The sequence below is a fragment of the Enterococcus sp. GPZ-007 genome (assembly GCF_059374735.1).
In genome coordinates this window covers 1-51,294 of the sequence record NZ_JCAFYN010000029.1, presented here as the reverse complement: position 1 = coordinate 51,294, position 51,294 = coordinate 1, and the positions used below count along the sequence as shown (strand labels likewise).

Annotated in this window: 50 protein-coding genes, 1 pseudogene and 1 other annotated feature; of the genes and pseudogenes, 35 read left to right on the top strand and 16 right to left on the bottom strand. The window is 39.9% G+C overall.

Going from position 1 to position 51,294, the window contains the following annotated elements; translation table 11 throughout:
* Positions 1-371: 371 nt before the first annotated feature.
* From AC4J95_RS14470 to AC4J95_RS14460, 3 genes are all read left to right on the top strand, one after another.
* On the top strand, positions 372-1,571 hold the full coding sequence (locus tag AC4J95_RS14470; protein WP_494550479.1) for a DUF3089 domain-containing protein: 1,200 nt from the start codon (positions 372-374) through the stop codon (positions 1,569-1,571).
* A gap of 145 nt (positions 1,572-1,716) precedes the next feature.
* Positions 1,717-1,971, top strand: a complete 255-nt coding sequence (locus AC4J95_RS14465; RefSeq protein WP_494550478.1) for a type II toxin-antitoxin system Phd/YefM family antitoxin — start codon at positions 1,717-1,719, stop codon at positions 1,969-1,971.
* Positions 1,956-2,210 (top strand): Txe/YoeB family addiction module toxin, encoded by a 255-nt coding sequence (locus AC4J95_RS14460; protein WP_494550477.1) that lies wholly within the window; start codon positions 1,956-1,958, stop codon positions 2,208-2,210. Before AC4J95_RS14465 ends, AC4J95_RS14460 begins: the two co-directional genes overlap by 16 nt.
* Positions 2,211-2,327: 117 nt before the next feature.
* Here AC4J95_RS14460 and AC4J95_RS14455 read toward each other — a convergent pair whose 3' ends face one another.
* Positions 2,328-3,146 (bottom strand): MurR/RpiR family transcriptional regulator, encoded by an 819-nt coding sequence (locus AC4J95_RS14455; RefSeq protein ID WP_494550476.1) that lies wholly within the window; start codon positions 3,144-3,146, stop codon positions 2,328-2,330.
* Between the two features lie 147 nt (positions 3,147-3,293).
* Between AC4J95_RS14455 and AC4J95_RS14450 the strand changes: the two genes are divergently transcribed.
* From AC4J95_RS14450 to AC4J95_RS14440, 3 genes are read left to right on the top strand one after another with little or no spacing between them, the layout of a single operon-like run.
* The gene (locus AC4J95_RS14450) at positions 3,294-3,989 is read left to right on the top strand and encodes an N-acetylmannosamine-6-phosphate 2-epimerase (protein ID WP_494550475.1); all 696 of its coding nucleotides are present in this window, start codon (positions 3,294-3,296) and stop codon (positions 3,987-3,989) included.
* 3 nt (positions 3,990-3,992) lie between these two features.
* A complete protein-coding gene (locus tag AC4J95_RS14445; RefSeq protein ID WP_494550474.1) occupies positions 3,993-5,495 on the top strand; it encodes a PTS transporter subunit EIIC in 1,503 nt (500 codons plus the stop codon).
* A 22-nt stretch (positions 5,496-5,517) separates the two neighbouring features.
* A complete protein-coding gene (locus tag AC4J95_RS14440) occupies positions 5,518-5,979 on the top strand; it encodes a PTS sugar transporter subunit IIA (protein WP_494550473.1) in 462 nt (153 codons plus the stop codon).
* Positions 5,980-6,062: 83 nt separating this feature from the next.
* On the opposite strand, the gene AC4J95_RS14435 is transcribed toward AC4J95_RS14440, so the two are convergent.
* From AC4J95_RS14435 to AC4J95_RS14420, 4 genes are all read right to left on the bottom strand, one after another.
* Complete coding sequence (locus AC4J95_RS14435) at positions 6,063-6,254, bottom strand: hypothetical protein (protein WP_494550472.1); 192 nt, start codon at positions 6,252-6,254, stop codon at positions 6,063-6,065.
* 300 nt (positions 6,255-6,554) lie between these two features.
* Positions 6,555-7,655 carry an SIS domain-containing protein gene (locus tag AC4J95_RS14430; RefSeq protein WP_494550471.1) on the bottom strand — a complete coding sequence of 367 codons (1,101 nt, stop codon included), beginning with the start codon at positions 7,653-7,655 and terminating at the stop codon, positions 6,555-6,557.
* 22 nt (positions 7,656-7,677) lie between these two features.
* Positions 7,678-8,484, bottom strand: coding sequence for a Cof-type HAD-IIB family hydrolase (locus AC4J95_RS14425; RefSeq protein ID WP_494550470.1), 807 nt, complete (start codon positions 8,482-8,484; stop codon positions 7,678-7,680).
* Positions 8,485-9,543, bottom strand: a complete 1,059-nt coding sequence (locus tag AC4J95_RS14420; protein WP_494550469.1) for a LacI family DNA-binding transcriptional regulator — start codon at positions 9,541-9,543, stop codon at positions 8,485-8,487.
* A 180-nt stretch (positions 9,544-9,723) separates the two neighbouring features.
* Here AC4J95_RS14420 and AC4J95_RS14415 point away from each other — a divergent pair, with 180 nt between their 5' ends.
* The 5 genes from AC4J95_RS14415 to AC4J95_RS14395 all read left to right on the top strand — a co-directional run bounded on the left by AC4J95_RS14415 (position 9,724) and on the right by AC4J95_RS14395 (position 16,600).
* Positions 9,724-10,689 carry an ROK family protein gene (locus tag AC4J95_RS14415; protein WP_494550468.1) on the top strand — a complete coding sequence of 322 codons (966 nt, stop codon included), beginning with the start codon at positions 9,724-9,726 and terminating at the stop codon, positions 10,687-10,689.
* On the top strand, positions 10,682-13,054 hold the full coding sequence (locus AC4J95_RS14410) for a glycoside hydrolase family 9 protein (RefSeq protein ID WP_494550467.1): 2,373 nt from the start codon (positions 10,682-10,684) through the stop codon (positions 13,052-13,054). The genes AC4J95_RS14415 and AC4J95_RS14410 overlap by 8 nt, the downstream gene beginning before the upstream one ends.
* 15 nt (positions 13,055-13,069) lie before the next feature.
* On the top strand, positions 13,070-14,377 hold the full coding sequence (locus tag AC4J95_RS14405) for a PTS sugar transporter subunit IIC (RefSeq protein ID WP_494550466.1): 1,308 nt from the start codon (positions 13,070-13,072) through the stop codon (positions 14,375-14,377).
* Between the two features lie 131 nt (positions 14,378-14,508).
* On the top strand, positions 14,509-15,804 hold the full coding sequence (locus AC4J95_RS14400; RefSeq protein WP_494550465.1) for a PTS sugar transporter subunit IIC: 1,296 nt from the start codon (positions 14,509-14,511) through the stop codon (positions 15,802-15,804).
* A gap of 1 nt (position 15,805) precedes the next feature.
* Complete coding sequence (locus tag AC4J95_RS14395) at positions 15,806-16,600, top strand: sugar phosphate isomerase/epimerase family protein (RefSeq protein WP_494550464.1); 795 nt, start codon at positions 15,806-15,808, stop codon at positions 16,598-16,600.
* An 84-nt stretch (positions 16,601-16,684) separates the two neighbouring features.
* Here AC4J95_RS14395 and AC4J95_RS14390 read toward each other — a convergent pair whose 3' ends face one another.
* The 5 genes from AC4J95_RS14390 to AC4J95_RS14370 form a co-directional block, all read right to left on the bottom strand.
* A complete protein-coding gene (locus AC4J95_RS14390) occupies positions 16,685-17,305 on the bottom strand; it encodes a hypothetical protein (RefSeq protein WP_494550463.1) in 621 nt (206 codons plus the stop codon).
* The gene (locus tag AC4J95_RS14385; protein WP_494550462.1) at positions 17,289-18,494 is read right to left on the bottom strand and encodes an ABC transporter permease; all 1,206 of its coding nucleotides are present in this window, start codon (positions 18,492-18,494) and stop codon (positions 17,289-17,291) included. The genes AC4J95_RS14390 and AC4J95_RS14385 overlap by 17 nt, the downstream gene beginning before the upstream one ends.
* Position 18,495: 1 nt before the next feature.
* Positions 18,496-19,377 carry an ATP-binding cassette domain-containing protein gene (locus AC4J95_RS14380; protein WP_494550461.1) on the bottom strand — a complete coding sequence of 294 codons (882 nt, stop codon included), beginning with the start codon at positions 19,375-19,377 and terminating at the stop codon, positions 18,496-18,498.
* A gap of 83 nt (positions 19,378-19,460) precedes the next feature.
* A complete protein-coding gene (locus AC4J95_RS14375; RefSeq protein WP_494550460.1) occupies positions 19,461-20,609 on the bottom strand; it encodes a sensor histidine kinase in 1,149 nt (382 codons plus the stop codon).
* A complete protein-coding gene (locus AC4J95_RS14370; RefSeq protein WP_494550459.1) occupies positions 20,597-21,268 on the bottom strand; it encodes a response regulator transcription factor in 672 nt (223 codons plus the stop codon). The genes AC4J95_RS14375 and AC4J95_RS14370 overlap by 13 nt, the downstream gene beginning before the upstream one ends.
* 325 nt (positions 21,269-21,593) lie before the next feature.
* Between AC4J95_RS14370 and AC4J95_RS14365 the strand changes: the two genes are divergently transcribed.
* The 11 genes from AC4J95_RS14365 (at position 21,594) to AC4J95_RS14315 (ending at position 31,871) form a co-directional block, all read left to right on the top strand.
* A complete protein-coding gene (locus AC4J95_RS14365) occupies positions 21,594-21,941 on the top strand; it encodes an ArsR/SmtB family transcription factor (protein WP_216409685.1) in 348 nt (115 codons plus the stop codon).
* The gene (arsD, locus tag AC4J95_RS14360; protein ID WP_216409684.1) at positions 21,919-22,293 is read left to right on the top strand and encodes an arsenite efflux transporter metallochaperone ArsD; all 375 of its coding nucleotides are present in this window, start codon (positions 21,919-21,921) and stop codon (positions 22,291-22,293) included. The genes AC4J95_RS14365 and arsD overlap by 23 nt, the downstream gene beginning before the upstream one ends.
* A 35-nt stretch (positions 22,294-22,328) precedes the next feature.
* Positions 22,329-24,056 (top strand): arsenical pump-driving ATPase, encoded by a 1,728-nt coding sequence (gene arsA, locus AC4J95_RS14355; protein ID WP_311803745.1) that lies wholly within the window; start codon positions 22,329-22,331, stop codon positions 24,054-24,056.
* A 205-nt stretch (positions 24,057-24,261) separates the two neighbouring features.
* A complete protein-coding gene (arsB, locus tag AC4J95_RS14350; RefSeq protein WP_376716704.1) occupies positions 24,262-25,320 on the top strand; it encodes an ACR3 family arsenite efflux transporter in 1,059 nt (352 codons plus the stop codon).
* A 10-nt stretch (positions 25,321-25,330) separates the two neighbouring features.
* Positions 25,331-26,416 carry an ACR3 family arsenite efflux transporter gene (gene arsB / locus AC4J95_RS14345; RefSeq protein ID WP_216409681.1) on the top strand — a complete coding sequence of 362 codons (1,086 nt, stop codon included), beginning with the start codon at positions 25,331-25,333 and terminating at the stop codon, positions 26,414-26,416.
* 14 nt (positions 26,417-26,430) lie between these two features.
* Positions 26,431-28,092, top strand: coding sequence for an FAD-dependent oxidoreductase (locus tag AC4J95_RS14340; protein WP_216409680.1), 1,662 nt, complete (start codon positions 26,431-26,433; stop codon positions 28,090-28,092).
* Between the two features lie 294 nt (positions 28,093-28,386).
* Positions 28,387-29,322, top strand: coding sequence for an ABC transporter ATP-binding protein (locus AC4J95_RS14335; RefSeq protein WP_216409679.1), 936 nt, complete (start codon positions 28,387-28,389; stop codon positions 29,320-29,322).
* Positions 29,315-30,085 (top strand): ABC transporter permease, encoded by a 771-nt coding sequence (locus tag AC4J95_RS14330; RefSeq protein ID WP_216409678.1) that lies wholly within the window; start codon positions 29,315-29,317, stop codon positions 30,083-30,085. Before AC4J95_RS14335 ends, AC4J95_RS14330 begins: the two co-directional genes overlap by 8 nt.
* Positions 30,086-30,303: 218 nt before the next feature.
* Positions 30,304-30,651 carry an ArsR/SmtB family transcription factor gene (locus AC4J95_RS14325; RefSeq protein ID WP_216409677.1) on the top strand — a complete coding sequence of 116 codons (348 nt, stop codon included), beginning with the start codon at positions 30,304-30,306 and terminating at the stop codon, positions 30,649-30,651.
* On the top strand, positions 30,635-31,624 hold the full coding sequence (locus AC4J95_RS14320; RefSeq protein ID WP_216409676.1) for a permease: 990 nt from the start codon (positions 30,635-30,637) through the stop codon (positions 31,622-31,624). The genes AC4J95_RS14325 and AC4J95_RS14320 overlap by 17 nt, the downstream gene beginning before the upstream one ends.
* 19 nt (positions 31,625-31,643) lie before the next feature.
* Positions 31,644-31,871, top strand: a complete 228-nt coding sequence (locus AC4J95_RS14315; protein WP_216409675.1) for a thioredoxin family protein — start codon at positions 31,644-31,646, stop codon at positions 31,869-31,871.
* A 124-nt stretch (positions 31,872-31,995) separates the two neighbouring features.
* Here AC4J95_RS14315 and AC4J95_RS14310 read toward each other — a convergent pair whose 3' ends face one another.
* Positions 31,996-34,113 (bottom strand): heavy metal translocating P-type ATPase, encoded by a 2,118-nt coding sequence (locus AC4J95_RS14310; protein WP_216409674.1) that lies wholly within the window; start codon positions 34,111-34,113, stop codon positions 31,996-31,998.
* Positions 34,110-34,469 carry an ArsR/SmtB family transcription factor gene (locus tag AC4J95_RS14305; RefSeq protein ID WP_216409673.1) on the bottom strand — a complete coding sequence of 120 codons (360 nt, stop codon included), beginning with the start codon at positions 34,467-34,469 and terminating at the stop codon, positions 34,110-34,112. The genes AC4J95_RS14310 and AC4J95_RS14305 overlap by 4 nt, the downstream gene beginning before the upstream one ends.
* Positions 34,470-34,708: 239 nt before the next feature.
* Here AC4J95_RS14305 and AC4J95_RS14300 point away from each other — a divergent pair, with 239 nt between their 5' ends.
* The 7 genes and pseudogenes from AC4J95_RS14300 (at position 34,709) to AC4J95_RS14270 (ending at position 41,149) form a co-directional block, all read left to right on the top strand.
* Complete coding sequence (locus AC4J95_RS14300; RefSeq protein ID WP_137438807.1) at positions 34,709-35,302, top strand: recombinase family protein; 594 nt, start codon at positions 34,709-34,711, stop codon at positions 35,300-35,302.
* Positions 35,274-36,710, top strand: coding sequence for a TnsB C-terminal domain-containing protein (locus tag AC4J95_RS14295; RefSeq protein ID WP_137438808.1), 1,437 nt, complete (start codon positions 35,274-35,276; stop codon positions 36,708-36,710). Before AC4J95_RS14300 ends, AC4J95_RS14295 begins: the two co-directional genes overlap by 29 nt.
* Positions 36,703-37,515: an AAA family ATPase gene (locus tag AC4J95_RS14290; protein ID WP_137438809.1), complete on the top strand. Its 813-nt coding sequence runs from the start codon at positions 36,703-36,705 to the stop codon at positions 37,513-37,515. The genes AC4J95_RS14295 and AC4J95_RS14290 overlap by 8 nt, the downstream gene beginning before the upstream one ends.
* A gap of 50 nt (positions 37,516-37,565) precedes the next feature.
* Positions 37,566-38,558 (top strand): annotated as a pseudogene (locus AC4J95_RS14285) (PTS lactose transporter subunit IIBC); the annotation flags it as partial.
* Between the two features lie 120 nt (positions 38,559-38,678).
* Positions 38,679-38,920, top strand: a binding site (T-box leader).
* A gap of 43 nt (positions 38,921-38,963) precedes the next feature.
* Complete coding sequence (locus tag AC4J95_RS14280; protein WP_494550458.1) at positions 38,964-40,067, top strand: 5-methyltetrahydropteroyltriglutamate--homocysteine S-methyltransferase; 1,104 nt, start codon at positions 38,964-38,966, stop codon at positions 40,065-40,067.
* Positions 40,068-40,223: 156 nt separating this feature from the next.
* Entirely contained in the window at positions 40,224-40,826 is a 603-nt protein-coding gene (locus AC4J95_RS14275) for a TetR/AcrR family transcriptional regulator (RefSeq protein ID WP_494550457.1), read from the top strand.
* Between the two features lie 83 nt (positions 40,827-40,909).
* A complete protein-coding gene (locus tag AC4J95_RS14270) occupies positions 40,910-41,149 on the top strand; it encodes a hypothetical protein (protein WP_494550456.1) in 240 nt (79 codons plus the stop codon).
* A gap of 343 nt (positions 41,150-41,492) precedes the next feature.
* Here AC4J95_RS14270 and AC4J95_RS14265 read toward each other — a convergent pair whose 3' ends face one another.
* Complete coding sequence (locus AC4J95_RS14265) at positions 41,493-42,248, bottom strand: CPBP family intramembrane glutamic endopeptidase (protein WP_494550455.1); 756 nt, start codon at positions 42,246-42,248, stop codon at positions 41,493-41,495.
* Positions 42,229-42,855 carry a TetR/AcrR family transcriptional regulator gene (locus tag AC4J95_RS14260; RefSeq protein WP_494550454.1) on the bottom strand — a complete coding sequence of 209 codons (627 nt, stop codon included), beginning with the start codon at positions 42,853-42,855 and terminating at the stop codon, positions 42,229-42,231. The genes AC4J95_RS14265 and AC4J95_RS14260 overlap by 20 nt, the downstream gene beginning before the upstream one ends.
* A gap of 262 nt (positions 42,856-43,117) precedes the next feature.
* Here AC4J95_RS14260 and trhO point away from each other — a divergent pair, with 262 nt between their 5' ends.
* The 5 genes from trhO (at position 43,118) to AC4J95_RS14235 (ending at position 48,488) form a co-directional block, all read left to right on the top strand.
* Positions 43,118-44,059: an oxygen-dependent tRNA uridine(34) hydroxylase TrhO gene (gene trhO, locus AC4J95_RS14255; protein ID WP_494550453.1), complete on the top strand. Its 942-nt coding sequence runs from the start codon at positions 43,118-43,120 to the stop codon at positions 44,057-44,059.
* A 104-nt stretch (positions 44,060-44,163) separates the two neighbouring features.
* Positions 44,164-44,775, top strand: coding sequence for a hypothetical protein (locus AC4J95_RS14250; protein WP_494550452.1), 612 nt, complete (start codon positions 44,164-44,166; stop codon positions 44,773-44,775).
* A 167-nt stretch (positions 44,776-44,942) separates the two neighbouring features.
* Entirely contained in the window at positions 44,943-45,650 is a 708-nt protein-coding gene (locus AC4J95_RS14245; RefSeq protein WP_494550451.1) for a winged helix-turn-helix domain-containing protein, read from the top strand.
* Between the two features lie 293 nt (positions 45,651-45,943).
* Complete coding sequence (locus AC4J95_RS14240; RefSeq protein WP_494550450.1) at positions 45,944-47,116, top strand: glycoside hydrolase family 3 protein; 1,173 nt, start codon at positions 45,944-45,946, stop codon at positions 47,114-47,116.
* A gap of 142 nt (positions 47,117-47,258) precedes the next feature.
* Positions 47,259-48,488 (top strand): MFS transporter, encoded by a 1,230-nt coding sequence (locus AC4J95_RS14235; RefSeq protein ID WP_494550449.1) that lies wholly within the window; start codon positions 47,259-47,261, stop codon positions 48,486-48,488.
* On the opposite strand, the gene AC4J95_RS14230 is transcribed toward AC4J95_RS14235, so the two are convergent.
* Positions 48,485-49,054 carry a TetR/AcrR family transcriptional regulator gene (locus tag AC4J95_RS14230; protein ID WP_494550448.1) on the bottom strand — a complete coding sequence of 190 codons (570 nt, stop codon included), beginning with the start codon at positions 49,052-49,054 and terminating at the stop codon, positions 48,485-48,487. The two genes, AC4J95_RS14235 and AC4J95_RS14230, sit on opposite strands and share 4 nt — an antisense overlap.
* A 116-nt stretch (positions 49,055-49,170) precedes the next feature.
* Between AC4J95_RS14230 and AC4J95_RS14225 the strand changes: the two genes are divergently transcribed.
* Complete coding sequence (locus AC4J95_RS14225) at positions 49,171-50,205, top strand: SDR family oxidoreductase (RefSeq protein WP_494550447.1); 1,035 nt, start codon at positions 49,171-49,173, stop codon at positions 50,203-50,205.
* Positions 50,206-50,250: 45 nt separating this feature from the next.
* Here AC4J95_RS14225 and AC4J95_RS14220 read toward each other — a convergent pair.
* The coding region (locus AC4J95_RS14220) for a galactitol-1-phosphate 5-dehydrogenase (RefSeq protein WP_494550446.1) at positions 50,251-51,294 on the bottom strand (1,044 nt) is incomplete at its 5' end.

The following is a 51,294-nucleotide window of genomic DNA, read 5'->3' as shown; positions in this document are numbered from 1 at the left end:
CTCCAGTTTTATTCTCTTGTTCTTTGATAATTTAATAACACTTTAGTTGCTTGGTGCTTGTGTGATGTTCTAGAATTGACTCCTGGAAAGGACTCACGGGAAAATGCTTTTTCTCCTTATATCTACTTAGTCTATGTATATATAATATCACGCGTATATACATTGTCAATTGTAGATACTATTACTTGCAAATAATCATTTACTCGCTACAGATTATTTCATACGTTTCAGATGATTGAGGCGAAATTACGCTGGTTGCCAAAACACTAAATGATTTCATAAGCTTTTCTAATAAAATCCACAGCTAATTTGTCAAACAAAACCCAACTACCCTATAATAAGAAACATAAATTTGTTTTATGGAGGACACAATGAAAAAATTCATTATTGGAATATTAGTAGTAGCGGTATTGGGGGTTGGCGGGTATTATGCCTACACGACTTTCTTTACAAGCGATGAAGCACCCAAGCAAGAAACGCGCAAAACAACCATCAAAGAGGAAAAAAAGGCAAAAGAGCCGAAAAAAGCGGGAGAAACAATTAAAGGCAGCGACTATAGCAATGCAGATAATTGGTTATCAAAACCCACCGAGATCACTAGCCAAGCAGATGTATTCATGCTCTATCCAACAGCTTACGCACAAAAGGATGAAAATTCTTCACCCGTAGCCAAAATTGACGATGCAACAATGCGTGCAGGTGCGCAAGTATTTCTAGCGACACAAGGCTCAGCTTTTGATACTAGCGGCAATATCTTCGCTCCTTATTACCGTCAATTGGATGCCAACTGGTTGTACTCAAAATCAAAAACGGAACAAAATGAATATGTTGATGGTGTACCAAAAGCGGACGTTTATGCGGCCTTTGATTATTACATCAAGCATGAAAATAATAATCGTCCCTTTATCTTAGTCGGTCATTCACAAGGTGCTCGCATGATCAAAGCCATCCTGTACGATTATTTCAAAAATAATCCGGGTGTCAGCGACCGTATGATCGCCGCTTATGTTCTAGGACAATCAGTGACTCAACAAGAAATGAATGATAATCCGCAAGTTAAATTTGCGACAGGTCCAGACGATACCGGCGTGGTCGTTTCATACAATACAGTTGCTCCCGATTTCAACGGCGAATTGCCAACTTGGGATGAAGGTGCGCTAGCCATCAACCCGATCAACTGGAGAACCGATGGGACACCTGCCACAGCTGCAGAAAATTTAGGTTCATATGTGCGCAATGAAAATGGCGACTACACGAAGGTCATGAATCTCGCAGACGCGACGGTTGATGGAACAAGAGGTCTGGTCGTTTCTTCAACCGTTGATAAAGCCAAATACGAAATGCCGGAAAGCACACGTAAACTTTATCCAGCGGGTTCATTTTTGAATAACGACATCAGCTTTTATTATTACAACCTGCAGCAAAATGCCGAAAATCGCGAAAGCCAATACTTCGCGACACATCCAGATCAAGCGGCACAAACGACTGATCCGAATCAACAGCCGGTGCAACAAGACACACAGACGGTTGATCCAAATCAACAACAAGACCAGCAACAACCAGTACAATAATTTAAGGAACTGTCTATCGATGAGGTAGGCAGTTTTTTGAGATTTTTTTTTGAGATTTATAGATTAATAAAATTATCGTAAATTCATTTGACGTACGTTAAGCCGTACGGTTAAATTATCTTAAAGAAAAAAGAGGTGAGTACACATGGAAGTTATTTCACCAACAAATGCTCGAAAAAATTTGTACGGAATTATCAAGCATGTCGTTGCAGATAATCAGCCGGTTGAAATTTCAAGCATGAAAGATGAAAATGAAAGTGTAGTTGTAATCAGTAAAAGCGATTGGAATGCCATTCAAGAAACCATGTATTTACAAAATGTTAGAGTATTAGATAAAATCAAACATTATGAAGACGAGGAAACGGAAGAATTGGGAGAAATCGATTGGGATACATTATAAGAATTAAAAAGAATGCTCGAAAAGATTTACCCAAATTGAAAGCTGCTCACTTGAATGATAAGTTTGACAGATTAGTTCAAGTCATTAAAGAGGATCCCTTTCAAACGCCCCCACCTTATGAAAAATTAGTCGGTGTTCCATACTACTCTAGAAGAATCAACATCAAGCACCGTTTAGTTTACAGTGTAAGTGAAGAGGAAAAGACTGTCACCATCCAATCAGTTTGGTCTCATATATGAAAGAAACCTGAATTAACCATTGCTTTCTCCGCCATTTGCCTCCATTTGGCGGAGAACAAACAAAACCGCTCAACTCGAGATTATTCTCAGGGCTGAGCGGTATTTTTGTCTAAAAAACTAATCCAAACTTTTATCTAAAATTGAGCGCAGCACCGTTTCCCTCAACTCGATCGCGTTCACGTCGTTTTCGACCTCGTAGCCATGAACAAGCAAGTCGCACAAATACAATTGAGAAATTTTCCCCGCCAACGAAGCTCCGTCTAAAAATTCTTCGATCGCAGTCTGCAAAACGATATCCGCCAACTGGGCGATCGGTGACATTTGATAATTCGTCACAGCGATGATTTTCGCGTGGTTTTTCTTGGCGATATCCAGCGAATCATAGGTATCTTTGGTTCTGCCGGATAGCGAAAAGCCGATGACTAGATCCTTTTCTGTCAACAGCGAAGCGATTTGCGCCTGAAAATGCGGATCGACCACTGAGCGAGATTGGACGCCGACACGCAAGAGCATCGCTTCCAGGTCATTGCCGGTATTGCCGCTGGAGCCGACCCCAAAGATATAGATCTGCTTGGCTTCAGTAATCAATTGGACGGCCTGCTGGATTTTTTCATTGTCTAAACGCTGATTCGTCGTTTTCAGAGCCGTATTGATCGTCTTCGTTCGTTGATCGAAAAAATCGGATTCCTGCGAGTCTTCCTGCTGTTTGCTGAAGTCTTCTTTGGCGATGGCGATTTTTAAATCAGAAAAACCAGAAAAACCGATTTTTTGGCAAAAACGCATAATCGTGCCGTCGCCAACATTCGTCGCTTCTCTGATATCACTCATGGTACTGTGAACGATTTTTTCCCCGCTAGTCAAAATATAGTCCGCGATTTTTTTTTCAGATTTTGTTAAAGCTGAGTAATTTTCTTGGATAGTATACGTAATGGTCATTTGATCTCCTTTTGCCTCTGCGTTGTCAAACTAAATTATACGTCAAATCCGTTTTTTTTTCATTTCCTATTTACACAAATGAAAGCGCGTGCTATAGTAAATGGAGTAATAATCCAAAATAATTTATAAATGGAGTGAAAATGGAGCGTGAAGAAAAAAGAGTTTTTGAAGAAAGTAAAGGATGGCTTGATTGTTTCTTGCCAAGCTTTGCCAGGTGAACCACTATACACATCGGAAGGAGGGATCATGCCGCTAATGGCTTTGGCGGCAAAAGAAGCTGGTGCTGTTGGAATTCGGGCGAATACAGTCAGAGATATTCAGCAAATCAAAGAAAAGGTTGATTTGCCGATTATCGGAATTATTAAGCAAAACTATCCAGATTCTGAAGTATTCATCACAGCTACCATGAAAGAAGTCGATGCACTAGCAGCAATTGGAGTGGAAGTGATCGCATTTGATTGCACGTTGCGCTCGCGACCAGATGGACAATCGATCAATCAGTTTATCCAGCAGGTCAAGGAAAAATATCCGGAGCAATTATTGATGGCAGATATCGCGACTTATGAAGAAGGACTGAACGCTTGGCAGGCAGGTATGGATTTTGTTGGAACAACGTTAAGAGGCTATACAGGGGAAGTCTCCCAGTCGAATGAAGCGTTAGTCAAGGCATTAGTGGATGAAGGCATTTCGGTTATTGCGGAAGGACAAATTCATACGCCAGAAGAAGCCAGAAAAATACAGGATCTAGGAGCAGTCGGTGTCGTCGTCGGTGGTGCGATCACAAGACCAAAGGAGATTGCGGCACGTTTTATTCAAGCGTTGATGAAAAAGGAAGGAGAATAAATCATGTTTAAAAAGTTTTCACAGTTAGGGCGGGCCTTTATGCTGCCGATCGCGATTTTACCGGCGGCGGGTTTGTTATTGGGTTTAGGCGGTGCGCTGACAAATGAAAGTGCGGTAGCAGCGTATCCATTTTTAGATCAACCGTGGCTGCAGACGATTCTAAGTGTTATGAGCTTTGCCGGAAACGCCGTCTTTGCCAATCTGGCATTGATCTTTGCGATTGGGATCGCAGTTGGTTTAGCCAAGGGCGATAAAGGAACGGCCGGATTAGCGGGCGGCGTGGCATTCTTAGTTTATACTGCAACCATCAGCGGGTTATTGCAATTATTTTCTGCTAAAGATGCCAGCATCGATACAGGTGTGGTTGGTTCGATCGTTATCGGTGGGACGGTTGCCTTCCTGCATAATCGCTATCGTAAAATCGAACTGCCCCAATTTTTAGGCTTCTTCGGTGGGTCGCGTTTTATTCCGATCGTTTCATCCTTTAGTGCGATCGCGATCGGCTGTGTGTTCTACCTGATTTGGCCGCCGATTCAAAATGGGATGGTCGTTATTGGGCAGCAGGTCGCACAAATGGGCAGTATCGGGAGTTTCTTTTATGGCTTCCTGTTGCGATTGACTGGAGCAGTCGGGCTGCATCACACGATTTATCCAATGTTTTGGTACACATCATTAGGCGGCGTGGAATCAGTAGCCGGGGTATCCGTTTCCGGGGCACAAAATATTTTCTTCGCTCAATTAGCGGATTCTAGTCATACTGGCTTGTTTACTTATGGAACCCGTTTCTTTGCCGGACGTTTCGCCACCATGATGTTTGGTTTGCCGGCGGCTTGTTATGCGATGTATCGTGCGATTCCTAAAGAAAATCGGAAAAAGAATGGTGGATTGTATTTCAGTGGAGCATTGACTTCTTTCCTAACCGGGATTACTGAACCAATCGAGTACATGTTCTTATTTGTTGCTCCGTGGCTCTATGTGATTCACGCTTTCTTAGATGGTTTGTCCTTCTATTTTGCGGACATTTTGAATATTCGGATCGGAAATTCTTTCTCCGGCGGCTTGATCGACTTCTTGCTATTCGGTGTGCTGCAGGGGAACGATAAAACCAACTGGATCAAAGTTCTCCCGCTGGGAATTGTTTGGGCGCTGGTGTATTTCTTCGTCTTCAGCTTCTGTATCAAGAAATTCCGCGTGGCGATTCCAGGTATGGAAAACGATGATGATTTGCCAGAGGTGACAGATGATTCTGGTTCGAAGAGCTTGCAGGATGAAGCATGGCAAATCATTGAAGCGCTTGGCGGCGATGAAAATATTGAAACCGTTACAGCCTGTGCGACCCGCTTGAGAGTCGCGGTTAAAGAAGGTGAAAAGGTCCAAAAACCTGTCTTCAAACGACTAGGAGCGACAGCCGTCTTCGAGGTACAAGGCGGCATCCAAGCGGTCTTTGGCGGAAAAGCCGACTTGTTCAGTCAAGAAATCAATCAATTATTAGGACGCGATGATTAATCGAGGAATCGGAGGATAATGAATGTTTGAGCGATTTAAAAAGAAAAAGACGGAAGAATTCTTTGCACCAGTTGATGGAACCTTTGTCCCATTAACAGAAGTACCTGATCCTGTCTTTTCACAAAAAATGATGGGTGAGGGCTTTGGGATTCAACCCGCTGCCTCGGAAATTTACGCACCGATCAAAGGAACCGTCACGACGATTTTCCAAACCAAGCACGCGATCGGATTGACCAGCGAGCTAGGCAGTGAAGTATTGATTCACATTGGCTTAGATACGGTTGAATTAGCCGGAATCCCTTTTGAAGTTCATGTTCAAGTAGGACAAAAGGTCGATGAAAGCACGTTGCTGGTCACGGCTGATTTTGCTGAGGTTCGAGCAGCGGGAAAAGCCGATGTTGTTTTAACACTAATCACTAATGGTGGGGAAAGCTTTGACTCACTGAATAAAAATCAGTTGAAGCATGGCGAGCAGCTAAAATAATAGAAGAACAAAGAGGGTGTGACCAATACTTTTGTCACACCCTCTAAATTTTTTCCAAGTAGTACTCTTCATATAAAGCAAAGTTACTCATACATTTTCTCTTTATTCTTTTGAATGATGTATTGCTTCATTTCTTCTACATCCTGTTTTTTAGGTTCCCAACCTTCGATCATGTTCGTACTCAAGGCATACCAAACACCCTTGAAATCTTTTTGAGAGTCAAATTGAACCCCCATAATTGTCAGATTGGATTTATCAACGTTTAGCGTTGCCATAAATAGCACATCCCTTATTCGTTCGTTGCTTTTATTATACATCATTTTGATTGAAATATAAGAAGTAGGAACCGGTATGAACAGCAATAACTCAACTTTCTTTCCATACTGACTAAGGTAAATTTTGATAAAGTTCGGTTGGCTAGAAAAGCGGTGAAGGTTTCGATTCTCTAGATAGCATTCTGTTGAAGCATGGCGAGTTAAAGAAATCCGCACAATCCAAAAAATCTGGATTGTGCGGATTTTATGTCTAATTGACTGGCAAATTAGGGGTTTGCCAAATCAAATAGGGGGCTGAGTTTAAACGTAATCTTGAACGACCGTCTTACTTTTAACGGCCTGAGAAAAATCGGTAAAGATTCGATTCGTGATATCGATGCCTTTTTCTCGTGAGATGTACCAGCAAAAGACTTGGAAAGGAATAACCGCCAGATACGGCGCTTTGAATTCATCGGGGCAATTTCCTAAAGCCAACGTGTTGGCATCTTCGGCCTCATTCGAACGCAACGAGATCGTGAAGACATGCTCCGTATGTCTTTGTTCATAAGCCTTCAACAGTCCGGCTTTTTCAATGATTTCTGGTTTTGCCGGTGTCTCGATGAAGAACAAACGGTGCTCTGGATTGATCTCTAAATAAGGACCGTGCATAAAAGCTTCCAGCTCCACACCTAGAGAAGGGACCCGGATCGTCTCAGAGAATTTCGTCTCCATTTCTTTAGCTGTTCCGACGGCTGGACCGTAGGCGATCGATGTAAAGCGCGATGCCAATTGGAAATCTTTCCGGTGTGTTTCAAAGAATTTCGTAGATTGTTCGATCACATGATTGAAACGGCTGGTTAATTCTAAGAACTCTTTTAGTTCGTCTGTTTCCTGTTCGGGAGTGACTAAACCTTTCTTCACACCGATTCGCAGACCCAAGAGCATCAAGGCAAGAACGGTAGCAGAAAAGCCAAGAGTCACGTAGCCTACGCGTTCACGACCAGACAGTACATCAAGTGTAGAAGTCGTAACTTTCGTGATCTCACTGTCTGGAATACTGGTAACCGCCATCGTATGTACCGCGTGATGATTGGTGATCTTATCCATTGCTTCAATTGTCGAAGTACTTTGTCCGCTTTGAGAGATTCCCAAGACTACTTGCAGTTTGGGATCGATTTTTTCGTAGTGAGTAAAATTGTACGGCTCTTCAATGGCTAATTTCACATCCGCCATTTTCTTGATGTAGTATTTGGCGCTTTTCGCGGCGTTGATACTAGAGCCTGTTCCTAAAACGAGCCAGTTATCCGCGTCTAAGTTCAAGCCACTGATGGCGGCATCGATATTGGCAGGATAGGCATTTATAGCCGCAGTTAACTTTTCTTGTTCTTCTAAAATGTATGACAACATGGTTGGTTTTGACATAGTTTTCTTCTCCTAATGTGTTTTAACTGAAATAATCAATCAGAAAGTTGGCGATGCCATCTTCTACATTGGTGTTTGTAATAAATTTGGCGTGGCGTTTTAATTCATCCACCGCGTTGCCCATGGCGACACTGACGCCGGATGCCCGCAGCATTTCCAGATCATTCATACCGTCGCCAAAGCTGATGATATTCTTTTGTGGAACTTCTAGATTCTTTTGCACCGCGTGAATTGCCGTGGCTTTATTGACCCCTAAAGGTATCAGTTCGATATTATTCGGATGGGAAGAGGAGACCGAGAGCAGTTGACTCTTTTCTAGAATTTCTCGTACTTGTTCCAGCTCGGTTTCTCGACCATCCGCAATCACGATCCCGTTGACGATGCGTTGACTGACCGCTTTTAAGGTTTCCAGTGAATCAATAACAAGAAAATCTTCTTCGCTATTACCAATTCGCGATTGATCATTTTTCTGTAAATAGCTTGGCAGCTGCTGGGTGTAAAAAATCGTATGCTCGCCAAAGAAAAACATCGGCAGGTCATGCTCTGTCATCGTTTGGTAGACAAACTCCAGCGCAGCATCAGACAAACGCTTCTTATGCAGTGTTTCATTGATTGAATAAACACTGCCGTTTGAAGCGATGACTTGGGTGTCATCGGTCAATTTCTTCGCCATTTCATAGGCAGAAGAATACTTTCTGCCGGTAGCGACATAAAATTCGTGCCCCTCCCGCTGAAGCTCGGTGACCACGGATCTCGTGCGTGGGGAGATTTTCTGATCACGGGCAACAAGGGTGCCATCGATATCCATAAAAATTAAATGTTTTTCCATCTATCCTTTTAACCTCCCAATACCGCAGGATTCGCGAATGATCAAATCTGGCGAATGTGTCTCCAGCGTGTCCAACGGTTCTTCATTAATCATCTTCAAAAGTCGTTTCACAGCTTGTTTTCCTAGAAATTGATTGTGCTGATTGATCGTCGTAATCCTAGGAATTTGATAATCGCCATCAGGAAAGGCATCACAGCTGGCGATCGCGATATCTTTCGGACAAGACAAATCGTGATCTGCGAGAGCACGAAAAGCACCTAGCGCTACCCGATCATTGATCGCTAATACCGCATCCGGCAACTCACCTTGATTGATGAGTGTCTCCATATTGTGATACCCATCTTCGGTATAGAAATCGCTCAAATGAATCAATGCTGGGTCAAAGGTACTATACAGCGATATTACTTTTTCAAACGCCTGAACTCTTTGCGTCGTGATTTTGACATTCGGTTCACCGCCGATAAAGCCGATTTTACGATGACCGAGTGCCAATAAATGCTGAACCGAAAGGAAAATCCCTTTTTCCAGATCCCGCTCGATAAATTCACAGCTACAATTTGCTTGTTTCTGTCCAACGATCAGAACGGGTACTTGGCTGTTCAGCTGTTCAAGAGTGTGCAGGTAGTCAGGATTCGGTTCATCCCGATCAATCTCACCACCGAGAATCAGCACGCCATCGACTTTCTTTTCAAAGATCGTATTAAAGGTATCCCGTTCAGCGAAGCTGCTATCGGCCTTTTTCTGGTGACCGGCAGTCATGGTATTAAAGAGTAATAGTGAATAGTTTTGTTCAGCGCTGGCTAGTTCGATTTCAGAAACCAACGAAGTGAAGTAGGGGTTGGTAATATCCGAAACGACCACTGCAAGGGTTTTCGTTTTATTAGAAATCATGCCGCGAGCCAGCATGCTCGGTTGAAATCCTTCCTTTTCGATCACCGCTTGGACTTTCGCCCGTTTTGCTGGCGAGACAGAAGGGTGGTTATTCAAAACGCGGGAAACTGTCGAAACAGACACACCGCTTTCTTTGGCTATTTCTTTGATTGTAATATTTTTTTTCATGAGAGAGCGCCTCCTAGGAATTAGTTTAGGGGAGGAATGAAAAAAAAGCAAGAATTATTTGGTAACGTTTCTAAATGTTCAAAAAACTGTTGACAGAGAGAATCAACACAGGTTATTATGACTTTGAAAACGGAAACATATTATTTTTATTTGGTAACGTTACCAGATGAGAGGTGCAGAATGACACAAACAGTTTTAGCCGTTGATTTAGGCGGAACCAAGATCTTAGTTGGTGAAGTCACACCGGCTGGGGAGATTCTCACGAGTGAGAAATACCCATCTACGGTGGTTGATCAACGCAGTGCGACAGAAAAGATCAAAGCAGCAATTAGAAACTACTTACAACAACATATTATCCAAGGCGATCTTGTTGGTATCGGGGTTTGTGTAGTCGGCAGAGTTGATACAGATCAGGGACAATGGCTGGAGATTCATCCAGGACTTGCTGATCCAATCCTTTTAGCCAAAGAAATCACACAAGCTTTCCAATTACCTTGCTGGATTACCAATGATGTGTCCGGTGCGGCACTAGCAGAAAGCATTTTGGGTATTGGTCAGGAAACCGGTAATTTTGTTTATATCAATATCGGCACAGGGATCGCCGCTCGTATCGTAGCGGATAATCAATTGATCAAAGGTGGTAACTTCAACGCGGGTGAAGTGGGGCATATGGTCGTGGATATGATGAGCGATGATCAGTGTACCTGCGGCAGAAATGGCTGTGTAGAGCTGTTTGCTTCTGGCCTTGGCATGCATAATCAAACAGTGAAATTTGCGCCAGAGTTTCCAGATACGATGTTGACGATCGAAGAGGACAAACGTGTGACTTTCCAAGAGTTGATCGCAGCTTATGAAGCGAATGATCCGCTTGCTAAAAAAGTCGTTGACCAAGCTTTACGTGCAGTAGCGGTGTTAACTATGAATTTGGTACGGGTTAGTGATCCTGAAGCAGTGGTATTCGGCGGTGGAGTCATGAATGACGGCTGGTTTTTGAATCATTTGGTAACGTTTCTAAATGCGAAAACAGTCCGTTTTGTGACGAAGGGTATGCGAGTGACAGCATTGAATCCAAACGAAGTGGCACTAAAAGGCGCTGCGACATTGGCATTTATTATGGAAAGGGGCGTAAAGAAAACCTATGCGTGATTTTAACCAAGACATAAAAGCAACAGGCTATATCCATCGACCACTGCCGCTAGATAATAGTCGGTCGTTTGAAAAGCGGCAGCTAGAAAAAGAAGTTATTACAGAACGGCGTCCGTTAACTGAAAGCTTCCAACATTGGCAGCATTGCGGACGTGGTGAGATTAAGCAAACAGCAGAGACAGTAACCTTACTGAGTGCGATGCGCTATGACACGTGGGCGGATGGAGCACCAGAAGATGGCGACTACGTGAATTTTGGCGAAGTTGGTGCCTACTTACCTATTCCAAGAGAAGATTGGTCAACATTTACTCAGATCAAATTGGATATTTCGGCGGATTGTGTCAATGCAGTTAATCCTAACATCACGATCACATTGGAAAATGATGGCGAGGTTAAAATTCCCGATATCTACAATCGCGAAGGTACGCATGTCATTAATTTAGAGGGCCAAGCTCAACGCACGTATGTATTGGATATCAGTAATCTACCAAGAGACGTGGTGACAGGTATTCGTATTTTCACTGGTGCCAATGGTTCTTACATGAATCTAAAGGGTCAGTTGAGCTATACCATCAGCAATTTATTTTTAGAGAACAATCAACATAGCACGTCAGCGAAAGGCTGGCAGGTGCCAAGGAAAGAAATCGTCTTTTCCCATATCGGTTATTATCCAGATTATTCAAAAACAGCCATTATCAATCGTGAAGATTTTACAGCGGCAACCTTTGAGCTTAAAACAGAAGATCAGATCGTGCTCCAAGCAGAGATTCAAACAACGACGACGGTAACAGGCACCTTTGGCTTATTGGATTTTTCAGCAGTAAAAGAACCAGGAACCTATTATCTGCAAATCGATGAGACGAAAACACCAAACTTTCAGATCGGTGCAGCTTCAACTTTAAAAGCAGACTCCATTTGGAAATCACTGAATTTTATTTTCTGCGAACGCTGCGGTTGTCCTGTTCATGGCATCCATGGAACCTGTCACGAGGATTTGACGGTGGAATATAAAGGCACATTGGTCAGCTTCAACGGTGGTTGGCATGATGCCGGCGACCTGTCTCAGCAATTGGTCCAAACAGCAGAAGTCACCGGCAGCTTGTTTGAAGCAGCGGAAACGGTTAAGGATCAGCAGGAGCTTTATCTGCGCTTGATTGAAGAAGGCGAGTGGGGCATTGATTTTATTTTGAAGACGCGTTTGGATGCAGGCGACCGCCTGACTAGTGCTGGAATCACTCGCTGGACAGACAATCGCATTGGAAATATGGATGACGCCGTTCCACGAATTCATAACAGTCCCTATGATAATTTCTTGATCACCGGTCTGCTAGCGAAGATTATCAAGTCTCTACCAAAAGATTACGCAATGAGAGCACAGCTGCTACAAGTAGTAAAAGAAGATTATGCATATGCGCTTGCTGGCTTTGAAAAGACTGGCTACAAACATGAGCCGATTTTCTGGGAGCATACCTACAACACATCGAAGAGCCTCTTTTTAGCGACGATGGCTTGGACGGCGGCATTGATGTATCAATTAACGGAAGACGAAGCATATCAAGAGCAAATGATTGAGTGGTTCAATGCTTTGCTTGATTGTCAGGAAAAAGTAGGTCTGGAATTAACAGACGGTACGATTCTCAAAGGAATGTTCTATCGCGATGAGACTCACAAGGTCTTCCAGCACTTCAACCATCAAGCCAGAGAACATCTATATGCTTTGGCGTTCGAAGAAGTTTTAGCCGCTGCACCAGAGCATGAAAAAGCAGAGAGCTGGCTGGAGCACGGACGGGACTATGGTGATTACTTGGATTACTTAGGTCAATTCACTGATCCGTATCCGATGTACGCCAGCGGCATCTATCGTGAGGATGAATGGCAAGACAAGGAAAGCTTCTACAAACAGCATTTATTGGTCGATGACGAAGCAGAAGCCAGCTATCGAGAACAGCTGAAACAAGGAGTCAAAGTCGGCGAAGGTTTATACATCAAACGATTCCCAGTTTGGTTCTCGTTCCGTGGCAACAACGGCATTCTGCTTTCAATGGGCAAGAGCGCGGCGGTGATGGGACGATTGCTTGATCGGCAAACACTGTTGGACAAGGCCCATCAGCAGTTGCAATGGATGGTCGGTAAGAATCCGTTTGGACAATCCATGATCTACGGTGAGGGATATAACTATCCGCAGCAATACTCAGTCTCTTCTGGAGAAATCACTGGGGAGATGCCGGTTGGGATGCAAACATTCGGCAATGAGGATGAACCTTATTGGCCGCAGTTCAATAATGCGACCTATAAAGAAGTATGGGTTGGTATCGCCGGCAAGTGGTTGTCATTAGTAGCAGAATTAATTAAAACTGAAGGATAAAGGGGATTTAGAACAATGATGAAAGATGGCACATTCAACAAAGAGGCTTTAGGTGAAAAAGTAGCTTATTATGCGAATAAGATCGCAAGCAATCGTTTTATTGCTTCTATTCGCGATGCGTTCGCAAGTACCATTCCGATCACCATTACGGCAGCATTTTTTTTATTAGTCAACAATGTCCTGTTAACAGAGGAAACTGGATTATTGCGGGGGATTCCGGGACGCGCGATGATCTCTGAGATTTGTGTACAGGCTTACAATGGAACGCTAGGTATTTTAGGATTGATGGTTACTTTCTTGATTGGGTTACGCTTAGCTCGTTCTTATGATGCTGATGGTGCGCTTGAAGGGATCGTGGCTTTGGCTTCGTATGTCGCACTCGTCCCTAATGTGATCAATATTACTGGTAATAACGGGGATGTGTTGGAAACCGCCGGGGCATTAACGCAAACCTATACGAGTGCGTCTGCGATGTTGTTGGGGATTATCGCTGCTTTAGTCAGTGTACCGATGGTAGTCAAGTTGACGAACAATCCACGCTTGAAAATTAAAATGCCGGACAGTGTTCCGCCGGCAATCGCGAAATCATTCAACAGCTTGATCCCGACTTTTCTAACGATCAGCTTGTTTGCAATCGTTGAAGTTGGCCTACGTACAGCGACTGGTTTAACGATTCCAGAAATTATTATCAATATTTTGCAAGCGCCGTTAGTGGGTGGCTTTCAAACTTTACCTGGTATTTTAATGTATGTTTTCTTATCGACTTTTGTCTTTATCTTCGGTATTCACGGAGCGTTCGTTTTTGGCGCAATCTCTGGTCCGATTCTATTGACTTCGTTGCAGCAAAATGTAGAAGCGATCAATGCAGGTTCGGCTGCTCCAAATATCGTGACGCAACCTTTCTTGGATGCTTATGTTTACATGGGCGGCGGCGGAACAATGATCTGTTTAGTGATTGCACTATTAATCTTCTCGAAGCGTCAAGATCAACGAATGATCGCCAAACTAGGCGGAGTTTCAAACTTGTTCAATATTAGCGAACCGATCATGTTCGGTTTACCAATTGTTTTCAACCCAGTCTACGCGATTCCGTTCTGTGTGGTACCAATGGTTTCAACAACACTAGCCTATGTTGCAACAAGCCTGCATTTAGTGAATCCGACTTATATCTTGATTCCCTGGGTAACACCGCCAGTGCTTTCAGGTTATCTAGCAACTGCTGGAGATATCCGTGCAGCGATTTTACAGCTGGTAATCATTGTTGTAGGTGTATTTATCTACATGCCGTTTGTCTTGATTTCAAATAAAATGGAAGAAAAATAATTTGAAATAGAATCTGTATCATCTCCGGTGCGGATTCTTTTCTTAAAATAGATGTACTGCCAGTGTGGGTGTGAGTGTTTGTGAATGAGGATCAGCTATACTGGAAATCATTCGAAAAAGGAGAATAAAAAATGGAGAAAATTGGTTGGTTTAACAAAGAAGCTTTTGGTGAAAAAGCCGCATACTATGCGAATAAGCTTGCTAGCAATCGGTATATCGCGGCAATTCGAGATGCTTTTGCTAGTACGATTCCGCTTACGATTATCGCTTCTGTATTTATTCTGATTAACAATTTACTATTGGATCCTACTAACGGTCTGTTCAGAACCTTTGGAGATTTTGTTGCACTGCGGGAAATCGGCGGTCAAATCTATAATGGAACGATGGGAATCTTAGGTTTGGTTGTTACGTTCTTGATAGGTCTGCACTTGGCACAATCGTTTGGTAAAGATGGCTATTTAGAAGGAGTTATTGCACTTGTCTGCTTCATTATTTTGAATCCAAGCACAGTCACTGCCTATACACCTGCGGGAGAACAGGAACAGGTTACAGGTGTTTTTGCACAGTCCAATACAAGCGCAACGGGAATGTTCTTGGGGATTTTTGCCGCTTTAGTTGGTGTTCGTTTATTTATCCTATTTAGTAATAGCGAAAGATTGAAAATAAAAATGCCTGAAAGTGTCCCTCCTGCGATCGCCAAATCATTTAATGGTCTTGCTCCTGGTTTGTTCGTCACAATTATTTTTGGAACGTTGGAAGTATCAATCCGGCATTTAAGCGGCCTTTCAATTCCTGATGTGGTTGCTAAAGTTTTACAGATGCCCTTAGTTGGCGGGTTCCAAAGTTACTTCGGTATCACCTTCTATTGCTTCTTAACCTGTTTGCTCTTTTTCTTTGGTATTCATGGCCCCTTCGTGCTTGGATCAGTATCAGGACCTGTTTTGCTGACCTCCTTACAACAGAACATGGATGCACATGCACAAGGAAGTGCACTTCCTAATGTCGTGACACAGCCGTATGTGGATTGCTATATCTATATTACGATGGTTTCGTTGGTCATCGCTATACTGATTGGTTCGAAAAAAGCCGATTTAAAAGCAGTCGCGAAAATCGGAGCAGTTCCAAGCTTCTTTAACATTAGTGAACCGTTAATGTTTGGATTGCCAATCATTTTTAATCCATTGCTGGGAATCCCCTATGTATTAGTTCCCATTGTTTCAAGCACGATTGCCTATACAGCAACAAGCCTTGGATGGGTCGGAAAAACCTATTTGACGGTTCCTTGGGTCACACCTGCAGGCTTATCAGGCTACTTGTCTACAGGTGGGGATATTCGCGCAGCGCTCTTACAAGTTGTAATCATCGTTGTCGGAGTATTCGTTTATCTGCCATTTGTATTGATGGCGAATAAAGTGAAGGAAGATTAATATGGCTGCTTCGATCAAACTTTCTGCTGGGATCTATCCTGTTTATGCTGAATTTCAGCATAATCCTGATGAAACGCTGAAAAAAATTGCACGGATGGGATATGAGGGAATAGAGCTATATGGAAATTTCTTCCATTCAGCTGAAAAAATTCAAGAGCTGTGTCGGAAATATCAATTGGAAGTAAGCGGAGCACAGACTTCGTGGCGTTATCTCAATCAAGAACATCTAAAACAGGTCATGGATTACAATCATGAGGTTGGGAATAAAAACATTATTATCGCCGCTTTAGGTGGTCCCTGGGAATCCGGTCATAAGAGAACGGAAAACACAATTTCAACATGGTTAGCTCATAGTAAAAGAATGAATAAGCTACAAAAAGTTATGGCTCACAATGGTTTTACACTAAATTACCATACACACGATTACGATTTCGCTGAAAAAATTGAAGACATTCAGACTTCCTTTGAACTTATTTTCCAAAATACGAATAAGTTTGTTGGAATTGAAGTTGATACTGGAAGTAGCATTAGAGGGAACCAGAGCCCGCAACAATTGATTGAGGATTTAGGTGCTCGAGCTCGTTTTATTCATTGCAAACCAGTAAAAAATGATGGGTCCTTTGATGTGAGGCTGGGTGGATCAGGGGACATGAATGATTGGAAAAAAATTATTGCTTCCTGTTCTCGAGCTGGAACCCAGTGGTTAGTAGTAGAACCTGAAAATGAACTAGAAGATGGTTTTACAGCGTTGGCAAACGGTTATGAACATCTCATCAAATTGTTGAATACAAATTAGGAAAGAACCTAGCGGAACACAAAAAACGAACGGTCAATTGCTATCAATTTAGATAGTAATTGATCGTTCATTTTCATTTTTCAGCTATTTTTTCCTTCTCCTGATAACAAAACTGAAAAGGATCAGCAGGATTCCGCTAAATAGGAGAACCAGCTTGGATTCAGTATCTTTTTCAATCAAGGTAAAGAGGTAGAAAATTTTTAAGTACTTATCCGCAGTGAAGAGGCTGGCTACATAATAGCCTAACGGTAGGATCAAGCCTGCGACTGGTTGAGCAGTCAAGGCAAATCCCAGAGCATACAAGCCTCCCATGAATAACGCGTTTGCTATACCAGCAAACAGAAAGCGGCCAAACTCAATCTTTGCGTTACTTAATTCAAAGAGCATCAAGCAGCCGCAAGTTAGTACAGTCAAAGCAATGATGATCTGGATAAAGCGCAGGAATAAAATTCCCACATAAGAAAAGCGTTTGGTTTTGATCAGCATCGTCGTATCTTCGGAGCTATCAGGCAGATAAAGTGGTAAAAACAAGATCAACCCGATCAGCGGAAAGAATCGTTCATAAATTTCAGCACTCTGTGTAAAGGAAGCATTCTCTACCCCAAAGAAGGTGGGAAAGAGCAGAGTTAACAGAAATGCCGCGAACACAGCTGGATAAAAGTGAAATCGCCAGAAAGCTGTCGATATTTTAGCGAGAGTTCCCATGACGCACCCGTCCTTTCCGTTTCAGATCAAAGATCACACAGCTGATCAAGAAGCAAATGAGGCCGAGTGCCAACCAAAAGACGCGATTGACGACTAATTCTGAAAAGATACTTTCGAATATTTCACGCGAACCAACATTATTAAAACGTGGAATCAAGTTGAAGCCGATACTGCCGATAATTTGTCGACCGTTGACCATGAGCGATAAAAGCCAAAAAACTAATTGGAAGAGGACGCTAACTAATCCATTGAAGACTGTAGTGATCAGGAAACTAATCCCGACTACTGCGACGATAGTTGGTAAGGTCCAGCCGATAATGTATTGATAGAACAGCAATAAATCGCCGACATGGTGATATTTTTGAGCGACATATGCGGATTGAATAGCTGGCAGTAAACTAAGAATCAATACTGGCAGTAAAATCAGCAGAACGGTTGATAAAAAGCGGGTGCCCTGCAATTTTAAAGTAGAGATTTGTTTGGAATTGATCACTAATTGACTCTGTGCCCGTTTATCACGAAGAACAACGGTCGCAGCTACAAAGACTGGTACCAGAGCAAGAATCAAGCCTAAGTAATCGCAGGTCATGCGGGCGAAAGCGCCGGAAACTCGGTCTTTGTTCAGGGTTGTTTGGAAGTTTTTTGCTGCTTCCTTATAGGTCAATTGTTTGAGCGACTGGTTCAAGTAGGTATCTTTGGCAAAATCTGACCCGCTGCCAATCAGGTCTTCCACTTTTTTCATATCTTTTTCAAAGGTTTTATAATAATAATCTTTCGCTATCGGTAGTTTTGCTGCTAAAGCAATCGGGTCTATTTGAATGCTTCCATTGGCTGTCTGTGACTGCTCTTGATTCAATTCTTCGATTGTTTTTCCAGTTGCCCGCTCTAGAATTTCTTTGATAGTAGCTTGATCGGATTTAGATGGTTTTACGACCTTTAGAAAACCAAAGGGATAGGTATTATAGCTTTTATTGTTGTACTGCTGCAGCAATGAGGATATTGTTTGCTGCTGAATGTCCTTCTTGTCGGTTGTTCTGGCTGTGCCATAGTCGCTTTGTCCCGGTTCAGGTTGTTTTAATGAAACAAAATCAGAGCCTAATTGGGTAAAGAGAAAGACACCGATGAACAGGACAGCCAGCCAATAAGTCAGACTTTTTAAAGTGATTCCCAACTCTTTTTTTAGTAACATGCTAATCCCCGCCTTTCGTTGATAACAGGTAGAGATAAGCATCTTCTAAGGTGGGACGCTCTTCAATGACCAGAGGATGACTCATGATTTGCGCATCAGGTTTGCCGATGAATCGTAAATGCGAAGTGCTGCCTTCTTGCTGCAGGCTGATGATCTGAACTTGCTTCTTAGCGGCGCTCAACTCAGTACGCGGCACTTGGACACTAAAGATTTTTCCTTGGGCATTCAATAATAATTGTTCAATTGAATCTGAAAAAATGATTCGGCCTTGTTCTAGGATTGCGACATTTTCCGCGGCTGCTTCAATATCGCCAGCAATATGGGTTGAGAGCAGGACGATTTTATTTTCGCTGACTTCGGCCAATAGGTTACGGAATCTCAAACGTTCTTCTGGATCTAATCCCGCAGTCGGTTCATCGACCACCAATATTTTCGGATCATTCAAAAGCGCTTGTGCGATTCCCAAACGACGTTTCATTCCGCCGGACATCGCTTTGACTTTGACATTTTTATGGATCGTCAGATTGACTTGCTCCAGCAGTGCATTGATCCGCGTTCGGCGGGTCCGTTTGTCCAGTTCAGAGAGCACGGCTAGATAATCCAACGCTTGATAAGCGGTCATGTTGCCGTACATCGAGAACTCTTGTGGCAGAAAGCCGATGATCGAGCGGATTCTCTTCTGGTTATGAATGTCTATCCCGTGCATACGGATGTCGCCTTCATTCGTCGGGAGCAGGGTGACCAAAGTTTTCAATAAAGTCGTTTTTCCAGCACCGTTTCGGCCCAGTAAGCCAAACATGCCAGTGGAAATTGAAAGATTCACGTCGTAGAGAACTTGTTTTTTACCATAGTATTGATTTAAATGATTGATTTCGATCTGCATCAGCGATCCCTCCTAATTCTTCTGTTTCCTTACCTAAAGGATAATCAGCAAATCTCTATAAATTCTCTACAAATAGAATATTTTTAATCTGTTAAAGCAAAAACGGCAGAAACGATCGCGCCCCCATCAATACTATTGGCGATTTTCAGGTTGCCGCCATGCTTTTGTGTTAGTGCTTCGGCAATGGTAAGCCCAAGTCCGAAATGACTGTTTTTATTTTGCGAATAATAGGGCTCTGTCGCTGTCAGCAGTTCCTTCTTAGAAAAACCAAGCCCATCATCTTTGACATAGATGATCAACAGCTTTTCCTGTAGGGCGATGGTTATATCGATCCGTTCTTTCGCAAATCGATAGGCATTGTTTAATAAGTTTTCCATGACCTGATTGATCAAATCAAGATCATACTCAATCGAAATTCCAGGATATTCCTTTGTGATCGTGAGCTTTTTTTCAGGGCGATGCTGACTGATTTCCTGCAAATGTTCTTCAATTTGATTTAATGGCTGCAGAGTCTTGTGAAGCGGCCGATCTTCCAGTTTTTGTAAATGCTGCATGGTCTCAGAGAAGGAACTCAAGCGAGTGATGCTGTTTTTGATTTTTATGGCTGATTTTTCAAAAGCTTCAGGACTTAAACGATCCTGTTCATAATAGGCCTCCATCAGCTCCAGATTGTTTTGGATCGTTGCTAAAGGTGTACGCAGATCATGAGAAAAGGCGGCATTGACCTTTTTCTGATCGTGATAAAGGTCATTGAGCTTCTTTTCATTTGCCTGCAAAGTCAGCCGCAGGTGATCCAAGCCTAAAGAAGTTTTCTCAAATTCATCATAGGTAGTGTAATAGACGGTATGCTGATAATTGCCTTTTTCGATCTCCTCGATACTTTTCTCTAAAATAGTTATCGGCTGGAGGATTCGTTTGCGATAAAACATTTTTGTCGCAAAATAAATCCCGAGAAATCCGTAGACAAAAACAGCATAATGTCGGATTGCTTCTAATAATTGGATTATCGGCAGTGAGGTAGTGGGAGGAGTCCAAGACAAATACGACCAAAAGAAAACCTCTTCAGAGTCAGGCATGATAATCAGCCGCTCCCAACTGACACAAATGGAGATTGTGATTAATGTCGCTAAAGCAACGACAAAAGCACCAATCAATAGATAAAGGAGCAGACTTTGATCCAAGCTGCTTCTTTTGGCAAATATTCGAGCGATGACAGCATCTAGCCAATCCATTTATAGCCCACCCCCCAAACCGTTTGAATAAAATCAACAGATGAATGCGCTGAGATTTTTTTTCGAATTCGTCGAACATGCTCTGTAATGATTGCGGCATCGCCAAGCTTATCCCAATCCCAAAGATGCTGGTAGATGTCTTCTTTAGAAAATGCTCTGCCGGGATGCTTAGACAGCAGCTCAACAATTTCGAACTCGACCTTAGTCAGATAAATAGACTGATTATGAAATTGTGTTTTTTTTTGATCATAATCAATCATTAACTCATCGAAGTAGGCAATTTTTCGCGTGACTTGCTTTCGATTCTCGCGTCTTAGATGTGCTTCGATCCGCAAGCCCAATTCTTTTAAACTGACCGGCTTGACTAAGTAATCATCGCCGCCGATCGTCAATCCCTGAATCCGACTTTCCTCGTCTTCTTTAGCAGAGAGAAAAACGATCGGGCAGGTAATCTGTTCGCGAATCGCTGTGCACAACTCAAAGCCATCCATTTCCGGCATGTTGACATCTAGGATAATAATATCCGGTTGATGTTGTATCTGTTTCAACCCCTCATACCCATTTTCAGCGGTATAGACGAGATAATCCATCAGTTGAAAGTAGTCTTTAAATGTTTCTAACAAATCGTGTTCATCATCAATAATCAATATTTTTTTCATGATCCCCCTCCAAACTCGGTGGCATTGTATAAAATAATCCTATCATAAAAAAGATAGTGAACATTTGAAAATTTAAGCGCACTGTCATTTTGGTATTTAAATGGCGCTAATTTAGCCTGTTAAATGACCTATAAACAATTGAAAAAATAGCTGTTAATATTGAAACGGAATAAATAATTATAAATGAAATTTGTATACATGAGAATTTTTGATGTAAGGTTTTGAGAATAAAATAAAAAAAACAAATGGACAGAAGTGATTGACAATAAATAGACATTCATCTATATTGTTCATAGATAAACATCTATATATAGGAGAAGATGCTATGAATTATGATGAAATGTCGATAATGCTTAAGGCTCTCGCTGATTCAAAACGTTTAAAAATCATTGATATACTATCTTGTGGGAGCTTGTGTGCCTGCGATATTTTAGACCATTTCGATTTCACTCAGCCAACTCTTTCACATCACATGAAGGTATTAGAAAAGGCTGGAATTGTTGCTGTGACTAAGGATAGAACATGGCATCATTATCAACTAACTGAAAGTTTTGTCGATCAATTTATGGGTTCAATGATGCAATTATTTTCTGCTAAAGATGATTGCATTTGTAATAAACCAAACTGTAATTGCAAAGGGGAAGAACATGATGAAAAAATTAGAACTATTTGAACCAGCAATGTGCTGTTCAACAGGAGTCTGCGGTCCATCCGTTGATGAAGAATTATTAATGGTGACCTCAGTCTTTGAAAATTTCGAAGGAATGGATTCAATTGACGCTTCTCGTCACAATTTGACCAGTGATCCAGACGCATTTATCAACAATCCAACGATTTTGAAAATGCTTCAAGAAAAGGGCAATGACATTTTGCCGATCACTTTATTAGATGGAGAGATCGTAAAAGTGGCTTCTTATCCAACTTTAGAAGAATTCGGAAATTACGGTGAGGTTCGCTTTGTGGTGCAATCAGCTAGTTCTGGTGGCTGCTGCGGCGGAAATAGTGGAAACGAAGGCTGTTGTTAACGGCCTTCTTCCAAAAAACTCAAGGAGGAGATATGATGCTTCAATATATTCCCCAAAAGATGGGATTAACTAAATATCTATTTTTCACAGGTAAAGGTGGCGTTGGTAAAACAACAACTGCTTGTGCGACGGCAACATCTTTGGCGCAAGAGGGTAATAAAGTCATGTTGGTTAGTACTGATCCAGCTTCAAATTTACAAGACGTTTTTCAAACCACTTTGACCAACAAACCAACTTCGATTGATGGCATTGATAACTTAAAAGTAGCGAACTTTGATCCAATTACGGCTGCGGAAGAGTATAAAGAAAGTATTGTCGGTCCATATCGTGGTGTACTTCCAGATAGTGCTCTGATCAATATGGAAGAACAATTATCTGGATCATGTACAGTGGAAATCGCCGCGTTTAATGAGTTTGCTAACTTTTTGACCGATAAGGAAGTCGCAGAACAATATGACTATGTCATCTTTGACACAGCTCCGACTGGTCATACATTAAGAATGTTGCAATTACCTTCTGCATGGAATAATTACCTAGATGAAAACACAACAGGAGTTTCTTGTTTGGGTCAATTATCTGGCTTAGGTGATAAAAAAGATATGTATGAAAAAGCAGTAGAGACACTGACTGATGCAACCCAAACGACTTTAATCTTAGTTACTAGACCACAAAAAGCACCCTTGTTTGAGGCAGAACGTGCTTCTGAGGAATTACTAAAATTAGGGATTAAGAACCAAAAATTAGTTGTAAATGGTCTATTATATAATCCTGATGATGCAATTTCTCAAGTAATCCATTCTGAGCAACAAAATGATCTAAAGGAAATGCCTGAACCATTGAGTAAATTTGAAATATACTATATTCCACTTCGACCATATAATGTAGCGGGTATAGATAAGCTTCAAATTCTATTAAGTGATCAACAACCGATTGTTTACGAACAAGAACAGGAATCAATCGATTTTCCAAACTTAGATTCAATCGTAAGTGATTTTATCCGTACGAATAAAAAGATTATCTTTACGATGGGTAAGGGCGGTGTTGGTAAAACAACAGTTGCAATTCAAATCGCTGAGAAGCTGGCACAATCAGGTAAAAAAGTTCATTTGGCGACAACTGATCCCGCGGATCATCTGAACCTATTTATTTCAAATGACCTACCAATTTCAATCAGCCATATCGACGAAGAAAAAGAACTAGAAGCTTATAAAGAAGAGGTTCTTTCAAAAGCTCGCGAGACGATGGACGCGGATGATGTTGCTTATGTAGAAGAGGATCTGCGTTCACCTTGTACACAGGAAATCGCCGTATTTAGAGCTTTTGCGGAGATCGTAGATAAATCAGAAAATGAGATTGTGGTTATTGACACAGCACCTACGGGACATACGTTACTTCTTTTAGACTCTACTCAAAGCTATGCAAAAGAAGTTGAGAGAAGCTCAGGTGAGGTACCAATGTCGATTCAAAAGCTATTACCAAGATTGCAGAACGGAAATGAAACGGAAGTATTAATGGTCACACTTCCTGAAACAACACCGGTTTACGAGTCGATGCGTTTGGATGAGGATTTGGATCGTGCGAAAATTGCTCATACTTGGTGGTTAGTCAATCAAAGTATGTATGCTACCGATACGTCCAACGAGGTCTTGAAAGCACGTGCTACGAATGAGATTGAATGGATTAACAAAGTGAAAGATCTTTCAGATGGACATTTTGCGGTAGCTGAATGGGTACCGAATTTTGATGCAGATTTGGTTCATTAATTTTTTTGAATTTAATATAGATGAATCTCTATATAGGGGTTCATCTATTAATTTGCAGGTAGCTTTAGTAAAGTAAAAAAAGCTTATCATAACAATGGGTAAGCCATTGCTTGACTATGAAAACAACCTACTAACGAATAATTTTGAGATTATGACTTGTTGTTAGAGGAAATAGAAAATTTTGTTGATGCTGGAGATGGAAAAATTGAATCAAGTAACAAAAAAACTATCTATATTAGATCGATATTTAACATTATGGATATTTATAGCAATGGCAACAGGTATAGGTTTAGGGTATTTTTTTCCCAACATACCTCAAGTAATAAATCATTTAGAAATTGGGACTACATCTATTCCAATTGCAATAGGGTTGATTTTGATGATGTACCCACCGCTCACAAAAGTAAAATATGAAGAAATGTGGCGTGTCTTTAAGGATTGGAAAGTACTTTTGCTTTCACTAGTTCAAAATTGGATTGTTGGCCCAATTATTATGTTTGTTTTAGCAGTAGTTTTTTTGCACAACTATCCAAGCTATATGGTTGGATTAATTATGATCGGGCTTGCTCGATGTATTGCTATGGTGATCGTTTGGAGTGAGCTTGCTCAGGGAGACAACGAGTATACTGCTGGATTAGTAGCATTTAATTCGATTTTCCAAATCATTTTCTATTCAGTGTTTGCATATATCTTTGTTACGGTATTACCAAATTGGCTTGGTTTAGAAACGCATAAAATTACTATTACGATGGGTGAAATTGCGAAAAGTGTCTTTATTTATCTAGGAATTCCATTTATCGCGGGATTTAGTTCACGGTTTGTTTTGATCAGATTAAAAGGGAAAGAATGGTTTGAAACGCGGTTTATTCCTAAAATCAGTCCAATAACCTTGATTGCCTTGCTATTTACAATTATCGTCATGTTTTCAGTGAAGGGTGAAAAAGTGATTGAGTTGCCTTTAGATGTTGTTCGTATCGCTATCCCGTTACTATTCTATTTTGTAATCATGTTTTTTGTTTCGTTTTTACTTTCCAAAAAAATGGGTACAAGTTATCCGATTGCAGCATCATTATCCTTCACTGCCGCAAGCAACAATTTTGAATTGGCAATAGCTGTAGCAGTGGGTGTGTTTGGAATCAACTCAGGGGAAGCATTTGCAGCTGTTATCGGACCCTTGGTAGAAGTTCCAGTTTTGATTGCTTTAGTGAATGTTGCTTTAAAATTTAAACAAAAATATTTTTCGAAAGAAGGCGCAAGCCATTAGGAGGAAATAAATGAGTTCAGAGAATGATAAACAAGGATTAGGTATTTTTGAAAAGTATCTGACGTTATGGGTAATTGTGTGTATGGTTGTTGGGGTGCTAATTGGAAAATTTTTACCGAGCGTTCCTGATACCTTAAGTAAGTTTGAGTATTATCAGGTATCAATACCTACAGCAATTTTAATATGGTTAATGATTTATCCAATGATGTTGAAGATTGATTTTACCAGCATTGTAAGTGCCGCTAAAAAGCCCAAAGGATTAGTTGTTACCTGTGTGACGAATTGGTTGATCAAACCATTTACAATGTATGCTATATCAGCATTTTTCTTCTATGTAGTTTTTAAAAATCTTATTCCGGTTGAGTTAGCGAAAGAGTATGTTGCTGGAGCAGTTATATTAGGGGCTGCACCATGTACAGCTATGGTATTTGTATGGAGCTATTTAACAAAAGGGGACGCAGCATACACTTTGGTACAAGTAGCGATCAATGATTTGATTATTTTGATATTATTTGCACCTATAGTCGCTTTTCTTCTTGGTGTAGACAATGTTGTCGTTCCAATGGGAACATTACTTTTATCAACCGTTCTTTTTGTAGTAGTGCCACTACTTCTAGGTTTCGTTACTAGAGTAATGATAATAAAAAATAAAGGTAAGCACTATTTCGAAGATGTCTTTTTAAAGAAATTTGACTCTGTTACAATCATTGGTTTATTGCTAACCTTGATTATCATTTTTTCTTTTCAAGGAGAAAAAATACTGGCAAATCCAACGCATATTTTATTAATTGCGATTCCACTAACCATTCAAACGCTACTAATTTTCACTATAGCTTATGGATGGTCAAGATTTTGGAAGTTACCTCATGAAATTGCTTCACCAGCGGGAATGATCGGTGCCAGCAATTTCTTTGAATTGGCGGTTGCCGTTGCGATTTCACTTTTTGGCCTACAGTCTGGAGCGACCTTAGCAACAGTTGTAGGAGTATTGGTTGAAGTACCGATCATGTTGCTATTAGTAAAAATTTCCAATAACACAAAGTCTTGGTTTGTGAAGTCTGACGAGACTACGAAAATGGAAAATCTGTATAATTAATTGGAGTGAAACCTATGAAAATTGTAATTATTGGATCTGTTGCAGCTGGAACTAGTGTTGCTGCAAAAGCGAGAAGAAACACGGAAGAAGCGGAAATCGTTCTATATGATAAAGATATCGATATCTCTTATTCTGTGTGTGGAATTCCATATGCTGTCGGAGGAGAAGTTGAAAATTTCGATGAACTGACTCCACGGAATGCTGAGTGGTTCAAAAAGAGATACAACGTAGATATTCATACTTCTCATGAAGTACAACGAATAGACCATGAAAAGAAACGTATTTACGGATTAAATTTGATCACTAGAAAGCCGTTTTCAGATGATTATGATGCATTAGTATTTGCAACAGGTTCAATTTACAATACACCGGCTATATTCTCTAATAGACAATTTGAAAATGTATTTCAAATCAAAAATGTTTCCAGTGGTAAAAATATTCACAATTTTATCAAGACTAATAAAGTGGAAAAAGCTGTTATTGTAGGTGCTGGATATATTGGGTTAGAGATGGCTGAACAATTACAGAGACAAGGAATAGCAGTTTCGGTACTACAACGAGGCAACCATCCAATGTCTCATTTGGATTGGGATATGGCTGTCAGAATAGAGAACGAAGTAGCAAAACAACAGATTGATTTTAGGCCAAAAGAAACGGTTGTTGATTTAGTAGGTGAAGAACAACTAACTGCTGTTAAGACTTCAAAAGGAAATGAATTATCAGCCGATTTATTTGTATTGGCAACAGGAGTAAGACCAAATACAGAATTGGCTCAAACCATAGGAATAGAGTTAGGAAAAACGGGAGCAATTAAAGTAGACAATAGAATGGAAACCAATTTGAAAAATGTCTATGCAGTAGGGGATGTAGCAGAAAGCTACAATCGCATTACTCAACAACCAATCTATCGTCCCTTGGCTTCGACTGCGAACAAGATGGGTAGAATTGCTGGTGATACAATTACTGGTGGCTCTTTACGATTTAAAGGGATATTAGGAACTGGTATTTTGCGCTTTTTTGATTTAGCCATTGCACAAACGGGTCTTACTGAAAAGGAAGCTCTTAAAGAAGGATTGGAAGTTGCCGTTTTATACAACATAAAACCAAATAAACCTGATTACATGAATGGCAAAGAAATGGTCATTAAAGCAATAGCAGATAAAAGCAGCGGTAGAGTTCTGGGTGCCCAAATTATCGGTTATGACGGAGTAGATAAAAGAATCGACGTGCTTGCTACGGCTATTTCCTTTGGAGCATTGGCGGAAGATCTATTTGATTTAGATTTAGCTTATGCACCACCATTTTCAACAACCAAGGATCCCGTTCATTATACTGGAATGGCCTTAGATAATGCGGTGAAGAGAAGAGCGCCTTTGATGTCTCCGATTGAGTTAATCGATCGACAACACAGAAAAGAAAAATTACAGATAGTTGATACAAGGTCCAAAAAGCAATTCGAAAAATCAAGAGTTAAAGGAGCTATTCATATTCCATTATCTGATTTAAGGACACGCTACAATGAGTTAGACAAGAATGTTTTGACCATTACGTACTGTAATAAAGGTGTTACCGGGAATGCTGCACAAAATATACTGTTAAACGAAGGATTCAAACACGTGTACAATCTTTCTGGAGGAAACAAAAATTATCAAGAAATTTATGAGAATATTGATTAAATAGTAAATTGCTGAGGTAATATAATTTATGTCTGAAGAAAAGAGAGCCGTTGCTAGATTATTTGGGATGTCACTGGCATTTATTCTAGCTAAATTACTAAATTATCCAATTAGTATTGGAATATTTATCAACTTTATTACTCTAATTTTGGTATTTTATTTATTGGCCAAAAGGAAAGAAAGAATTAGTAAGAAAAAATAAGGTCATGTGGTCAAGTGACCACATGACCTTTTACAGTAGAAAAGTTAGAGCGACTTCTAATTGAGGAATTGTTTTACGAAAGGAAAAAGTATATGGAATATGCACTTGAAATAACAAATTTGAAAAAAATCTATGGAACAGGTGTTGAGGCATTACGTGGAATTGATCTCCAGGTTGAAAAGGGGGATTTTTATGCCCTTTTAGGGCCCAATGGTGCTGGGAAGTCGACAACGATTGGAATTATCACCTCTCTTGTCAATAAAACATCTGGGAAGGTAAAAGTTTTTGACTACGATCTTGATACTGATTTAGAAAAGGCCAAGCAGCAGATAGGTCTTGTTCCGCAAGAATTCAACTTCAATCCTTTTGAGACTGTTCAACAAATTGTAGTGAATCAGGCAGGGTATTACGGAGTTCCGAGAAAAGAAGCATTGAAGCGCAGTGAGAAGTATTTGAAGCAATCAAATTTATGGGAAAAACGTAACGAACGTGCTCGAATGCTTTCTGGCGGGATGAAGCGCCGGCTTATGATCGCTCGAGCACTAATGCACGAACCAAAGTTATTAATTTTGGATGAACCAACCGCCGGAGTGGATATTGAACTGAGACGTGAAATGTGGTCCTTCTTAAAAGAACTAAACGAAAATGGCACCACCATTATCTTGACTACTCATTATTTGGAAGAAGCTGAAATGCTTTGTCGAAACATAGGGATCATTCAATCAGGAGAATTGATCGAAAATACCAGTATGAAAGAACTTCTATCTAAATTACAGTTTGAAACATTTATTTTAGACCTTGCACCTCATAATAAAGCACCTAAGATAGAAGGATATACATATTCTTTAGAAGATGATCTGACTTTATCGGTGGAAGTTGAACGAAATCAAGGAGTAAATGATATTTTCAATCAGCTCAGCGATCAAGGGATGAAAGTTTTATCGATGCGTAATAAATCTAATCGTTTAGAAGAGCTGTTTTTGAAAATCACAGAAGAAAAAAGTCTTTCGGAGGGAACCAATGCTTAATCTTTATTTTACCGCGTTAAAAAGTCTTGCCGTTAAGGAAACCAATCGTTATTTACGAATCTGGGTACAAACATTAGTACCGCCTGTTATAACGACATCGTTGTATTTTATCATTTTTGGGAAAATGATCGGTGGTCGAATTGGAGACATGGGCGGGTTCACCTATATGGAGTTTATCGTACCAGGATTAATTATGATGTCAGCAATCACTAGTTCTTACGCAAATGTTTCTTCGTCGTTTTTCTCTCAGAAGCTGCAAAAAAATATTGAAGAACTATTAGTTGCGCCAGTACCAACTCACATTATCATTTGGGGATTTGTTATTGGGGGACTAGGAAGAAGCTTACTAGTAGGAACCCTTGTAACGATTGTTTCTTTATTTTTTGTACCACTTAACGTACATTCATGGATTATTGTTATTCTCACATTGTTAATGACGGCGATCTTGTTTTCATTAGCAGGCTTAATAAACGGTGTTTTTGCTCAATCTTACGACGATGTTTCAATCGTTCCAACATTCATTTTACAACCGCTAACGTATCTAGGTGGCGTATTTTATGCGATTTCGATGCTGCCGCCATTTTGGCAAGGTGTTTCAAAAATCAACCCGATTGTTTATATGATATCAGCGTTTAGATACGGGTTTTTAGGGACGACCGATGTACCCATAGCCGTTTCAATCACAATCCTTGTTCTATTCATTTCAGTTCTTTATACTGTTTGTTACTATTTGATTAATACCGGTAGAGGATTAAGAAGTTAAAATGAATTCAAAAAAGCGAGTGGACTCATTAACAGGGGAGTCCACTCGCTTCTGTAATTTACTCAGGATAAGCAAAGTTGAAGTTCAGTATATCAGATTTTTTCGTACAAATAGCGCTACATTACGGAAAATCGATATACAAATATGAATTCTAGTATTGACAATGTGCTAATAATCACATATCATATCCTCATAGACGCATATGAGGATGTGAGAATATGGATTTTGTAAACTACTTTAAAATATTGTCCGATGAAACTAGAATCAGGATATTATTACTTCTATTAAAAAGACCCTTGTGTGTTTGCCAAATACAAGAAATCATGGAAACCCCACAAAGTAAAGTATCAAAGCATTTAAGTAAGCTGCGCGATCAAAAAATTGTGACTTCTTATCAAGATGGAAAATTTGTTAAGTATGAATTGGGCAAAGATAATTTTTTAATTGGGATATTAGAGAAGATTGTTGAGAACCTGGAAGAAAATTCCATTTTTTTTAAAGATGCAGAGAGGATAAATGACTTTGATCATTTACTAGAGGTGCAAAAAAATGTGGCAAACAGTTAGTGATACTTTGTTTAAAATGACTTGGCTTAACGATCTGGCTGGAGTTTTAGTTGAGAAAATTTTTAGATTATCATTAGACAGCAAACTAGGAAGCAGTATCCAGTTTTTCATTTTTGATACTATCAAAATATTTATTCTACTGTCTGTCTTAATTTTCATGATGGGTATCATTCAGACCTTCTTTCCACCAGAAAAGACAAAAAAAGTATTAGGTGGAATTAAAGGTTGGAAAGGAAACACTTTAGGTGCTTTATTAGGAACAGTAACTCCCTTTTGTAGTTGTTCGAGTATTCCTATTTTTATCGGTTTTACATCAGCAGGATTGCCCCTGGGTGTAACATTTTCATTTCTAATCTCTTCACCAATGGTAGATATAGCGTCAATCATACTTTTGATGTCATTTTTTGGTACAAAAGTAGCTATGTTATATGTATTAGTTGGTTTACTGTTAGCAATTTTTGGGGGAAGCTCTATTGATAAACTATCAATGGAAGACCAAATTCAAGATTATATCAGAAACATGGAAGATACGGCTAGTTTTGTTGAAGAACTATCATGGAAAGATCGAGTCCATTTTGGTGTAAGTCAGGTAAAAGAGGTAGCAGGAAAAGTATGGCCTTACGTCTTGATAGGAGTTGGAATCGGGGCTGCTATTCATAATTGGATACCTGAATCATTTATTCAAACGATACTTGGTAAAGATAATCCCTTTGCCGTAGTTATTGCAACACTAGTTGGTGCTCCAATATATGCAGATATTTTTGGAGTATTACCAATTGCTGAAGCTCTTCATGCAAAAGGGGTTCCAATTGGTACTTTGATGGCATTCATGATGTCAGTTACTACTTTATCATTACCTTCGTTGATCATGTTGAGCAAAGTAGTAAAGCCAAAATTATTAGCGACTTTTATTAGTATTTGTTTAGTGGGTATTCTTATTATTGGATTCTTATTCAATATGTTGCCAATATAAAAATGAGAGGATGATAGAAATGATTATTAAAGTCTTAGGACCCGGATGTAAGAACTGTCAAAACCTGGAGGCAAATGCAAGAGAGGCTTTAACGCAATCTGGAAAAACTGCAGATATAGAGAAAGTTACTGATATGATTGAGATTCAAAAATATGGTGTTATGCGTACCCCTGCATTAGTAGTTGATGAAAAAGTAGTAGTTTCTGGAAGAGTACCAAAAGCTAAAGAAATTGGTAAATGGTTATAAAGAGACTGTCATTTTTAATATTTAAATAGCGCATAGTTTGCTTAATAACTAGCGTTCAAAAAAATGAAAATGTATAATAAAAAAGAAGACATGCTTATAAAGATGCCTTCTTTTTTTTGTTGAGCTATTTAACTTTCATCAAACGTAATCCGTTTAATGTTACTAAAAGTGTTGCTCCCATATCTGCCACAATAGCGATCCATAGCGTTAACCAACCTGGTATGACTAGTAGTAGAGCTAATAGTTTTATACCTAATGAGAAGGTGATATTTTGCTTAATTACTTTTAGGGTTTGGCGGCTAAGTCTAACAATAAAGGGTAATTTTTGTAAATCGTCACCCATTAGAGCAACATCAGCAGTTTCGAGAGCCGTATCTGTTCCTGCGCCACCCATTGCAATACCAACCGTTGATGCAGCTAATGCTGGTGCATCATTAATGCCGTCGCCCACCATTGCTACTTTATTATAAGTTGTTCGCAAAGCTTTAATCGAATCTAATTTTTCTTGAGGCATTAGATCTCCTTTTATTTCAGTTACACCTAATTGCTTACCAATAGATTCAGCAGTCTTAACATTATCACCAGTAAGCATAATTGTATGTTCAATAGATAATTTGTGGAGTTCAGAAATAACAGCAGCACTTGAATATCTTACTTCATCCGCAACGGCAATTACTCCTAAGACTTGTTCAGCAGTTCCAAAATACATGGCGGTTTTTCCTTGTTCTTGAAATTGACTGTATTGCATTTTAAGTACGGTTTCTTCAATTACTGATTCAGAAAACAGTTTAGGACTTCCAATATAGTAACGTATGTCTTGATATATCCCTGTAAGCCCCTTACCTGTTATAGATTGGAATTCCTCAATCTTTATTGATTTGTAATCAACATTGGTTTTATCAGCTTCGTTCAAAATAGCTGAAGCTAATGGGTGTTGAGAAAGAGATTCTAATGATGAAATAATTGATAGATAATTTATATCAGTGTCAGAGTTAGTTGTAATGAAATCTGTCACAACAGGTTTTCCTTTAGTTAAAGTCCCAGTTTTATCAAAAGCAATTGCTCTCAAATGACCGATTTCTTCTAGATAAACACCGCCTTTTACTAAAACACCATTTTTAGCTGCATTACCAATGGCGGAAACAATTGAAACAGGTGTAGAGATCACTAATGAACAAGGACACCCGACCACTAAAATGGATAACCCTTGGTAAAGCCATTTATTCCAGTCACCACCAAAGAATAGTGGAGGGACAACAACTATCAATAGAGCCATTATAATTATGAATGGCGTATAGTATTTTGCGAATTTGTCTACAAAAGCCTGTGCGGGAGCACGTTCTCCCTGCGCTTCTTCGACTAAATGAATGATTTTTGCAATCGTTGTATCAGTTACTTTTTTCGTTACTTTGACTTCAAGAACACCTTCTTCATTCAGTGTTCCTGCGAATACTTCATCATCTAATTGTTTTTCAACAGGAACTGATTCGCCTGTAATTGCTGCTTGATTTACTGATGAATGACCGTTGATAACAAGTCCATCCATGGCTATTTTTTGCCCGGGTTTAATGATCATAATATCGTCGATATCAATCTTATCGACACTTATTAATTGCTCTACATTGTTTCTCCTGATAAGGGCTTCTTTTGGAGCTATATCCATAAGAGACCGAATGGATTGTCTTGCTTTATCCATTGAAAAGCGTTCTAAAGCTTCACTAATAGCAAATAGTATTACTACAATAGAACCTTCGGCCCATTCTCCAATAAACGCGGCCCCAATAATCGCAATAGTCATTAAAGATTCCATGGAGAAGTCCAATTTGATCAAATCAGAGAACCCTTCTTTAAATAAATCATATCCACCAATTATTATTGCCAATATATAAAGGGCTTTCGTTAATAAATGACCTTCGCCCAATGAGAGTTGGGAAATTACAGCAACAAGTATAAAACCAAGAGAGATGATTAAAGCGATATTCCGTTTAATAAAAGACTCTTTTGATCTGCCTTGTTCAGCATTTTCTTGATCGTTACGAATGATAAGATTTTCAAAGGCTCCCGCTTCTTCAAGTTCTTCAATACTTGTCTGACCTTCTACTGAAATCTTACTTGCACCAAAGTTTACTGTTGCATTCGTAACTCCTGGTAACTGTTTTACATTTTTTTCAAATTTACCTGCACAATTTGTACAGCTTAACCCTTCTATTCGATAGGTTTTTTCGGTCATTTTCTCACTCATGCTAGCACCTCTTCTTTAAAATTTACGCCAAGCTCCATAAGATTTAAGATTTTGATATTTTTAATAAAATAGTAGACTAACTTTCCATCCTTGTGATTATCAACTACGCCCAATTTTTTTAAGGAGTTCAGGTGGTGTGAAGTAGTTGCGACTGAAGCATCAATGATATTTGCAATATCGCAAACACATAGCTCATCTTCATGAACTAAGGCATGTACAATTTTTAGTCTATTTTCATCTGACAATATTTTAAAGAAACCACTCACTGTCAGAGTGTCAAAGTTGGCTAGCTTAGCTTTGGCACGATTAACCTTGTCTTCATGAATACAAGTTATTTCACAAATTTCATTACTCATAAGCTCATACCTCTACATTCAAATTTATATTTGAATGTATTATATCAGAACACCAATCTATATTCAAATGGTTGTTTGATTGTTCATAAAATGGTCCCTTTCTGTACACTTTTTTTTTTGATCAAAATTTTGTCTAAATAGAATTAAATCGTGTTCATAAACCCGTCTCAAAATCTATGTTCATTTAATCCTGCATGCCGAAGTTATGGTACAATACTTTTGAGAATGGAGTGAATTTTTTGAAAATAGGATACGCTCGGGTTTCCACCGGACTACAAAATTTAGATTTGCAAGAAGATAGTTTAAATAAATTTGGCTGTGAGAAAATTTTCACCGATCACATAAGTGGAGCAAAAAGTAATCGCCCAGGTTTGGAAACGGCCATTGATTTTGTTCGACCTGGAGATACATTAGTGGTTTGGAGATTGGATCGTCTAGGAAGGAATATGGAAGATCTTATTTCTATTGTAAATAGGTTGAATGAACGAGGTGTTGGTTTTCATAGCCTTCAGGAAAATATCACTATGGATAAATCTAGTTCTACTGGTCAATTGATGTTTCACCTGTTTGCAGCATTCGCAGAATTTGAGCGTAATTTGATTTTGGAACGTTCTGCGGCTGGTCGTGCAGCTGCTAGAGCCCGTGGTCGATTCGGTGGAAGACCCGAGAAACTAACTACAGATGATTTGGACCTATTGAAAATGTTGATTGATAACGGAACACCAATTAAAACTGTAGCTGAAAAATGGAATGTCTCTCGAACAACAATTTATCGTTATCTCAATAAAATGGAGGCGAAAGACAATGGAAAAGAGAAAGGATCAGTTAGCTAATCATTCTGACGAACAAAGACAAGCTGCAATGGCCAAGTATAAAATGATCAAACCCAATTTAGATTATGAGAAATCTTTAACTGAAGTTTCTGAAGATGAAGGAATTCCACTCCGGACATTACAACGCTGGAGGAAGCAGTACCTAGAAGAAGGATTGATAGGTTTAGTTCACAAAAAGAGAGCTGATAGTGGTAAAACTCGTTTAGAACCAGAAGTTGTCTGTGAAATTGAAAAGTTGTTCTTTACTTATAGAAAAATGAGTATTGCAACCATTCAAAGACAGGTATGTGAATTTTGTTCCGAAAAAAAGTTAGTTCCCCCTAGCTATAATCAGGTCTATAAAACGATTAAATCTCTTCCCTCTTCTGTTGGTGTACTGGCTCATGAGGGAGAGAAGGTTTATTCAGAAAAGTTCGATCTTATCAAAATTCGAGAGCCTAAACGACCAAATGAAGTGTGGCAAGCGGACCATACTTTATTAGATATCGAGATTATTGATACTAAAGGAATTCCTAAACGTCCATGGTTAACGATTATCATGGATGACTATAGCCGTGCAATAGCCGGCTACTCATTATCTTTTGATTCCCCTTCAGCTATTCATACAGCACTAACATTACACCAGGCTATTTGGACGAAGCGCGAATTCAGATGGCCTATTTGTGGTATACCGGAATATTTTTATACGGATCACGGGAGTGACTTTACTTCAGAACATTTAGAACAAGTAGCGATTGATCTAAGAATGAACCTAATATTTTCTAAAGTGGGAGTGCCTAGAGGTCGCGGAAAGATTGAACGTTTTTTTCATACGGTCAATCAACTTTTCTTAGAATCCTTACCAGGATATATAGGAAATTCTGTAAAGGGGAACCTGCTATCTTTCCAAGAATTCCGAGAGAAACTACATCAATTTTTAATCAATAATTACAATCTCAAAGCACATTCTTCAATCAAGATGTGTCCAATCGAAAAATGGAATTCAAAATCTTTTTTACCGAATCTACCAGAAAGTCTTGAGAAGTTAGATTTACTGTTACTAGAAATTTCTAAGTCAAGAAAAGTACATTCAGATGGCATACACTTTCAAGGTTTACGATATACCAATCCTAACCTCTCAGCTTTTGTAGGAGAATCCGTTTTAATTCGTTATAATCCTTCAGATTTAGCAGAAATTAGAGTTTTTTATCGAAATCAATTTTTGTGTAATGCAATCTCTCCTGAGATTTCAAATTATTCGATCGATATCAATGATTTAGTTGCTGCAAGAACAAAACGTAGAAAGATCCTAAAAGAGAAAATCAATTGTCCGAGTTCAGTCGATCTATTGATCACAGAACAAGAAGAAAAAGCCGGACTTTCTAATAAGAAGAAAAAATCTACTATAAAGAGGTATTTCAATGAATAAGACGAAAACCTTTATTGAGACGAAGGAATATAAACGATTTGCGGAATTCTGTGACGCATGCATTAAATACAAATACATTGGAGTCTGTTATGGAATTCCTGGAGTTGGAAAAACTGTATCAGCACGCCACTATGCTAACTGGGATAATATTTATAAACAAATTGATTTTAAAGTTAACAAGGAGATCGGAATAGATGCTACGAAAGAAATTCTTTATGCTAAGACAATATTTTGTACGGCACCAGCAGAAAGACAAACTAGGATTAGTGGTGATATTCATACATATGGCATGCGGATTGGATTGACTAGAAATATTTATCTAACCGAAAAAGAAGGAAAAGAAGATGGCGGATTATCGACTGACGCATATAAGGGAATTGATTTAATTATTGTTGATGAAATTGATCGTTTAAAGCTTCAACATTTTGAGCAATTAAGAGATATTTATGATCAAAATGATATTGCCATGGTCTTGATTGGCATGCCTGGTATAGAAAAAAGACTAAGCAGGTACCCCCAACTCTATTCAAGAATCGGATTTGCACATGAGTTTGATAATTTAAGCAAAGATGAGACCCATCATATTATTGAATATAAATGGTCGGATCTAGGACTTGATTTGAAATTGGAAGATTTTTCTGACTATGAAGCAATTACTAGCATTATAAAGATCACGAAAGGAAATTTTAGATTACTGCATCGACTATTTGCACAAATCCATCGAATACTGGAAATTAATCAGTTAAATACTATAACTGTCGATGTTGTAGAAGCAGCAAGAGATAGTTTAGTTATTGGGTTATGATCACGCTATTTATTATAGTAAAAACGCGTCATTTAAGAATAAAAGTGACACACGGGCCATCAGTTGTGAAGCCGGGTCTGTCAGCAGCCTTGTATGGCAATACTGAAGCCAATCTAAGAATCTTCACTGAAGGCGGACATCCGAGCCATGCTTTGACAGAGAATTTTGGGAATTTCATCGGTGAATTGGGAGGAACAGGAGCTACGTTTATTGTACCGATCATTTTCATTCTATTCATGCGTTCCAAACAGTTGAAAACCGTCGGTAAGGCCTCCATCATTCCAGTGATGTTTGCAGTGAATGAGCCATTACTTTTTGCGGCGCCGATCATTTTGAATCCTTATTTCTTCATACCGTTTTGTCTAGCGCCGATGGCGAATGTATTGATCGGAAAATTCTTTATCAGTGTTTTAGGAATGAATGGATTTATGTATGTGCTCCCTTGGGCCACCCCAGGGCCGATCGGGACAGTCATGAATACAGGATTCCAACCGATTTCGATCGTTCTTTCGATTGTCCTCCTGCTGGTTGATTTTGCCATCTATTATCCCTTCTGTAAAGCCTACGATAGAGTATTGGTAGTGCAAGAAGCGGAACGCGTAGAAGAAATCGATGAGCTAGAAGAGATTGCGCCAACCTTGTCACCAGCGAGCGCAGCATCGATCATCGATCAGGATGAAACGGTTATCGTAGAAAGCAATCCGTCTGCTTCGGTGACCACGGCTGATAAGGAATTGAAAGTTCTCGTCTTATGTGCGGGGGCAGGAACAAGTGCTATGTTAGCCAATGCCTTAGAAGAAGGCGCGAAAGAGACGGGGGAACATGTAATAGCCAAAGCTGGTGCCTACGGATCTCACTATGATATTATGCCGAACTTCGATATGGTCGTCTTAGCTCCTCAGGTTAATTCCTATTACGATGATATCAAAAAGGATACTGACAAATTAGGAATAAAACTCATTGCAACTAAAGGAGCAGAGTATATCAAACTGACCCGCAATCCAGCCGGAGCAATCAAATTCGTAATGGATCAAGTCGGCTAGCTAGCTGATTATATGAAAAGGTTAATAGTAGAGTGGAGGTTGTAAAAAACTCCACTTTTTTCTATAAAAAAGAGTTTGACAAACCAACCGTTGCTCGCTATTCTTAACTTAGAATAATATTAAAACACTATGAGAAAGAAAGTAAGAATAATGATTTCCAGCAGAGAGTCTCGGCAGCTGAAAAGAGACGGAAAATTGTTATTTTGAAAATGGCTTTTGAGTGGATCTTCTAACTAATTAAGAAGATACGGGATGTTCCGTTAAACAACAGAAGTCTCCCAATTTTGGGGTACTTAGCGAGGCAGCAGTTCGCGAGGACGCTGCGAATCAAGGTGGTAACGTATAACAATTATACCCTTAGACAGATTGTCTAAGGGTATTTATTTTTTTAAAGGAGAGGATTTTATGAGCAGTATTCCATTTCGTTTTGATCAAGTCGGCAGTTTATTAAGACCAGAGAGGTTGAAAAAGGCTCGAGAAGAATTCAAGCAAGGGACGATCACTAAAGAAGCATTGACCAAGGTTGAAGATGAAGAAATCAGCAAAGTGATCCAGAAGCAAAAAGAAATCGGCTTGCAGGCAGTAACGGATGGTGAATTCCGTCGGCGCTGGTGGCATTTGGACTTTATCGCAGGACTTCATGGGATTACCGTGTATGATTTTGAGACGACGGCTTTTGGTATTACCACCGAAGCGCAGGGGACCTTTGTCAGCGGACCACTATCATTTAATCCAGCGCATCCATTTTTAGATCATTTCAAATTTACGAAAGAACAAGCTGGTGAGACGGTCGCGAAACAAACGATTCCGGGCCCCAATATGATCTATTTAGATTCCTTTATCTTATCGAAGCACTATCATGAAAATCCTGTTTATGCAGATAAAAAAGACTTCACTAAAGATTTGATCGCGACCTATCAAGCAGCAATTCAAGCATTCTATGATGCAGGCTGTCGATACTTGCAGTTAGATGATACGAGCTGGGGCGGGTTATTTGATGAACGCTTCCGCGGCTTGATCGCTAACAACGGTTACGATCCTGATGAGTTGATTCAAGAATTTGGCGATATCACCGAAGCAGTTCTAGCCAACAAGCCAGCTGATTTGTCAGTAACGTTCCACTTCTGTAAAGGAAACTTCCAATCTCATTGGTTGTATAACGGCTCTTACGATAAGATCGCTGAACGCTTATTGTCGATCACTCAGTTTAATGGTTTCTTCTTGGAGTTCGATGACGAACGCTCCGGCAGCTTTGAACCATTGAAAAATATCCGAGATCAGCGGATCGTTTTAGGTTTGATTACGACTAAGACACCTGAGCTGGAAACTAAAGAAACCATAAAAGCACGGATTAAGGATGCGACGCAATTCGTTCCATTAGAGCAGCTTTGCTTAAGTCCGCAATGTGGCTTCTCTTCCACACACGAAGGGAATAAAGTCACTGAAGCAGACCAATGGGCAAAACTGAAGCTGGTGATCGAGACAGCCCAAGAAGTTTGGCAAGACTAATTTAATATCATGTTTGAAGTAAGCCTGTGATAATCACGGGTTTATTTTTTACATAGAAGAACACGTTGACAAGTAAAATAGGTCGTGTTATTCTTTTTACGAATATTAGTATACGAATATTCGTAAAATATATTCGTATATCAGAGGAGAAGCAATATGCCGAATAAACCTGTGTTGAGCATGGAAGCCAAACAAGAAATAAAACAGACACTGCTGCAGCTTTGTGAAAAGTATTGGATCAAGCAAGGGTATAAAAAGACCAGTATCAAAGCCCTCTGCACAGAGACAGAGATTTCTATCGGAACCTTTTATGCCTTGTTCGCTACCAAGGAAAAATTGTTTTTAGAGACCGCCCAAATGATTCAGACTCGTTTGACCGGTCAATTTAAAGAGACAGTCCTGCAAAGGCCTAATCGAAGTGGGCTGGCGAAAGCATTAAAAGAGTTAGCTCGTGAATTTGACCGTAATCCTTTTCTCTATGACGTAAACACAGTCGACTTTCGCGCGTTTGTTACCAAGCTGACCACAGAAGAGATGGAGACAATCAAATTTGAGAGCATGTCCTTTTTCCGAGAGATTTGCCAGATTGTTGAGTTACAGCCAGTCATCGATGATGCGACTGCCTTTGGTGTGTTGAGTACATTATTAGCGACTGTGTCAACGAAAAAAACACTGGAGCCAGTCTGTGACTTTTTTTCAGTCTTTGACTTTATGACGGATAAATTAATCACGGAATTATTTGCTGAAGATACTGAGTAGGATTTTAATGAATTATTGGTAGAGCTATAGTCAGTCTAATTTTTGTTAATTTAATGTATCCAAAATGGACAAGGAGGAGAAAGATGTTAAATAAAGCAGCTGAATTTTTCGAAGAGTTTGGAGAAGAACTGGGAGTCACTGTAAAGCTTCCGCGGCCGAATAAAGAAACAAAGGAATCCATTGCCCGCACGAATAGGATCTTGGGCACTTATTTCTTGTTATCAGGGGTGATTTTCAAGAAAAAAACAATGACAGTATTAGGGATTGGTTGTCTTGCCAATGCGGTATTTTTGAAAAAGGACGCTCAAAATGAAAGAGGTTAAGCTAGTATGAATTTGACACTGCTGGCTGCAATCTCTGCGGCATTAACAGTAATAGTTCACTTGGGATATAACAAACCAAAGAAGAAAAAGTAGCTTACGCGATCGATTTTATTGTGTAAAATAGCAGGTAAACACAAGCTCGAAAGAACGGTCTCTATCTCTTAGTTTTATAGCAGTAAAGAACACAGGAATAATCGGAATTACTAGGTGTTGCTTTCAAGAAAAAAGTTTTGCAGCGTTCATAAAATAGTACAATGACCTCTGCACCAACAAAATGCAAAGGTCATTGTCTTTCGGATGTAACGATCATAAGACTTTAACTATCAAAGCCTAGAGAAGGTTATTAAAAGAGGTTCATTATTATCATAATCAATGGAACAGCATTGAGTGAGCCATGAGCGATAATTCCGACCCAGGTATTTTTCGATTTGTAGACGGCATAGGATAAAAATAAAGCGAAGGGAATAAGAAAGATGAGCTGCCATTTCCAAAAATAGTGCCATAGTCCCCACGTCAGACCATGGATAAACCATGCCTTTGAGCCGTATTTTTTGATCTGCCGCGGTAAAATAATTCCCCGCCATAAGAGTTCTTCCCCGAATATATTACAAAACCATCCGACAAAATAAACGAAGGGCAGCCAATATTTCCCAGCGATAGCATAATCCATCATGTACCCGCTCGTACTTGTCTTATTAGGATTAATTTCTGCCGGGAAAAAGCTTGGCGGACTGAAAAGCGGCTGCTGCGCCAAATGATTCATAATTGGGGTAGTGATTGCTGCTAATAGAAAATACAGGGAAATGATCCCCAGTATCCAAAGCCAATCGTTTTTTTTCAAATGAGTCAGACGCATTCTCTTCATAAAAGTTGAAAGGCTCCAAGCATTTCCTTCTTTTCTATACAGAATCAATGATGTGATAAGCAACAAAAAGAAAGGGAAATGAAAGAAGAAGAGATATCCTTTAAAAAAGGGCAATCCCTCAGCTAAAAAAATCGGAATTATATGGTAGATCCCAAAATAAATCAGTAACGAGCTGATTACGAAATACCAAAGTGAATGTAAAAAGGTCATTGGTTTAATTGTTCGAATTTCCATAAGTAATTCCTCCTGTAGTTTTCTTTTTGGTTATAAAGTCGGCAAGGGCATAAATAATAATCTCTAAGGCCTCCTGTCGTGTAGCTTCGCCGTATTCTGAAGAATGAACGGCTGTGAAATGCAGACAATCCATCAGATAAGAGATGACACCAAAGGCATGCTTATCATTTTTATCTATCCCAAATAAAGCTGCAATACGATTAAAATTATTTGCTTGTTTTTGTTCAACCGATTGATCGATTTTTTTCGGTAATTTTTCTACTAAAGCAGTAATATCTTCTGGTTTGATATAAAGGACTACACTATCTTCTGCTAAATAGATTTCTTTAAGCGTGTGGACAATCGTTTCATAAAAATCGCCTTGATTGAAATTAATTGTCAAAACAACTTGGAAAAGTGCTTCCTCGCTTTTTTGAATAACATGAAGCAGCAATTCCTCTTTCGATTTGTAGTAAGAATAAAAGGTTCCCTTGGCGATCCCGACGGACTGAATGATGTCCTCAACAGTAATCTTTTTTAATCCTTTCTCTTTGATCAATTTGATCGTGTGTACATATAGTGCTTCTCGAAGTTCTTTTCTTTCTTTTTCCGTCACAATTTTTGGCATGATTATCTCCTTGTTAAAAACGTTGTTGTTATAGCTTTTATTTTGACTAGATAAATATTTATTGGTCACTTTAAAGTATATAGGCTCTATTCTGACTGTAAAGTTCTAAATAAAGCTGATTGTACGAAGGCTTTTTTAAAACGAATCGACGCTCATCTGTAAATTTCAGTTTAAATTGTAAAATATTCCACAAGCATCAAGTTCGAAAAAACGGTTTCCATCTCCTATAGTAGTAAAGGATAAAGAAACAGGAGGAATTACCATGGATTATCGAGTACTGCTTTACTACAACTATACAAAAATTGAAGACCCTGAGGCATTTGCGAAGGAGCATTTAGCCTTTTGTCGTGAATTAGGGCTCAAAGGTCGGATCTTAGTAGCACCGGAAGGGATCAACGGCACTCTTTCAGGGACCATTGAAGCGACAGATCGCTATATGGATGCAATGTTGGCAGATGAACGTTTCAAGGATACTTATTTTAAGATGGATGAAAGCGAAGGTCATGCCTTCAAAAAATTATTTGTTCGTCCTCGTTCAGAATTAGTCGCTTTGCATTTGGAGGAAGACATTGATCCTCGTCAATTGACGGGAAATTATTTGGAGCCGCAAGCTTTTCGCGATGCTTTACTAGATGAGGATACTGTCGTGATTGATGCCCGTAATGATTATGAATATGATCTGGGACACTTCCGTGGTGCGGTTCGTCCAGAAATCCATAATTTCCGTGAACTGCCTGAATGGATTCGTGAAAACAAAGAAAAATTTATGGACAAAAAAATCGTCACCTACTGTACCGGCGGGATTCGCTGTGAAAAATTTTCTGGTTGGTTATTACGTGAAGGATTTGAAGATGTCGCTCAGCTTCATGGTGGGATCGCGGCTTACGGTAAGGATGAGGCAACACGCGGAGAACTATGGGATGGGAAGATGTATGTTTTTGATGAACGGATTAGTGTGGAGATCAATCAAGTCGATAAGCAGGTCATCGGCAAGGAATGGTTTGACGGAACACCCTGCGAACGTTATATCAATTGCAGCAATCCAGAATGCAACCGGCAAATACTCGTTTCCGAGGAAAATGAAGAAAAATATTTAGGGGCTTGTTCAATTGCTTGCGCACAGCATCCCAAAAATCGTTACGTTAAGAAACACCACTTAACAACTAAGGAACGTGATGCTCATTTGGCACTAATTGAAAAATAGTGAAACTTTTCAAAAAATTCTCACGTCAACTGTCTTGACACTTTGTCGCGTATAGAATAAACTAAAGAGCGAATTAAGTGTCTTGACATATCGAGGAGGATAAAATGAAAAATCATTCAATTAGAAATTTGACGATTTCGGCATTACTGATTGGACTAGGGATTTTGATTCCAATGGTTATGCCCAAAATCGTGATCGGACCAGCATCATTTACGCTAGCGAGTCACGTCCCAGTGTTTATTGCGATGTTCTTCTCACCAGTAGTAGCGATCGCAGTCGTTTTAGGAACAACATTTGGCTTCTTTATCTCGACGACACCAATTATTGCTTTGCGCGCATTTTCTCATTTGATTTTTGCAGTGATCGGAGCAAATTATCTGCAAAAGCATCCAGAACTTGTCTTAAAAGGCGGAAAATTTACTTTAGCAAATGGTCGTTTCCAACTATTTAACGTTATTATCGGTATTATTCATTCAGTTGCAGAAATGATCGTCGTATCCGTTTTTTACTTTATGGGAAATATGCCGGATACCTTCTATTCACAAGGATATATTTATACGGTATTTATTCTGATGGGAATCGGAGGATTGGTTCACAGTTTAGTTGATTTCAACATTGCTTATTTTGTAGCAGGGGCTTTATATAAACAATTCAACTTGCCAATCTTTGAAAAAGCAGTTAAACATGAGAAAGAATTAAATAAGGTAACAGCCTAAACCGTGATGAAAATCACGGTTTTTTTAACTAAATATTTAAAAAAGCAAAATAGTTAGGAATGTTCATAATTTTATTCAGTATCATCTAAAAAAAGACCTTTTATCTGCTTAAATTTAAGTTATATTTTAATCATAAGTATTATTGAGGAGAAAATGAGGGCATATGGATGATTCGAGTTCTAGTTTTGACAAAAAATATCTTAGCAGAAGAGATAATAACCAAGAAATTACAACATTTAAATTATGAAGTGTTTTGTTCTACCAGTATCTTGAACGAGATTCAAGTGACAGGACACATTCCTAAACTAGTCAATCATTTTCCTATTATTGTCATAGGTGAAACAATCTCAAGTTATGAGATGGAATTGATGCTGCCAGGTCTGACGGAACGTGGTCAAAGCATTCTGCGTGAGGTCGATCATTATCTGGGTGAAGAAGAACGAGCAAGTTTAAAAAAACTAGGATTGAGTGGTGCTGTTCAAAATAGCGATTCGGTGGAACTGTTACGGGAAAAACTAGCAGAAGTTACGACGCAGCAGCATCAAAGATCATTCAAACCAATGGTTGAAGAGAAACCACTTGTTGTTGTAGAAGAAGATAAGAGTTTTTCAGCGCTGACACTAGTCAATCTATCTTCACTCGAACTACAGGTCTTAGAAAAATTGCGTAGCTGCTCGGGGGAAATCGTCTCTCGTGACGAATTATGTATGACGTTATGGGGAAATGTCTCTCAATCTCGTTTGGCTCAGCTTTCATCTCTAGTTAAAAATATCAAGCTGAAGCTGGAAATTTTCGCGGTTGACAAAGAAGTGATACAAACAATCTGGGGCAAAGGCTATCGCGTTCGCACAAATGCCGCTCTGCAAAATAAGTAAGTATAATGTTGGGGAAAAGTGAAGATACTTTTTCTCAGCATTTTTTTATGGAAAAAATCGAAACGACGCTTTCTTTTCATAAGCTGTGCTAAAATGAACCGTAAGTATCAAAGATATCGAGTTCTGACAATTCGAATTAAGGATGTCAATTCAACTTTGCCAGTTCTTCTTTATGCTTTGTCAGTCCTACTTCCTGCTTTAACAGGTGAATTGAATGATATACGGCATTCGAATCAAACTAATTTTTTCTTGAAAAAATTAATTCATTAAAACGAATAAGGAGCATTTTTAAAGTGAAAAAGAGCATAGTAATGAGTTTGATGATTCTTTCAGCGGTCTTCGTGCTTGCTGCTTGTGGAAATTCTGACAAGCAAACTTCTGACACGAAGGATTCTACTAGATCTACTGAGTCGGCAAAACAGACCACAGAAAAGACAAAAGTAAATAAAGAAAAAATGACTGTGAAAGAAAAAGTTGATCAAACGATAGAAAAAATGACAGTAGAAGAAAAAGTTGGGCAGTTATTCATGGCTCGTGTGCCTGAGCAAAACCAAATAGCAGATATTCAAAACTTCCATCTAGGTGGGTATTTGCTATTTGATCGTGATATGGAAGGCAAAGGTCAAGCGGAAGTGAAGCAGGTGATTGCGGATTATCAAGCTAACAGTAAGACGCCAATGTTTATCGGTTCTGATGAAGAAGGCGGTACGGTGAGTCGTTTGAGCAGAAATCAAATTGTTTCACCAGCCTTCGAAAGCCCGCAAGCGTTGTATAAGAAAAACGGTTGGGATGGCATTACGCAGGAAATCGATCGTAAAGCACGGGTATTTGGCGAATTAGGTATTCAGCTGGGAATGTTTCCTGACGCCGATGTATCGACAGATCCGGAATCCTTCATCTATGACCGAACGATCGGCATGGATGCGGCAGGTACCAGTCATTATGTCAAACTAAGTGTCGAGGAAATGAAGAAGCAAAAGCTGGGCTCAACGATCAAGCATTTTCCTGGCTACGGCAATAATCGCGACTCTCATGTGGAGATTGTGACAGATGATCGTCCGCTGGATGAATTGCGGAAAAATGATTTCTTGCCCTTTAAAGCTGGAATTAAAGCCGGAGTAGACAGTATCATGGTCTCTCACAACATCGTTAAAGCCATTGATGCCAATCGGCCAGCATCAATCTCAAAACCGGTGCATGAGTTGATTCGCAACGAGTTGGGCTTCACAGGTGTGATCATGACAGATGATATGGATATGGCTGGGCTTGCTAACTTTATCTCTCAAGAAGAAGCTGGGTTGCAGGCGCTACAGGCAGGAAATGATATGATTTTATCTTCCAGTTATCGTACTCAGATTCCATATATTTTGGATGCGATTAAAAAAGGTGAATATAGCGAAGAACAACTTAATCATTCTGTTGAACGACTGTTGACGTGGAAGGTTGAATTAGGTTTAATCAAATAAAACGGTATCAGATTTATGATTTGAGTCTATTAAGGAGGGATTTTTATGTGCGCTTCTATGCGTTTGAGAATTGAACGATTCGCCAAATAAATCACGTTTGACGAACTTCTTGTTTGTTCAAACGACAAACAAAGGAGCAATTATGGAAAAACAACAGTGGAGAAAAAAATATTTAACGATTTTATCTGGACAGACGGTCTCTTTGATTGGCAGTTCCGCCGTTCAGTTTGCCTTGATTTGGTGGCTGACCAACGAATCGAAATCAGCCATCATGTTGTCATTGGCTGGACTATCTTCTTACTTGCCGCAAATGATCTTAGGACCATTTGTTGGTGTATGGCTAGATCGGCTGAAACGAAAGTATGTCGTGATTTTTGCTGATTTATTTATGGGATTAGTAGCACTGGGCTTATCAGTTTGGTTCCTAGTTGGAAGTCCCGGCTATTTCGTTGTGATCGCGGTGTTGTTCTTGCGATCCTTAGCAAATGTGTTCCATACCCCTTCGATCCAAGCAATCGTTCCGTTATTAGTACCGGAAGAAGAGCTGGTCAAAGCCAATAGCTGGAATCAATTTTTGCAATCTGGTGCATATATGCTGGGACCAGTATTAGGGGCGGCGATGTTTGCGGCGATGCCGATCTGGCTGATTTTATTGACCGATTTGTTTGGTGCGCTTGCGGCTTGTCTGACTTTATGGATTGTCGAAGTGCCTGATGTTCCACGCAGTGAAGAAAGCATGCAGCATTATTTGGCAGAGTTAAAAGACGGATTCAGTGTTTTCAAAAACGATCCACCCATGCTGGTAGTGATGGTCTTTTCCTTTTTCATTATGATCTTTTATCTGCCATTGGGAATTTTGTTTCCGTTAATGACGAATGTGCATTTTGAATTATCTGCTGGCTTTGCTAGTATAGTGGAATTCTGTTATGCGGCAGGGATGATGATCAGCGCCTTCCTGATAGGGATGAAGAAAGAATGGCGGGAAAAATTATTAGCTGCTCAGTTATCCAATGTCGGTTTAGCGATTACCTTTATCGGCAGCGGCTTGGCTCCAGCGAGTATGATTGGCTATTGGATGTTTGTCTTTTTCTGTATGCTGATGGGTGGTGTTGGGAATCTGTATAATATTCCTTTTACATCCTATCTGCAGGAAACCGTCGCACCTGAAAAACTGGGTCGGGTCTTTTCATTGTTTGGCAGTGTTATGTCCGCCGCGATGCCGATTGGTTTATTAGTAGCGGGACCCATGTCAGAAAAAGTTGGAATCGCCAGATGGTTTTTGATCTCGGGGATCCTAGTACTGATTTTTAGTCTATTGTGCTTGGTGTTTTACCACCGAGCGAAAACAAAAAGTAATCAGCAAGCGAGTTAATTCGCTTGCTGATTTTTTAGTACCTCCAATGTTGAATTTTGCAGCGTCGCCAGTAATTGATGAATCATATCCAGTGATTCCTTTTGATCACTGATCAGCCATTCACGCCATATACTATAGACGCCGTCACTCATAAATTTGATATAGTAGCGCTTTTGTGGTTCTTTGATGTCATCGAAGAGCGGCAGGCTATTATAAAAGCTTTGCATGTTCTCATTGAAGACCTGACGAATGATTGGTTCATAGCCCTGTGAGACACTCATTTCAAGTTCCTTTGCGAAATCCTTGAAGAAAGCTTCTAGTGATTTCAGTTTTTCGGCTGGTGGAATATACAGGATGATGTCCGCGAAACGTTCACTGATGATGGCTGAAAAATGGTCGAATAAAACGTCATCAAGACTATCAAAATTGCGATAAAAGGCCATCCGGCTGACACCGGCTCGACGAACGACTTGTGAAACGTTGATGCTGGAATATGTATTTTTTTCTAATAGCTGCAACAAAGCGGTCGTCAGATAATCCTTCGAATCTTGTTTGATTGCTTGCGAATGATCAGTAGCTGCCATTACAGATTTTCCTTTCTGTCACAGATGCGTGCGCACCTCTTGTATTCTATGTGGGTCTATTCTAATATAACCTCACAAACGTTACAAGTGTAACGATAGAAAAAGAGGGATTTATCATGAAAAAAGAATTGATTTTAGTAACAGGCGGCAGCGGATATATCGCATCAAATATCATCATTCAATTATTAGAACAAGGTTATGCGGTTCGGGCAACGGTTCGTTCTCTAGAAAAAATCGATCGAGTGAAGAAAATCGTTCGTGCAGGCGGCATTGAAAATCTTGCTGATCTTTCTTTTATTGAAACAGATTTATCCAGCGAGAATAACTGGGATAAAGCGATGGAGGAGGTGACGTATGTCATTCACCCGGCTTCACCAACACCGAAGCTGAACTTTAAAGATGAAAGAGAAATGATTGATCCAGCAGTCAATGGTGTATTATACGTGTTGAAAGCAGCACGCGATGCAAAGGTAAAACGGTTCGTTCTAACTTCAGCATATGGCGCGATCTTTGCCGGACATGAAAATCGTACGACGCCCTATACGGAAGAAGATTGGTCGAATCTAGCTGCGAAAAATATCTTTCCTTACCAAAAATCAAAAACCTTATCTGAACGAGCAGCGTGGAAATTTATCGAGGAAGAAGGAAATGGACTGGAGTTGGCGACGGTCAATCCCGTTGCTGTAATGGGTCCGATCTTAACTTCGGATTATTCTCACTCCAATATTCAAATTCAACAGCTGTTAGATGGCGAGGTCAAAGCAGTACCGAATGTTGATTCTGGTTATGTGGATGTTCGCGATGTTGCTAGCCTGCATTTATTAGCAATGACTTCACCTAAAGCTGCTGGTGAGCGCTTCTTAGCGACTACTGGAGAAACGCTTTCGATGCTGGAAGTCGCCAATATTTTACGCGAGGTCTTTCCAGACTATGCGTCAAAATTACCAACGAAGAAAATCCCAAATGCAGTCTTAAAGGCCGCAGCGGTTGCTGATCCAAAATTACGGATGTTAGCCTCCTTGACCGGCAAATATGCGGGAACAAGCAATCAAAAAGCCAAAGAATTATTGGGTTGGCAGCCTCGTTCGGCTCGAGAAGCGATCATTGCAACAGCTCAATCAATGATCGATCTGGGAATCGTCAAAAACTAGCAAAAAACCTCGAATGATCAGAAAATGACGATCATTCGAGGTTTTTTATAGACTTAAGTCAACGAGAACTTTATTAAAAGAGATTTCCCGATCCGCCATTTGTTGGATCGTTTTTGGCAATTCATCCAATGAGATGGTGTGGGTAATGAACTCATTCATATCCAAGGAACCATTGCCGATGAAATCAATGATCGTCTGCCATTCTTGCCCAGGGAAGGGGGCAGAGTAGGAATTCCATGAACCAGTCATTGTGATCTCGCCGCGAATGATTCGCTCGAAAGTCGCTGCTGGGAAGGTCACGTCTTTATGCGCTGTACCTAAAAGTAATATTTTGCCATGATCACGAGTGATCTCGGCTGTTTGGATCTGGGTGAAGGGAACACCAGCTGTTTCAATCGCTATTTGCACGCCACCAGTCAACTCATTGATTTTTTCTGTCGCGTTGGTCTTGGCGCTGTTGATCAAGATCGTCGCGCCCAGTTTCTTAGCAGTCTCCAACTTTTCTTCTGCCAGATCAACAGCAATTATGCGTGTTGCGCCTAGAAGTTTGGATAAGCGGATGGCGAAAAGCCCGATCGTGCCACATCCTAAGACTGCAACTGTATCACCAGCCTTGATCTTGATCCGATTCAAGCCGTGTAAAGTAACCGCAGCTGGCTCGATCAATGCGCCATATTTCAATGGCACATGTTTAGGAAATGGAATTACATTTTTCAATGGTACTTTTAAGTATTGGGCAAAAGCACCATCATTGCGAGAACCCATGAATTTGTAATTCAAGCATTGACCGTAATTTCCCTGCTGGCAATGTTCGCAAGTAAAGCACGGCTGTATTGGCGCGACTACAACTGGGTCACCAATGGATAGAGTACCGTTTTCGCCGATTTTCTCGATTTCACCGGAAAATTCATGCCCGGGAATCGTAGGGAATGTATAGGTACCTGTTTTTAAAACTCGATCAAGATCAGAGCCGCAAATACCAGTGTGACTGATTTTGATGATCACTTCGTCTGGATTGATCTGATCGTTGAACTCGGTCGTTTCGACCCGTAGATCACTTGGTTTGTAAAGAATCGCTGCTTGCATTTT

Bases quoted from the DNA above. Each gene is read 5' to 3' on its own strand.
- AC4J95_RS14470 (WP_494550479.1), top strand. From the start codon at position 372: ATGAAAAAATTCATTATTGGAATATTAGTAGTAGCGGTATTGGGGGTT.
- AC4J95_RS14465 (WP_494550478.1), top strand. From the start codon at position 1,717: ATGGAAGTTATTTCACCAACAAATGCTCGAAAAAATTTGTACGGAATT.
- AC4J95_RS14455 (WP_494550476.1), bottom strand. From the start codon at position 3,146: ATGACCATTACGTATACTATCCAAGAAAATTACTCAGCTTTAACAAAA.
- AC4J95_RS14445 (WP_494550474.1), top strand. From the start codon at position 3,993: ATGTTTAAAAAGTTTTCACAGTTAGGGCGGGCCTTTATGCTGCCGATC.
- AC4J95_RS14440 (WP_494550473.1), top strand. From the start codon at position 5,518: ATGTTTGAGCGATTTAAAAAGAAAAAGACGGAAGAATTCTTTGCACCA.
- AC4J95_RS14435 (WP_494550472.1), bottom strand. From the start codon at position 6,254: ATGGCAACGCTAAACGTTGATAAATCCAATCTGACAATTATGGGGGTT.
- AC4J95_RS14430 (WP_494550471.1), bottom strand. From the start codon at position 7,655: ATGTCAAAACCAACCATGTTGTCATACATTTTAGAAGAACAAGAAAAG.
- AC4J95_RS14425 (WP_494550470.1), bottom strand. From the start codon at position 8,484: ATGGAAAAACATTTAATTTTTATGGATATCGATGGCACCCTTGTTGCC.
- AC4J95_RS14420 (WP_494550469.1), bottom strand. From the start codon at position 9,543: ATGAAAAAAAATATTACAATCAAAGAAATAGCCAAAGAAAGCGGTGTG.
- AC4J95_RS14415 (WP_494550468.1), top strand. From the start codon at position 9,724: ATGACACAAACAGTTTTAGCCGTTGATTTAGGCGGAACCAAGATCTTA.
- AC4J95_RS14410 (WP_494550467.1), top strand. From the start codon at position 10,682: ATGCGTGATTTTAACCAAGACATAAAAGCAACAGGCTATATCCATCGA.
- AC4J95_RS14405 (WP_494550466.1), top strand. From the start codon at position 13,070: ATGATGAAAGATGGCACATTCAACAAAGAGGCTTTAGGTGAAAAAGTA.
- AC4J95_RS14400 (WP_494550465.1), top strand. From the start codon at position 14,509: ATGGAGAAAATTGGTTGGTTTAACAAAGAAGCTTTTGGTGAAAAAGCC.
- AC4J95_RS14395 (WP_494550464.1), top strand. From the start codon at position 15,806: ATGGCTGCTTCGATCAAACTTTCTGCTGGGATCTATCCTGTTTATGCT.
- AC4J95_RS14390 (WP_494550463.1), bottom strand. From the start codon at position 17,305: ATGGGAACTCTCGCTAAAATATCGACAGCTTTCTGGCGATTTCACTTT.
- AC4J95_RS14385 (WP_494550462.1), bottom strand. From the start codon at position 18,494: ATGTTACTAAAAAAAGAGTTGGGAATCACTTTAAAAAGTCTGACTTAT.
- AC4J95_RS14380 (WP_494550461.1), bottom strand. From the start codon at position 19,377: ATGCAGATCGAAATCAATCATTTAAATCAATACTATGGTAAAAAACAA.
- AC4J95_RS14375 (WP_494550460.1), bottom strand. From the start codon at position 20,609: ATGGATTGGCTAGATGCTGTCATCGCTCGAATATTTGCCAAAAGAAGC.
- AC4J95_RS14370 (WP_494550459.1), bottom strand. From the start codon at position 21,268: ATGAAAAAAATATTGATTATTGATGATGAACACGATTTGTTAGAAACA.
- AC4J95_RS14365 (WP_216409685.1), top strand. From the start codon at position 21,594: ATGAATTATGATGAAATGTCGATAATGCTTAAGGCTCTCGCTGATTCA.
- arsD (WP_216409684.1), top strand. From the start codon at position 21,919: ATGAAAAAATTAGAACTATTTGAACCAGCAATGTGCTGTTCAACAGGA.
- arsA (WP_311803745.1), top strand. From the start codon at position 22,329: ATGCTTCAATATATTCCCCAAAAGATGGGATTAACTAAATATCTATTT.
- arsB (WP_216409681.1), top strand. From the start codon at position 25,331: ATGAGTTCAGAGAATGATAAACAAGGATTAGGTATTTTTGAAAAGTAT.
- AC4J95_RS14340 (WP_216409680.1), top strand. From the start codon at position 26,431: ATGAAAATTGTAATTATTGGATCTGTTGCAGCTGGAACTAGTGTTGCT.
- AC4J95_RS14335 (WP_216409679.1), top strand. From the start codon at position 28,387: ATGGAATATGCACTTGAAATAACAAATTTGAAAAAAATCTATGGAACA.
- AC4J95_RS14330 (WP_216409678.1), top strand. From the start codon at position 29,315: ATGCTTAATCTTTATTTTACCGCGTTAAAAAGTCTTGCCGTTAAGGAA.
- AC4J95_RS14325 (WP_216409677.1), top strand. From the start codon at position 30,304: ATGGATTTTGTAAACTACTTTAAAATATTGTCCGATGAAACTAGAATC.
- AC4J95_RS14320 (WP_216409676.1), top strand. From the start codon at position 30,635: ATGTGGCAAACAGTTAGTGATACTTTGTTTAAAATGACTTGGCTTAAC.
- AC4J95_RS14315 (WP_216409675.1), top strand. From the start codon at position 31,644: ATGATTATTAAAGTCTTAGGACCCGGATGTAAGAACTGTCAAAACCTG.
- AC4J95_RS14310 (WP_216409674.1), bottom strand. From the start codon at position 34,113: ATGAGTGAGAAAATGACCGAAAAAACCTATCGAATAGAAGGGTTAAGC.
- AC4J95_RS14305 (WP_216409673.1), bottom strand. From the start codon at position 34,469: ATGAGTAATGAAATTTGTGAAATAACTTGTATTCATGAAGACAAGGTT.
- AC4J95_RS14295 (WP_137438808.1), top strand. From the start codon at position 35,274: ATGGAAAAGAGAAAGGATCAGTTAGCTAATCATTCTGACGAACAAAGA.
- AC4J95_RS14290 (WP_137438809.1), top strand. From the start codon at position 36,703: ATGAATAAGACGAAAACCTTTATTGAGACGAAGGAATATAAACGATTT.
- AC4J95_RS14280 (WP_494550458.1), top strand. From the start codon at position 38,964: ATGAGCAGTATTCCATTTCGTTTTGATCAAGTCGGCAGTTTATTAAGA.
- AC4J95_RS14275 (WP_494550457.1), top strand. From the start codon at position 40,224: ATGCCGAATAAACCTGTGTTGAGCATGGAAGCCAAACAAGAAATAAAA.
- AC4J95_RS14270 (WP_494550456.1), top strand. From the start codon at position 40,910: ATGTTAAATAAAGCAGCTGAATTTTTCGAAGAGTTTGGAGAAGAACTG.
- AC4J95_RS14265 (WP_494550455.1), bottom strand. From the start codon at position 42,248: ATGGAAATTCGAACAATTAAACCAATGACCTTTTTACATTCACTTTGG.
- AC4J95_RS14260 (WP_494550454.1), bottom strand. From the start codon at position 42,855: ATGCCAAAAATTGTGACGGAAAAAGAAAGAAAAGAACTTCGAGAAGCA.
- trhO (WP_494550453.1), top strand. From the start codon at position 43,118: ATGGATTATCGAGTACTGCTTTACTACAACTATACAAAAATTGAAGAC.
- AC4J95_RS14250 (WP_494550452.1), top strand. From the start codon at position 44,164: ATGAAAAATCATTCAATTAGAAATTTGACGATTTCGGCATTACTGATT.
- AC4J95_RS14245 (WP_494550451.1), top strand. From the start codon at position 44,943: ATGATTCGAGTTCTAGTTTTGACAAAAAATATCTTAGCAGAAGAGATA.
- AC4J95_RS14235 (WP_494550449.1), top strand. From the start codon at position 47,259: ATGGAAAAACAACAGTGGAGAAAAAAATATTTAACGATTTTATCTGGA.
- AC4J95_RS14230 (WP_494550448.1), bottom strand. From the start codon at position 49,054: ATGGCAGCTACTGATCATTCGCAAGCAATCAAACAAGATTCGAAGGAT.
- AC4J95_RS14225 (WP_494550447.1), top strand. From the start codon at position 49,171: ATGAAAAAAGAATTGATTTTAGTAACAGGCGGCAGCGGATATATCGCA.